Below are 55,137 nucleotides of genomic sequence, written 5' to 3' on the forward strand. Positions count from 1 at the left end.
GATCACCGCTACCGGCACCAACAACGTCGACCTCGCGGCCGCTCGTGCCCACGGCATCACGGTCTGCAACTGCCAGGGCTACGGCACACCGTCGGTGGCGCAGCACACGATCATGTTGCTGCTCAACCTGGCCACGCGCCTGGCGGACTATCAGAAAGCCGTGGGTGAAGGCCGCTGGCAGCAAGCGAAACAGTTCTGCCTGCTGGATTACCCGATTGTCGAACTCGAGGGCAAAACCCTCGGCCTGCTCGGCCATGGCGAACTGGGCGGCGCCGTCGCACGGCTGGCCGAAGCCTTCGGTATGCGCGTGTTGCTGGGGCAGATTCCGGGGCGCCCTGCCCGGCCGGATCGCTTGCCGCTGGATGAACTGCTGCCGCAAATCGATGCGCTGACCCTGCACTGCCCGCTCAACGAACACACCCGCCACTTCATTGGTGCCCGCGAACTGGCCTTGATGAAACCTGGCGCGTTCGTGGTCAACACCGCACGCGGTGGCTTGATCGATGAACAGGCACTGGCCGATGCCTTGCGCAACGGTCATCTGGGCGGCGCGGCGACCGATGTGCTGAGCGTCGAGCCACCGACCGCCGGCAATCCGTTGCTGGCCCACGATATTCCACGGCTGATCGTCACGCCGCACAACGCCTGGGGCAGTCGCGAGGCGCGGCAAAGGATCGTCGGTCAGTTGACCGAAAACGCGCAGGGATACTTCAGCGGTAAAGCGCTGCGGGTCGTCAGTTGATAGACTGCGGCACTTTTTTTCACAGGAGCAGTTATGGATCCGCGCAGTGAAGTACTGCTTCGTCAGGCCGACTTATTTCAGGGTTCGGTGCTGCTGGCCGGTTTGCCCGCCGACGACTTGCTGGGCCGTCTGCCCGACGCCCATGGCTGGTGCTGGCATGCCGGTGATCAAGCGGCGCTGGAGGCGCGTTTTGCCGAGCGCAGCCATTTTGGTGTGACCGCACCCGAGCGTGAGTTCGAGACGGCGGTGGTGTTTTTACCCAAGTCCAAGGACCTGACCGATTACATTCTCAACGCCCTCGCCTCTCGCCTGGCCGGTCGCGAGTTGTACCTGGTGGGTGAAAAACGCAGCGGCATCGAAGGCGCGGCCAAGCAACTGAACCCGTTCGGCAAGCCACGCAAGCTCGACAGCGCGCGGCATTGCCAGCTTTGGCTGGTCACCGTGGCCAACGCGCCAGAAGCCAAGTCGCTGGAAAGCCTGGCCCAGACCTATGAATTGCCGCTGGCCGAAGGTCCGCTGAAAGTCATCAGCCTGCCGGGCGTGTTCAGCCACGGCCGGCTGGATCGCGGTAGCGCATTGCTGCTGGAACACTTGGACAAGTTGCCGAGCGGCCACTTGCTCGACTTCGGTTGCGGTGCCGGTGTACTGGGCGCGGCGGTGAAACGTCGTTATCCGCACAATCAGGTGACGTTGCTTGACGTGGACGCCTTCGCTGCCGCCAGCAGCCGTATGACGCTGGCTGCCAATGGCCTGGAAGCGGACGTGATTACCGGTGACGGCATCGACGCGGCACCAATGGGTTTAAGCGCAATTCTGAGCAATCCACCGTTCCATGTCGGCGTCCACACCGACTACTTCGCCACCGAGAACTTGCTGCGAAAAGCAGCCAAACATCTGAAAAATGGCGGCGAACTACGCTTGGTTGCGAACAGCTTCCTGAAGTATCAGCCGCTGATCGAAGAGCACTTGGGCGTGTGCGCGATCAAGGCAGAAGGACAGGGTTTCAGAATTTATCGGGCCAAACGAGGCTGAAAAATAAGTGCTTGCCTAACGGGTTTTGCCTAGGCAGAATCCGCTCCGTCCTAGGGGAGTAGTCTCCCACGAGCGCCATGCTCGTCCGGCATACGTCAACATACTTGGTCAACAGACCATGGCGTATGCGACCCAAGCGTCCGCATCAGACGGATCGCAGGGTTTGACAAGACCTATGACACGAACACCTTACCCGGGGCGGGAAGGCTGTACGTGTCATAGCCGTGTCGACCCGCCCCTTAGGAAAATCCCTGATGCTGGACTCTCTGCTCGTTCCCACCGCAATCGTTGCCTTGGCCGAAATCGGCGACAAGACGCAACTGCTCGCGCTCATTCTCGCTGCCCGCTTTCGCAAACCCTGGCCGATCATCGCCGGCATCGTCGCCGCGACCCTGGCCAACCATGCGGCGGCCGGTGCGGTCGGCGCCTGGTTCGGCAGTTTCTTCTCGAATGCGGTGTTGCACTGGATCCTGGCGGCGAGCTTCGCCGCGACCGCACTGTGGACCCTGGTGCCGGACAAGATGGACGACGATGAAGCCAGCACCGCCCGCAAGTTCGGGCCGTTCCTGACCACGCTGATCGCGTTTTTCCTGGCAGAAATGGGCGACAAAACCCAGGTCGCCACGGTGATGCTCGCCGCGCAATACCCGGATTTGTGGCTGGTGATCATCGGCACCACCGCCGGGATGTTGATTGCCAACGTGCCGGTGGTGCTGGCGGGTAACTTTGCGGCGGATAAATTGCCGCTCACCCTGATCCGTCGCTTGGCGGCGTCGGCGTTCTTTGTCCTGGCGATTGTGGCGGTGTACAAGGCGATGCAGAGCAGCGGGTGGGTTTGACGCCGTAGGTTGATAGACCGCGTTATCGTTCTTCGCGGGCAAGTCTCGCGCCTACAGATTCTGTGTCGTAATCGACCGAAAACCTGTAGGAGCGAGACTAGCCCGCGAAGGCGTCAGCGGCATCACCGCCTGACCATCAGGATTTCGGCGCTTTCTCGTACAACGGCATCACCTTCGGAATCGCCGCCTGCAACGAAGCAATCCGGCTGGACGAAGCCGGGTGCGTACTCAAGAACTCAGGTGGGGCGCCTTCCGAGGCTTTGCTCATTTTGTTCCACAACGTGATCGCCGCATTCGGGTTGTAACCGGCGCGGGCCGCCAGCTCGAGGCCGATCAGGTCCGCCTCGTTTTCATTGCCACGGCTGTTGGGCAAGGTCATGCCGTATTTCGCCACGGTGTCCGCCAGGGCCAGGCTGTCCTGACCCAGACCGAGCAACGCACCTGCGCCTTGCTTGGCCATTTCGACACCGTATGCCTTGGACATCGCTTCACGACCATGCTCGCGCAGGGCATGGGCGATTTCATGGCCCATGATCGCGGCGATTTCATCGTCGGTGAGTTGCAGTTTGTCGATCAGCCCCGTGTAGAAAAAGATCTTGCCGCCAGGCCCGCAGTTGGCATTGAGCTCGTCGCTCTTGATCAGGTTGACTTCCCATTTCCACTGGGCCGAATCCGGACGAAACACCGGCGCCTGGGCAATCAGCCGGTCGGCAATCATCTGGACGCGCTTGGCGTCGTTACTGGTCTTGTCCAGCACACCCTTGGTGCTCGCCTCTCCGACAGTCTTCTGATAAGACTGCGCGTACATCTGGTTGACTTCGTCGGTGGACAACATGCTGAACATGTACTGCTTACGCTCTACGCCAACAGCCCCACCGCTGGTGGTATTGACCGACTGACAACCGGCAAGCAACAAACCTGCGCTCAGCGCACACACAACCAATGTCTTGTTCATCAAAAAACTCCCTGAAAACATGCCGGGTATCCTAGGCGGGTAACTGTATCCGCACCAGATACAACTGACGTGTAGACGCTCATTTCAGATAAAGCTCTCATTGCCGTAGGAAAAAATTCACATAACGGCGCTCGCCACGGCCGCCAACGCCCGGCAATGATTCATTTACGACATCAACCACTCCAAAACAGCCATTTCGCGCTGCCTCGCTCATGGCCCTCCAGCTCCCTGCCGATACACCACCGCAGACGTCCTCTTGCGTGCGGAGCACCCATGAAATTCAAGTCGATCCAGTTTTCCGTGGCCGCCCTCGCCGGCGCCATCGTTCTTAGCGTAGTCGCCGCGCTGGTGCTGTACGCACTGTTCTCCGGCGCCCGGACGCAAGACATGGTCCAGGAGCGGACCCAGGCGCAATTCGAGCAAGTCATCGAGCAGCGCCTGACCTCTCTGGCGCAAACCCAGGTCAGCCAGATCCAGCGCGAACTCGAAGCGCCGCTGCTGATCGCTGGCGGCCTGGTGCGGGTCAACGCGCTGATCGGTACGCCGGGGGCCGATGGCCAGCCGACATTGAGTCTGAGCCGGGAGCAGTTGATCAGCCTGATCAAGGAAAACGTGGCCAAGAACCCGAAAATTCTCGGCACCTATATAGGTTGGGAAAAAGACGCGCTCGATCACAACGATGCGGCCTACGTCGACACCAAGGTGGTCGGCATCGACGCCAGCAACGGGCGCTTCCTGCCGTGGTGGTTTCGCAACGAGGACGGCACCCTGGGCCTGGACAAACTGGTGGACGTCGATGACCAGAAAACCCTGTCCACCGGGGTCCGTGCCAGCGAGTACTACCTGTGCTCGAAAGAAACCAAGAAGTCCTGCGTGATTGATCCGGCGCCCTACAAGGTCGGCGACAAGATCGTCATGCTCGCCTCCTTTATTGAACCGATCATGCTCAACGGTGCCTTCCAGGGCATCGTCGGCGCCGACCTGTCGGTGAACTTCATCCAGGAAATGTTGCTGGGGGCGAATCAGAAACTGTACAGCGGCGCAGGGGAAATGGCGCTGATCGGCGGTAATGGCCGGATCGTTGCCTACACCAAGGACCCAAGCAAATTCGGCGAAAAGGTCAGCGACATTCTCGACAGCAAGCAGATCGCCAACATGGCCCACCTCAAGGGCGGCGAAGTGACTTACACCGTCGACAAGGCCCAGGGCCGGATCGAGTTGTACCTGCCCTTCGGCATCGGCCAGACCGATGCGCGCTGGACCTTGATGCTGCAATTGCCGCTGAACGCCGTGATGGCTGACCTGCAAAAACTCCAGGGCGACCTGGACGCTCAGCGCAAATCCGACACCTTCGGCATGGCCATGGTCGGTTTGTTGATCGCCGGCATCGGTCTGTTGGTGATCTGGCTGGTGGGCCACGGCATCGCCCGCCCGCTCAAGCAAATGGTGGCGATGCTCGACGATATCGCCAAAGGCGAAGGCGACCTGACGCGCCGCCTGACCAGCGACCGCGCCGACGAACTGGGCTCGATTGCCAAAGGCTTCAACACGTTCCTCGCCAAGCTACAGGCGATGATCACCCAGGTCGTGACCTCGGTGCAGAGCGTCAGCGATTCATCGGAACACACCGCCGACATTGCCATCCGCACCAACATCGGTGTGCAGAAGCAAATGGCCGAGATCGATCAAGTGGCGACGGCGGTGCATGAAATGACCGCCACCGCCCAAGACGTGGCACGCAACGCCACCCAGGCCGCGCAAGCCGCCAGCCATGCCGATCAGGCAGCGGCCCAGGGCATGCAAATTGTCCGGGATACGTCGAATTCGATTGGCGTCCTGGCAATTGAAATCGGCAAGGCTGTGGGCGTGGTGCAAACCCTGGCCAAGGACAGCGAGAACATCAATGCGATCCTGACCGCCATTCGCGGGATCGCTGAACAAACCAATCTGCTGGCCTTGAATGCGGCCATTGAAGCGGCACGCGCGGGCGAACAGGGCCGCGGTTTTGCGGTGGTGGCCGATGAAGTGCGCAACCTGGCGCAGAAGACTCAGAAAGCCACTGAAGAAATCCAGACCATGATCCAGCAACTGCAACAAGGCACCCGCGATGTAGTGCGGGTCATGGAGGACAGCCAGAACCGCACAGACGAAAGCGTGCAACATGCGGCGAAAGCGGCCGAGGCCCTGGAGACCATTACTCAGGCGGTGTCGGTGATCAATGACATGAACACCCAGATTGCCAGTGCGGCCGAAGAGCAGAGCGCGGTGGCGGATGACATCAACCGTAACGTGATCAACATCGGGCAAGTGGCCAATGAAGTGGCCGGCGGGGCGGATGAATCCAGTGCGGCGAGTGCGGATCTGACCAAGTTGGCGGAACAGCAGCGGCGGTTGATCAATCAGTTCAAGGTTTGATCCAAAAAACCCTTCGCGGGCAAGCCTCGCTCCTACAGAACACTGCGGTCCGTAGGAGCGAGGCTTGCCCGCGAAGGCGTCAGCACAGGCAACCTTTAACCAGGGGTCAGACACTCCGGCCCATTCAGCTTCGGATCATTCACCAGATTTGCCAATACCCGCTCGCGCAACGCCGCGGGTTCACTGGCCAGCAACCCTTGCAATACATGCAGCGGCGTCTCGGGATCAAGCCACGCCGCCTGCCCTGCCTCATCCAGAATCAATGGCCGACGCTGACTCGCGGCCGGCTGGGTGATCACCGCCGTGCTCAGCCACACCTGCTCCTGCACCGGATACGCTTCCCAGATCGCCGCAAAAAACAAGGTCGAGCCTTCTCCCGGCGTCAGCCAATACGGACGCTTGCGGGTCGTGCCACGCCATTCGTAGAAACCGTTGGCCGGCAGCAGGCAACGGCGTTCGCGCAAGGCCTGGCGAAACATCGGTTGTTCAGCGACGGTTTCGGCCCGGGCATGGGCCGGGGTGCGGGAAAGATCGGTCAGCCACGGCGGCGTCAGCCCCCAACGCGCCCGCGCCAACTCACGCTGAGCGTCTGCGCCGGCACGCAGCATCAGCACCGAATCATTGGGGGAAATATTCCACTGGGCCTGCTGATCGGCAGGGAAGCCAGGCAGGGCCGCGAAGGCGGGGTTCCAGCGAAACAGGGCATAACGTCCACACATGGGGCAACACGACTCTCAATAAAACGAACGCCAGCCTAACAGACCAGCGTGCCGGGAAAGCTGTCCGGTTCATCACCGGGCAGTGGCAGCGCGGCATTGTACGCGGTGATCAGCTCGCGGGCGTATTCGGCCTGGTCGTTGTCCACCGACAAACCCAGCAGGCCGTAGATCGGCAGTTCACCGGTCCCGCCGATCAAATCGCGGCCCACCAGATGCGCCTCAATGCCCTCGCTGGCCAGCATGCCTTGCAGCAACTCCCCTTCCATCAGGTTTTCCGGCTCGTAGATTCGCTGCATAGACGCCCCTTACTCGTTTTCGCTGAACACTTCGAGATGCCATTCCTCTCCGTCTACCTGCAACACAAACGTTATCGGCCGACAGCACACCTGACAGTCCTCGATATAGGTCTGATCGCCACCGGACAGGTCCACCGTCGTCTCGACCTCTTCACCACAATACGGACATTCGTACAACGCAGGTTCCAGCATCGCGGTCTCCCAAGTGACTTGTGCGTATAATCGCCGGTCTATTTGCAGGGCTATTTTTGTCTGGCTAACTTTTCAGACCGTGCCCCGTTGGTTTTCGATCAAAACCTTTACTTACCCTAGCCGTTTCTAACAAGAGAGCATGATGGGCGAATTCGATGCCATCCGACCTTACAATGACAGCGAAGTCCCTGCGGTGCTGGACCGACTGCTCGGCGACAAGGCGTTTCTAGATATCCTCATCCATTTCCGCTTCCCGCGTTTTGCCGGTGCCTTTGGCTGGGCGCTCAAACCTCTTATAGCTCATCGGCTGCGCCGTGAGTTCGCCAGCGTCACCTCGGTGGCGACGTTGCAGGATAAAGTCGAGATGTATGTCGACCACACCATCGAACGAGCCACGGACGGTGTGACGTACACCGGCGTCGAGCAGTTCAAGTCCGGCAGCGCCTACCTGTTCATCGCCAACCACCGTGACATCGTGATGGACCCGGCCTTCGTCAACTACGCCGTGTACCACGCCGGCCTGCCGACACCGCGCATCGCGATCGGCGACAACTTGCTGCAAAAGCCCTTTGTCAGCGATTTGATGCGCCTGAACAAGAGCTTCATCGTGCACCGTTCGATCACCGGGCGTCGCGAGAAGATGGCGGCGTATCAGCTGCTGTCCGCCTACATCAACCACTCGATCCGCAACGATTGCGCCTCCATCTGGATCGCCCAGGCCGAGGGCCGGGCCAAGGACGGTGATGACCGCACCGAGTCGGCGATCTTGAAGATGTTCCACATGAGCCGCAAGGACGAGCCGTTCGGCGAAGTCATCCGCTCGCTCAACGTCAGCCCGGTGTCGATCAGCTACGAATACGACCCGTGCGACCAGGCCAAGGCCCGCGAGTTGTTCATCCGTGCCACCACCGGCAGCTACACCAAAGTCCCGGGCGAGGACGACGTCAGCATCGCCAAGGGCATCACCGGCTACAAGGGCCGGGTGCACGTGAACTTCGCCGCGCCGATCACCGAACTGTTCGACGACACCAAGCAATTGGCGATCGAAATAGACCGGCAGATTCTCGGCGGCTACCGGTTATTCCCGGTGCATTACCTGGCTTACGCGCAGTGGAAAGACGCTGACCCGCAATTGCAGGTGCCAAAAGCTGCCGAGGTGTTTGCGGCCGACGAACTGGCCAAGGCCCAGGAAGAATGGCAACGCCGACTGGAAGCCTGCCCTGAGGAACATCGGCCGTATCTGGTGCTGCAATATGCGACGCCGGTGCGTAATCAGTATCGGGTCAAGGCTGGTTTGCCGCTGTAATTGACTGGATACAACAACGGCGCCTTCGAGGCGCCGTTTTTATTTGCCTCGACGCGGTAGGAGGGCAAGGCTCTGTACCTGTGGCGAGGGAGCTTGCTCTCGCCCGACTACGCAGCAGTCGAAACATCGGTGCTAGCGGTTTGCCTGACGCTACAAGGATGGCTGGTTTTGGGACCGTTTCGCAGCCCAGCGGGAGCAAGCTTCCTCGCCACAAGGTTCTGCGTCAAAGATTCAGAACCAGGTGCTGATCCACGACACCAGCAACGCCAACCCCAGGCACGCGAAGCCGAAGCGGTAGAAAAACCGGTTCATGCGCAATGTCGCCCAATCCAGGGTGGGCTCTTCGTTCGGGCGGCTCTGGCGTTGGGCGACAAGGCTCGCCATGGCGCGTTGTTCACGGCGACGCGTGGCATGCAGCAGCCAACTACCCGGGAAGGCCAACAGCAAGGCCAGCAGGTTGATCAACTTGGCGGGATGGTGGGTGAACAGCGAAATCAAATGCAACGACATCACGGACCTCGGCAAAACAGGTGTGGCAGACGCCGAACCGACGACCGCGGCGCGAATTCTACCGAAAGCCTGTCCCCCTGCCCTGCCTTTCCGACAAATAACGAACCATCTGACCAAATGCTGCCCTGTGTCACGGCTCCGTCATCTGAATACGCCAGTCTGGCGGCCCTCGAAACCGACACGGATACCGTCATGCTGCACGCCGAAAACCAGGACCGCCTCTACCTCATCGCCCAGAGTGACGAACAACAAAACCTCGTAGGAAGCCTCGCCTTTAACGTTCAGGACCGCCATTGGCTGGTTTATTGCGCACTGGGCGGGCATCAGCATGCGGATTTGCCAGAGACGGATTTGCTGACCGGCGTGAGCGTGCTGGATTTCTATTCACAAGCGGCCTGACCCCACCAGCCTCGCGCCTGCTGGTGATCGGTAATCAGCAGGCATGAAAAAGCCCGGAGCCATTGCTGGCACCGGGCTTTTTTGAATCTCGCGAAAGTTACTCGCCGAGAATCTGACCAATCGTCGGGTCCTTGAACAGACGCGTCAACGCATCGCTCAACACGTCGCTGACCAGCTTGGTGTTGGTTTCCTGATTCGGCGCCATACCGAAACGCTGGTCCAGGGATGCGCCGTAACGGCCGCTGTAGCGACGGTTGGCGTTCTGCACATCCGAGCGGAAGGTTGCGCCGATGGTCGCTTCAGTCACGTACATGCCTTCTTTAGGCGACTGATACTTCAACTCGGCCAGGGTCACGGTCAATTGCGGGGCATTCAGCGCATTCGAGGTCGGGGTGAAGCCCAGCAACCGCACGGCCGCCTCGGCCTGTGCCTGCAACTTCGGCAGGATCTGCGCGCCCTGCACGGTGATCGCGCTGGTCTCGGGGTACAAGCCACCACGGGTGCCCAGGGTTGGCGACGGACGACCATCCACCACACGCACCACCACCGGCTGACCGCGGCCGACCGGCGCCAGCTGAGCTGTCAGCTTGGGTTCAGGGTTCAGTTGTTGCGGGCTGTGGGCGCAGCCGACGAGGGTCAAACTGGTCACAGTGATCAAACCGAACAACAGGCGTTGCAACATGCTCTTCTCTCCAGAATCAGGCACAAACAGGCCCGCAGTATAGCCGTGCGCCACTGCAGCGAACTAGGGCGCTGCAATGATTGAAGTAATTTCCTACAAACCCATCAGAAACCCCCTCGTGTCACAGATCTGTCATCGCCCATACACTTTCACGTCACGGCTTGCTGGCAACCTTCTCGGCAGGTCACCCACAAGGTACTTTGTCATGCGTTATCTCATCTCGCTGTTCGCGCCACGCCCCTTGCACCGCAGTTTTGCCCTGCTCGACCGCAATGGTCATTGCCAGGCGTTCAAGCAGTGCAGCCTCCAGCCGATGGGCGATGGCTGGGTCGAAATCGAAGAAATCCGCCTCAACTGGTTGCACCATCCCCTGCCCCCGAGCGCCCGTGTCAGCCAGCGCCGGCCACGTGCACGGGTGCAACATCTGTTGACCACCTGACCAGACGCCTAATAAAAGTCATTAAACACGTCCATTTCCCTGCGTTTCTTAGATACAATCTCCCCCCGATTATAAGGACGTCTCCTGATCGGGCCTCGCAGCATCGTCAATGCTTCGGTATTGGCACCCCGCACCGCCCACAGAGAGCCGCCCACACAGATCGAGTGAAGCTGGCGCGCTTGCTGTTCCTTGAGCAAAAACCCCACTTTTCGCGAATCTGCAGAGCTGTCATTACGCTCGGTCACTGAGCTGTTTGCCCGTTTTGCCTGTCATGTACCCCATGACGGCAATCCATCCGGGCACGGTGCCAGGCTGGGACAGCCCTTTTTTGAGGTTCACGTCTTCAAAAGAGCGTGAAAAAAACGGGTTTTCACAACTTCACAAGAGTGTGGCGAGCAAATGAATAGTTTTGCGTCTGAACATGCACCATTAGCGTCTGAAACAGCCCAACGACACAGGACCGAGTACTCCTCGAACACCGGAGCCTGAAGCCTGTCCGCTACGGATTTGGTTGCACAAACGGATGTCTCGACCATAAGTCGAATTGCCAGCCGCGCGCTGAGATGAGTTCATGTAACTCTTTAGGCCCGGCCGCATGCATCCGTCGAAGTTGCGAAAAATTGCGAAGATTCGGACATGGCAACACTGACCACGGGTACCTGGGCATCACTGACACGCCCCGGAACGCCTGGCAGCCATGCCGACAATTTGGTGCTGCAGATTTTGGAGACGCGTTAAATGGCGCATAACGAAGCAGTCGACGTAGTACTGGTTGGGGCCGGCATCATGAGTGCCACCCTTGCCGTACTGCTCAAAGAACTCGACCCCGCGATCAAGCTGGAAGTCGTCGAGCTGATGGATTCCGGTGCTGCGGAGAGTTCCAACCCATGGAACAACGCCGGTACCGGTCACGCCGGGCTGTGTGAGCTCAATTACACGCCGCAGGCGGCCGACGGCAGCGTCGACATCAAGAAAGCCGTGCACATCAACACTCAGTTCGAAGTGTCGAAGCAGTTCTGGTCCTACCTGACCAAAAAAGGCACGTTCGGCTCCTGCAAGACGTTCATCAGCCCGGTGCCGCACCTCAGCTTCGTGCAGGGCAATGATGGCGTTTCCTTCCTCAAGGAACGCTTCAAGACCCTGAGCAAGCACCACGCCTTCTCGGACATGGAATACACCGAAGACAAGGCCACCATGGCCGACTGGATGCCGTTGATGATGCCGGGCCGGCCAGCCGACGAAGTCGTCGCAGCCACCCGCGTAATGAACGGCACCGACGTCAACTTCGGCGCCCTGACCAATCAATTGCTCAAGCACCTGACCAGCGCACCCGATGCCCAGGTCAAGTACTGCAAGCGCGTGACGGGCCTCAAGCGTAACGGCAGCGGCTGGACCGTCAGCATCAAGGACGTCAACAGCGGCAACACCCGTGAAGTCGACGCCAAATTCGTCTTCCTCGGTGCGGGCGGCGCGGCACTGCCGCTGTTGCAGGCCTCGGGCATCGAAGAAAGCAAAGGCTTCGGCGGCTTCCCAATCAGTGGCCAGTGGCTGCGTTGCGACAATCCGGAAGTGGTCAAGCATCACCAGGCCAAGGTCTACAGCCAGGCTGCGGTGGGTTCTCCACCGATGTCGGTGCCGCACCTGGATACCCGCGTGGTCGATGGCAAGAAGTCCCTGCTATTCGGACCTTATGCCGGTTTCACCACCAAGTTCCTCAAGCATGGCTCCTTCATGGACCTGCCGATGTCGGTTCGCGCCGGCAACATCGGCCCGATGCTGGCCGTGGCGAAAAACAACATGGACCTGACCAAGTACCTGGTCAGCGAAGTGATGCAGTCGATGGAGCAGCGTCTGGACTCTCTGCGTCGCTTCTACCCTGAGGCGAAAGCCGAAGACTGGCGCCTGGAAGTGGCCGGCCAACGGGTGCAGATCATCAAGAAGGATCCGAAGAAAGGCGGCGTTCTGCAGTTCGGTACCGAACTGGTCGCGGCCAAGGACGGTTCCCTTGCCGCCCTGCTCGGCGCCTCCCCAGGCGCTTCGGTGACTGTTTCGATCATGCTTGAGCTGATTGAAAAATGCTTCCCGAACAAGGCATCCGGCGAATGGGCTGCCAAACTGGCGGAAATCTTCCCGGCCCGGGAAAAAGTTCTGGAAACCGACGCTGCGCTGTATCGCAAGATCAATGCGCACAACAACGTCGCCCTGGAACTGGTTGAAGCCAGTAACGAGACCGAAAGCTACGCTTGATTCGGCCCCATGAAAAACGCCCCGTTCTCAGTGAGAGCGGGGCGTTTTTTTTAGGACGCTGAAATTATCTTTGTGGCGAGGGAGCTTGCTCCCGCTGGGCTGCGAAGCGGCCCCAAAGCTCTGCGAACGGCATAGATTTTGTGAGCGCTGCGCACTCAAGCGGGAGCAAGCTCCCTCGCCACATATTCCGGTGTGTCCGGGATCAGCCGCGCGCCTTGGCAATCAACTCGATGTACTCGGCCGCATTGCGCTGATCCTTGATCAGGGCGACGAAGTCATTGCCGTGCTCATCCTTGCCATCCAGGTCCAGGCCGGCTGCGACGAAGAATGTCAGAAAACGCTCGAAGTCATCGATGCGCAGGCCACGGTAGGCCTTGATCAGCTTATGCAGGGACGGCGAAGTGGCGTCGACCGGTTCGAAATCGAGAAACAACTTGATCTGCTCATCGCCGATCTCGTCACCAATCACTTGTTTCTTATCTTTACGCATTGCCGACTCCAGCTCGCAGACATTTCACGGGGCGGGCAGTTTACCCCTGCCCGGGCACAAGGCTCAACGCGGACGAACAGCGCCCGTGTGCAGATCGGCCCAGACATGGCCGTTGGCGTAGCTGAGGAACTGGCAATAGACCGTGCCATTGCGCAACAAATCGATCACCACCCGGTACTGCGCCATCGGGTAAAACAGCGTCAGGGTTTTGCTTTTTTCGTCATAGATCGGCTTTTTCAGGCTTTTGCTTTCGCCGTCGAAATTGACCAGCACCTGGTTGATGGTCGCGCCCTTGTTCAAGGATTTGCCCTTGAGGCGGATCATCATCGGAGACGTAACCGGAATCGGTTGTTGATTGGACTGACGCTGGCTGCCAACCACCACCGAATATTCGGTGACCTGCAACAACTGTTGCTGCTCGGGCTCCGCGTCACGCAGGGTAAGGTCGTCAGGCGGCAGAAACTGCGCGTGCATCGGCGCCGGGGCGGCCGCCAGAGGCAGGCTGAGGGTCAGCAACAGGACGGCGCAGCTGCGGATCAAAAGGCTCATGACGGGCTCCGAAGACGGGGCCAAGCACTCTAGCATGAGGATCAACCGCGCGAATTGGCGATATAGGTCAATACTTCGCAGTACGAGGTTGGCCATGCTGGACGAGCTTTCAGCCGTCGTTCAACAGTGCATCGTCTTCTAGGGAGTGTGCATGACGTTCTCCGTCCCCCCATTGTTTGCGGCCTGGCGTCAGACCTGGCGCGCCGGCTACACCCTCAGGCGCTTACGCGGCGACATCAGTGCCGGGGTGACGGTAGGGATTATTGCCATCCCGTTGGCCATGGCCCTGGCGATTGCCGTAGGTGTACCGCCCCAGCAAGGGTTGTATACGGTACTGATCGCTGCGCCCCTGATCGCCCTGACGGGAGGTTCACGTTTCAATGTCAGTGGGCCGACCGCCGCGTTCGTGGTCATTCTGTTGCCCATCACCCAACAATATGGCCTGGGCGGCCTGCTGCTTTGCACCATGCTTGCCGGCGTCATTCTCATTGCCTTGGGGCTGATTCGAGCCGGGCGGTTGATTCAGTACATTCCGTACCCGGTCACCCTGGGCTTTACCGCCGGGATCGGCATTGTCATTGCCACCCTGCAATTGAAGGATTTGCTGGGCCTGACCACCGCCGGCCAGGCAGAACACTACATTGAACAACTGGGCGTATTGATTCTGGCGTTGCCCAGCGCCCGACTAGGGGACGGGATCATCGGCCTCACATGCCTGGCCGTTCTGATTGTCTGGCCACGGTGGGTGCCGAGGATTCCGGGGCATCTGGTGGCGCTGACAATCGGCGCGCTCCTGGGGGTGGCGCTGGAGCACGGAGGGCTGGCGGTGGCGACATTGGGTGAGCGCTTCAGCTATATGGTCGACGGCGTCAGCCATCCCGGCATTCCGCCGTTCCTGCCAAGCTTCGATTGGCCTTGGAATCTACCCGGCCCCGACGGCCAGCCGCTGCACCTGTCTTACGATTTGATCCGTCAGTTACTGGCGCCGGCGTTCGCCATTGCCATGCTCGGCGCCATCGAATCCTTGTTGTGTGCGGTAGTGGCGGATGGCATGACCGGCAGCAAACACGACCCCAACGCAGAACTGCTGGGCCAGGGCCTGGGCAACCTGATCGCACCGTTGTTCGGTGGCATTACCGCCACGGCGGCCATTGCCCGAAGTGCCACCAACGTGCGCAGCGGCGCCTTTTCGCCACTGGCCGCCATTATTCACAGCGCCGTGGTGCTGATGGCAATACTCGTCCTGGCACCGCTTTTCAGCTACTTGCCGATGGCGGCACTGGCCGCGTTGCTGGTCATGGTGGCGTGGAACATGAGCGAGGCCCGGCACGTGCTCCATACCTTGCGCATCGCGCCTCGCAGCGATGTGCTGGTCTTGCTGACCTGCCTGAGCCTGACGGTGTTGTTCGACATGGTGATGGCCGTCGCCGTCGGCCTGCTGCTGGCCGCCGGGTTATTTATCAAGCGCATGAGCGATCTCACCGACACCGCCGAACTGCCTCGCGGCTTCCATCAAGCCTTGCAGGACATGCCGGAGCACGTTCGCTGCTACGCGATACGCGGGCCGCTGTTCTTCGGCGCAGCTGAAAAAGCGCTGGGGGTGCTACGCAAATTCAACCCGGAGGTCAAAGTGGTGATCGTCGAGATGAGCGCCGTGCCGATGCTGGACATGACGGCGCTGGCCGCCTTCGACAATATCCTGAGGGATTACCGCAAGGACGGCATCGGCCTGATTCTGGTGGCGACCGCTCCACGGGTGCGCCTGAAGCTCAGGCGCGCGGGCATCCATCGGGAACAGCGTCAGCTGGCCTACGTGAACAACCTGGAACAGGCCCGTCGCAAAAGCGAACGCTGGCTGGCCGAGGAAAATTGAGCGCACGGCTCAATCAAACTGTGCGCGCATCCACGCCTGATACTCGGCCACACCCGGCTCGCCTTCACGTGGCGCCCACGGCGCAAGCTCGCCTTCACCCACCGGGCGATAAGGCCCGGCTTTGCACTCGAACATCAGGCTGTCGGCTTCCAGCACGACCAGGCCATGGAACACGCCTGTTGGCAGGTCCACGCCGACACAATCACCACCGGCGACGAGGACTTGCTTCGTCACGACCACGCCAGACTCATCAAAGATCAGCAAACCGAGCCGCCCTTTGAGGACCAGCAATGTTTCTGCCTTGTTGTCGCCCAAGTGTCGGTGAGGCGGGATATACGTGTTTGGCTGCAACCCCACCGCCATGCGATGGCAAGCCTCTTCCATCTGATGGAAGTTGTGATGCTGACGCCCGCGCGGATTGGCCGCAGCTTTCTCGGCCAATTCGGTGAACAGCGTTTGATCAAGAAAGCTCGGCGTGGCCAATGATTACATTCCTTTAACAGCAAAAATCCCGTTGGCGTTACGCCAGTAACCTTTGTAGTCCATGCCGTAACCGAAGATGTAACGGTCGATGCACGGCAGGCCGACGAAATCGGCTTTCAGGTCCGGGCGAGCCTTGCGGTCGTGGTCCTTGTCGATCAGCACGGCGGTGTGCACTTTGCGCGCGCCAGCGTGTTTGCAGTAATCGATGATCGCGCCCAGGGTGTGACCTTCATCGAGGATGTCGTCGATGATCAGCACGTCGCGGTCGAGGAACGAAACTTCCGGCTTGGCTTTCCAGAACAGGTCACCGCCGCTGGTTTCGTTGCGATAACGGGTGGCGTGCAGGTAGGACGCTTCCAGCGGGAAGTGCAGATGGGTGAGCAGCTTGCCGGCGAAAATCAGGCCGCCGTTCATCACGCAGAACACCACCGGGTTAGTGTCAGCCAGCTGTTCATTGATGTGTGCACCGACGCGGGCGATGGCCGCCTCGACTTCAGCTTCGGTGTACAGGCAGTCAGCCTCTCGCATGATTTGACGGATATGCTCGAGATCAGCGGACATGGCGCTCTCCAGGGGGGGACGGATTCGGGAAAAGCGGGCAAAGGTACGCATCCCGCACGGCCAGATCAAGCGTTTGTGGACTAACGTACTGTATGTCTATAGGACAACACCCTCGGATAGATTAATCTAGGCCGGTTTTTTTGCCCGCCGCCGGAGCCTTTCCCATGCCCATCCTCGAGATCCGCCATCCGCTGATCCGTCATAAACTCGGCCTCATGCGCCGCGCCGACATTAGCACGAAGAATTTCCGTGAGCTCGCTCAGGAAGTCGGTGCCCTGCTGACCTATGAAGCCACCAAAGACCTGCCGCTGGAAACCTACGACATCGAAGGTTGGTGCGGCACCGTGTCGGTGGAGAAAATCGCCGGCAAGAAAATCACCGTAGTGCCAATCCTGCGCGCCGGCATCGGCATGCTCGAAGGCGTGCTGAGCCTGATCCCGGGTGCCAAGGTCAGCGCCGTCGGCGTGGCCCGCAACGAACAAACCCTGCAGGCCCACACCTACCTGGAAAAACTGGTTCCGGAAATCAACGAGCGCCTGGCAATGATCATCGACCCGATGCTCGCCACCGGCAGCTCCATGGTCGCCACCATCGACCTGCTGAAAAAGGCCGGTTGCCGCGACATCCGCGCCATGGTCCTGGTTGCCGCGCCGGAAGGCATCGCCGCTGTAGGCAAAGCGCACCCGGACGTGATGATCTACACCGCCTCCATTGATGAAAAACTCAACGAACACGGTTACATCATCCCAGGCTTGGGCGATGCCGGTGACAAGATCTTCGGTACCAAGCAGAAGGACGCTTGAGCATGCAGCAAGAGTTCAACGATCCGCTCTGGCGCACGGTTCTGTCTGGCGCACAGATGCTGTTCGTGGCCTTCGGCGCCCTGGTGTTGATGCCGCTGATTACCGGCCTTGACCCTAACGTGGCGCTGTTTACCGCAGGCCTGGGGACGATTCTGTTCCAGATCGTCACCGGGCGCCAGGTGCCGGTATTCCTCGCATCGAGCTTCGCTTTCATCACCCCGATCATTCTCGCCAAGGGCCAGTTCGGCCTCGCGGCGACCATGGGCGGCGTGATGGCGGCGGGTTTCGTCTACACCTTTCTCGGCCTTGCGGTGAAGATCAAAGGCACCGGTTTCATCGACCGTCTGCTGCCACCGGTAGTGATTGGTCCGGTGATCATCTCGATCGGCCTGGCCATGGCGCCGATTGCCGCCAACATGGCGATGGGCAAGGCTGGCGACGGCACCGAGCTGATTCCCTATCAGACCGCCATGCTGATCTCGATGCCGGCGCTGCTCACCACGCTGATCGTCGCCGTGTTCGGTAAAGGCATCTTCCGCCTGGTGCCGATCATTTCCGGCGTGCTGGTCGGTTTTGCCATGGCGTTCTATTTCGGCGTCGTCGACACCGCGAAGATTGCCGCCGCACCGTGGTTTGCGATTCCGCACTTCACCGCGCCGGAGTTCAACTGGCAGGCGATTCTGTTCATCGTTCCGGTAGCCCTGGCGCCAGCCATCGAGCATATCGGCGGGGTAATTGCCGTCGGCAGCGTGACCGGCCGCGATTACCTGAAGAAACCCGGCCTGCACCGCACCCTGCTCGGCGATGGCATTGCCACCACCGCTGCCGGTCTGTTCGGCGGCCCGCCCAACACCACCTACGCCGAAGTGACGGGCGCGGTGATGCTGACCAAGAACTACAATCCGAAAATCATGACCTGGGCGGCGATCTTTGCCATCAGCCTGGCGTTCGTCGGCAAGTTCGGCGCACTGCTGCAAAGCATTCCGGTGCCGGTAATGGGCGGGATTTTGTGCCTGTTGTTTGGCTCGATCGCTGCGGTGGGGATGAACACGCTGATTCGCCACAAGATCGACCTGGGCGAAGCGCGCAATCTGGTGATTGTGTCGGTGACGTTGGTGTTCGGGATTGGCGGTGTGCTGGTCGGCACTGGCACCGGCCCCGATGACTTCGGCCTCAAAGGCATTGCGTTGTGCGCGGTGGTGGCGATCGGGCTGAATCTGTTGCTGCCGGGCAATGACAGCTGGAAGCACAAGAAGGCGGATGAGCCGTTGTTGTAGTCAGCCTTGAGAATGCCTTCGCGGGCAAGCCTCGCTCCTACAAGTTGTGTGTCGCTCGACACAACGACGCAATTCTGTAGGAGCGAGGCTTGCCCGCGAAGCTTTTAAAGCGCCAACGGCGCCCTTTCACACAAGGCACTCAACGCCCGCGCCCACTGCGGATCATCGTTGAGGCAAGGCACCAGCACCAAATCCTCGCCCCCCGCCTCGCGGAACAATTCCTTCCCGCGATCACCGATTTCCTCAAGCGTCTCGATGCAATCGGCAACGAACGCCGGGCACATCACTAGCACCTTCTTCACGCCCATTCCCGCCAGCTCATCGAGGCGCGCTTCGGTGTAGGGTTCGATCCACTTGGCCCGACCCAGACGCGACTGGAACGACACCGACCACTTGCCATCCGCCAGCCCCATGCGCTTGGCAAACTCCGACGCCGTGCGCAGGCATTGGGCGCGGTAGCAGGTCGCCAATACTTCTGGCGAAGCGTTCTGGCAGCAATTATCGCTTTGGAAGCAATGGTGACCGGTAGGGTCGATCTTCTTCAGGTGCCGCTCCGGCAAACCATGGAAGCTCAGCAACAGGTGATCGTAATCCTGCTGCAAATAAGGTTTCGCGCTGGCGACCAATGCGTCGAGGTATTCCGGCTGATCGTAGAACGGCTGGAGAATCGAAAACTGCACATCGAGCCGCTTCTCACGCACCACCCGCTTGGCTTCTTCAATCACCGTGGTCACGGTGCTGTCGGCGAATTGTGGATAAAGCGGTGCGAGGGTGATTTTTTTGTGGCCCTGAGCAGCCAGCTCAACCAGTTTCGTCTCAATCGACGGCTCGCCGTAGCGCATCGCCAGCTCAACCGGCCCATGGTGCCATTGCGCAACCATGGCCTCGCGCAGGCGACGGCTGAGCACCACCAGCGGCGAGCCCTCCTCCCACCAGATCGACGCGTAGGCGTGGGCGGACTGCTCCGGACGCTTGATCAGGATCAGCGACACCAGCAAGCGTCGCACCGGCCATGGCAGGTCGATCACGTAGGGGTCCATCAGAAATTGATTGAGGTAACTGCGCACATCCGCCACCGATGTAGAGGCAGGTGAACCCAGGTTAACCAGAAGCAATGCGTGATCGGTCATGCAACGTCCTATTTCAAAGGCGGCTGGACAGGTCGTCCAGGGCCGCGCGCAAATCGGTGAACTGGAACGTGAAACCCGCTTCCAGCAAGCGCGCCGGTACGGCCTTCTGGCCACCCAGCAACAACAGTGACAACTCGCCCAGGCACACTTTCAAGGCCAAGGCCGGCATCGGCATGAACGCCGGTCGGTGCAGCACGGCGCCCAATGTTTTGGCGAACTCGCGGTTGCGCACCGGTTTTGGCGCGCAGGCATTATATGGACCGCTCGCATCAATGCGATGCAGAAGAAAATCAATCAGGGCGATTTGATCGTTGATATGAATCCAGGGCATCCACTGCCGACCACTGCCCAAAGGCCCGCCCAGCCCCAGTTTGAATGGCAGCAACAGCCGCGACAAAAAGCCGCCCTCGGCAGACAGCACCAAACCGGTTCGAATCAGGATCACCCGAATACCCATGGCCTCGGCGCGCTGGCCGGTTTCTTCCCAGGCAATGCACAACTGACTGGCGAAATCATCGATGGACGGCGGAGATGCTTCGGTCAGTTCGCGCTCGCCACTGTCGCCGTACCAGCCGATGGCAGAACCCGAGATCAACACCTGCGGTTTCTGCGCGCGGGTCTCGAGCCAGGCCAGCAAGGTTTCGGTCAGGGTGATGCGACTCGCCCAGAGCAAGGCTTTGCGCCTGGACGTCCATGGCCGATCAGCAATGGGCGCGCCCGCCAAATTGATAATTGCGTCCACCGGTTCTTGCCCGAGGTCTTCGAACAACGCGACGCCGCGAACCTGGGCACCGCAGATTTTCGCGACTTTTTCCGGCGTGCGGCTCAAGACTGTCAGGCGATGTCCCTGACTCAACCAGTGTCGGCAGAGTTGACGTCCTATCAAACCAGTACCGCCGGTCAGCAATATGTGCATGACTTCTTCCTCGCGTGGCGTTTTACCCTGATCACTAGTCTATTTTTATAAGCAGGGATCTTTGGTATCGGGCAGTGTCTGTGTTTAACAATAGGCCAAGCTGTCAGATCGAGAACGCTAAAAGTTATACCAAAAAACAATATTGTACAGGTTTAAACCACGGCGTAGTCTGTACAGAAAGGTAAACGAGGCCCCTATGACTGTACCTATCGCAATCATCGGCACCGGCATCGCCGGGCTCTCAGCCGCTCAGGCCCTGACAGAAGTCGGGCACATTGTTCAACTTTTCGATAAAAGCCGCGGCAGTGGCGGACGCATGTCGAGCAAGCGCAGTGATGCGGGTGCCTTGGACATGGGCGCGCAGTATTTCACTGCCCGCGACCGGCGCTTCGTCACCGAGGTCCAGCGTTGGCAATCCAACGGCTGGGTCGCCGAGTGGACGCCGCAGCTCTACACCTTCCACGGCGGGCAGCTCAACCTGTCGCCGGACGAACAGACACGCTGGGTCGGGACACCGCGCATGAGCGCCATCACCCGCGGCCTGCTCGGCGACCTGGAAGTGCATTTCGCCTGCCGGATCACCGAGGTCTATCGCGGTGAAGAACACTGGCACCTGCAAGACGCCGAAGGCTTCACCCATGGTCCGTTCAGTCACGTGGTGATCGCCACGCCGGCGCCTCAAGCCACGGCACTGCTGGCCTCCGCGCCGAAACTCGCCGGGGCCGCCGCCGGGGTGAAAATGGAGCCAACGTGGGCGGTGGCGCTGGCATTCGATACGCCGCTGGATACCCCCATGGAAGGTTGCTTCGTGCAGGACAGCCCGCTCGACTGGCTGGCGCGCAACCGCAGCAAACCCGGGCGCGACAACACCCTCGACACCTGGGTACTGCATGCGACGAGCGCCTGGAGCCGGCAACATATCGACCTGCCCAAGGAGGCGGTGATCGAGCAACTGCACGGTGCATTTGCCGAGCTGTTGCACAGCGCCATGCCCGCCCCGACCTTTAGCCTCGCGCACCGCTGGCTTTACGCGCGTCCCGCCAGCAGTCACGAATGGGGTGCCTTGGCCGATGCCGACCTGGGACTGTATGTATGCGGCGACTGGTGCCTGTCCGGGCGTGTCGAAGGCGCCTGGCTCAGCGGCCAGGAAGCTGCACGACGGTTACACGAGCACTTGCAGTGAATAGAATCAATCCGAGTAAATTGCTGCTGTCGAAATGGACAGCAGCCCACCCGCGAAACCGCGAGAAACATTTTCTGGTGACCGAACTGTTCCGCGATGAGGAAGGCACGGTGCTGGACGTCGAATTGCAGGCGGTGCTGACCCAACGCAGTGAGCGTCTCCCATGGCAATCGCTGAAAGCCAGCGACGACTGGATACTCGGCTGGAAATAGATCCTGCCCGCGGATGCGGTGTGTCAGCTACCCATGTGTCGCCTGATCCACCGCTATCGCGAGCAAGCCCTCTCCCACAAGGGAATGCACTCCCCTCCCGAAAACCTATACAAATAATTTGACTTGTACACCTTTGAATCTATGATGAAGACAAAGTTGTACAGAGTTACCGCTCTGTACAGGTCTGGATTCGAGGTGTTCCGATGCATGTACAGCCAGCGACTCTACCGAAAATCGCCATCAGCGCCTGCTTGATGGGAGCGGAGGTGCGTTTCAACGGTGGGCACAAGGAATCGCGCCTGTGCAGCCGAACCCTCACCGACTATTTCGAGTTCGTACCGGTGTGCCCGGAAGTCGCCATTGGCTTGGGCATTCCTCGCGAACCGATCCGCCTGATCGGCGACCCCGAACATCCCGAAGCCGTTGGCACCGTCAACCCTGAGACCAACGTCACCCGGCCGCTCGCCGAGTACGGTCAGAAAATGGCTGCGGAGCTGGACGATATCTGCGGCTACATCTTTATGCAGAAATCCCCTTCCTGCGGCCTCGAGCGGGTCAAGGTCTACCAGGCCAACGGGTCGCCGGTGGACGGAGGTGGACGTGGTATCTACGCCCAGGCGTTCTGCGCCCTGCACCCCAACTTACCGGTGGAAGAAGATGGCCGCCTCAACGACCCGGTATTGCGCGAAAACTTCCTGACCCGCGTGTTCGCCTACAGCGCCTGGCAGCAGCTATTGCGAGAAGGAGTGACACGACGCGGCCTCATAGAATTTCACTCGCGCTACAAATACTTGCTGATGGCCCATAACCCGGTGCAATACAAAACCCTGGGCAACCTGCTGGGCAACATGGGCCAGACCGATCCTGCGGAACTCGGCCCGCGCTATTTCAGCGAACTGATGGCGGCATTGAAAAAATGCGCGACGCGGCGCACCCACACCAATGTCCTGCAGCACATAAGCGGTTATCTCAAGCAATTCATCAGCCCTGAAGACAAGCAGGAAATGCAGCACGTCATCGGCCAGTACCGGCACGGCATCGTGCCGTTGGTGGTGCCTCTGACGCTGCTCAAACACTATTTCCGTCAACACCCGGATCCGTACATCGCGCAGCAGGTTTACCTTCAGCCGCACCCGGAAAACCTCAGCCTGCGAAACGCCATCTAATGAAAAGCCCAATCGACACCAGCGCCAGCGAAGACCTTGGCGCCGACTTCAAGAAAGCCCTGGACGAAGGCTGGTTGCCGATACGCGAAGTGGCGCGCCAGACCGGCGTGAACGCCGTGACCCTGCGCGCCTGGGAGCGACGCTACGGGCTGATCGTGCCCCAGCGCACGCCCAAGGGGCACCGCTTGTTTTCTGCCGAACACGTGCAACGGATTTTGACCATTCTTACCTGGCTCAATCGCGGCGTGGCCGTCAGTCAGGTCAAGCAGCTGCTCGACACGCCACAAGCCTTTACCGAAACCGTCGAAAACGATTGGCAAGTGCTGGGCCAGACATTGCTGCAAGCGGTGACCCAGCTCAATGAACGCACGCTGGATGACACCGTCAATCAAGCCATGGCGCTGTATCCGCCTCGTACCTTGTGCGAACAACTGCTGATGCCGTTGCTGGCGGAGCTGGAGCAACGCTGGCAGGGCCAGTTCGGCGCGCAGATGGAGCGGGTGTTTTTCTTTTCCTGGCTGCGTAGCAAATTCGGCGCACGCATCTACCATAACAACCGTCAGTTACGCACCGCGCCGTTGCTATTGATCAATCACTCGGACCAGCCACTGGAACCTTGCCTGTGGCTGACCGCGTGGCTGATCAGCAGCGCCGATTGCCCGGTGGAAGTCTTCGACTGGCCGCTGCCGCCAGGCGAACTCGCGCTGGCGGTCGATCACCTGCAAGCCCGCGGCGTACTGCTGTATTCCAGCAAAGCCATGAACATTTCGCAGCTGCCGAAACTTTTGAATGGCGTCAGTTGCCCAAAAATGATTGCCGGACCAACGGTATGCATCCACCACGCCGAGCTGTCCGCAAAAACGTCCGAGAGTGTTGATTTGTTCCTGGCCGAAGACCCGCTATCGGCTCACCAGGAACTGGTCAATCGTGGGCTTATTTAATGGACACTTCCATGCATTTGATCTGGTTGCGTAGCGACTTGCGCCTGCACGACAACACCGCCCTGTCGGCTGCTGCCGCTCGCGGCCCGACGGTGGCCGTGTACCTGTTGAGCCCGGCGCAATGGCTGGAACACGATGACGCGCCGTGCAAAGTGGATTTCTGGCTGCGCAATCTGGGTGAACTGAGCGACGCGCTGGGCGAACTGAACATTCCCCTTTTGATTCGCCACGCCCCTCGCTGGGATGAAGCGCCGCAGGTTTTGCTCAAGCTGTGTCAGCAATTAAACGCGGAGGCGGTGCACGTCAACGAGGAATACGGGGTTCATGAAAGCCGTCGCGATACGGCAGTCGCCGAAACGCTCAAGGCCCATGGCATCGGCTTCTTCAGCTACCTCGATCAGTTGTTGTTCAATCCGGGCACCGTGTTGACCAAGACTGGCACCTACTTCCAGGTCTTCAGCCAGTTCCGCAAAGTCTGTTACGAACGTCTGCACCGGTCGCTTCCGGGACGGGTGGCCAAACCGGCCGTACAGGATCCGTTGCCCATCAGCAGTGACGACATTCCATCGAGCGTTAAAGGGTTCGACATGCCCAGCGAGAGCTTGCGCCAGCTCTGGCCCGCCGGCGAAGCCGAAGCTCAACGCCGTCTCGACACCTTCGCCGACGCACAAATCGATTACTACAAAAGCGAGCGCGACTTCCCGGCCAAACCCGGCACCAGCCAGCTCTCGGCTTACCTCGCTGCCGGGGTGATTTCCCCGCGCCAGTGTTTGCACGCCGCCCTGCACAGTAACCAAGGCGAATTCGAAAGCGGCAAGGTGGGCGCGGTCACCTGGATCAACGAGTTGCTGTGGCGCGAGTTCTACAAACACATTCTGGTGGGCTACCCACGGGTCTCGCGTCACCGCGCATTCCGCCCGGAGACCGAAGCTCTGGCCTGGCGCGACGCCCCGGAAGAACTGCTGGCCTGGCAGCAAGCCCGTACCGGCCTGCCGATCATCGACGCAGCGATGCGTCAATTGCTCGAAACCGGCTGGATGCACAACCGCTTGCGCATGGTGGTGGCGATGTTCCTGACCAAGAACCTGCTGATCGACTGGCGCGAAGGCGAACGCTTTTTCATGCGCCACTTGATCGACGGCGACCTGGCGGCGAACAACGGTGGCTGGCAGTGGAGTTCGTCCACGGGCACTGACTCGGCCCCTTATTTCCGTATTTTCAATCCGCTGAGCCAATCGGAGAAATTCGACGCCGAAGGCGTGTTCATCAAGCACTGGCTGCCGGAACTGGCCGGGCTGAACAAAAAAGACGTGCACAACCCGGCGAACGTCGGCGGTCTGTTCGGCGTGGCGGATTATCCGTCGCCGATCGTCAACCTGAGCACTTCGCGCCAGCGAGCCTTGGCCGCGTTCAAGAACTTGCCCTCGCGACACGATGCCGGAGGCGCTCATGAGTGATTTCCTGCGGCAGTTTGCCCGGCAATTCGCGCAGCTGGATAAAAACAGTTTGCAACGCCTCGGCGAGCTGTACACCGAAGACGTGCACTTCACCGATCCGCTGCATGAAGTGCAAGGGCTCGGACAGTTGCGCAGCTACTTCACGGAGCTCTACGCCAACGTCACCGAACTGCGTTTCGATTTTCACGGTTTCGACCAGACCGGCGAAGGTCAAGGTTATCTGCGCTGGGTCATGAGTTACCGCCATCCGCGCCTGAGTGGCGGCCAGTTGATTCGTGTCGACGGCTGCTCGTACCTGCTCTGGCGCGACAAGGTTTATCGTCACCGGGATTACTTCGATGCCGGGGCACTGCTTTACGAACATTTACCCGTATTGGGTCGGGCGATTGCCTGGCTGAAAAGGAGAATGGGATGAGTCTTACACCTCCACGGCGATACTGGCTGACGGGTGCCAGCAGCGGCATCGGCGCCTCGCTGGCTGAAGAAATCCTCAAAACCGGTGCCCATCTGGCCGTGAGCTCGCGCTCTACAGCGGTGCTGAAAGTCTTGTCCCTGCGTTATCCGGGGCAAGTGCTGGTCGTGCCCGGCGATTTGACGAGCAGTCAGGCGGTGCGCGAAATCGGCGAACAGATCGCCCATGAATGGGGCTCGCTGGACACGGTGATCCTCAACGCCGGCACGTGCGAATACGTCGACGTCAAGCAGTTCGATTCCTCGATCGTCGAACACGTGGTGCGCACCAACCTGCTCGCGAGCGCCTATTGCATCGAGGCCGCGTTGCCCTTGTTGCGCAAGGGCAACGCGCCGCATCTGGTGGGCGTCGCCAGTTCGGTGACCTACCTGCCGCTGCCACGGGCCGAAGCCTATGGCGCGTCGAAGGCCGGGCTGCGTTATCTGTTCGAATCCCTGCGCATCGATCTTGCGCCGGAAGGCATCGAAGTCACGGTGGTCAGCCCGGGGTTTGTCGAGACCCCACTGACGGCGAAAAACGACTTCCCGATGCCGCTCAGTTGGCCAGTGGCGAAAGCCGCCCGGCACATCTTCGCCAAACTCAAGAACCGTCCCCTGGAGATCGCTTTTCCGGGGCTGTTCATGGCGGCTCTCTGGCCCCTGTCGAAAATGCCCAATTGCGTGAAACTGGCCATCGGCAAACGCATGGTGCGCAGCAGCCCACCGATCAGGGACGTGCCGTGAACATTGCGATCATTGGCAGCGGAATCTCGGGGCTCACCAGCGCCTACCTGCTCAATCGCAGGCATGAGATCACCCTGTTCGAGGCCAGCGACTGGATCGGCGGGCACACCCATACCGTGGACGTGACCGTGGATGACCAGCGCTACGCCGTGGACACCGGTTTCATTGTGTTCAACGACTGGACCTACCCGAATTTCATTCGCCTGCTCGGCCAGATCGGCGTGGTGTCGAAACCGACTGAAATGAGTTTTTCAGTGAAGGATCCGGACTCGGGCCTGGAATACAACGGCAATAACCTCAACAGCTTGTTTGCCCAACGGCGAAATCTGTTGTCACCCGGCTTCTGGGGCATGTTGCGCGACATCCAGCGCTTCAACAAAGAGGCGCAGCGTGACCTGGCCGAGGGTCGGATCGCCGCCGACACCACGCTGGACGACTATCTGAAAAACGGCCGCTATGGCGAACGCTTCATCCTGCATTACATCGTGCCGATGGGCGCAGCAATCTGGTCGATGTCCATGGCTGACATGCTCGGTTTCCCGCTGCAATCCTTCGTCAGGTTTTTCAAGAATCACGGCCTGCTGTCCATCAGCAATCGTCCGCAGTGGCGGGTGATCGAAGGTGGCTCGAGTGCTTACATCGAGCCATTGACGGCGACCTTCAAAGAGAAAATCCGTCTCGGCTGCCCGGTGACCCGGGTCGAGCGGGATGAGGAAGGCATCGTTATCCACAGCACCGCCGGAAGCGAGCGATTCGACAAAGTGGTGTTCGCCTGCCACAGCGATCAGGCCCTGAAATTGCTGGCCAAGCCGAGCGATGCCGAACAATCGATCCTCAGCGCCCTGCCCTACGCCGACAACGAAGTGGTGCTGCACACCGAAACACGCCTGCTGCCTACTCGAAAACTTGCGTGGGCCAGCTGGAATTACCGCCTCGGTGGCCCGGGCCACACACGGGCCACCGTCACCTACGACATGAACATCCTGCAAGGCATCCAGAGCGATACCACGTTCTGCGTCAGCCTGAACCAGAGCGCCGGCATCAGCCCGTTCAAAGTGCTCGCCAAATACACTTACGCCCATCCGCAATTCAGCCTGGCGGCGGTCGAAGCACAAAGCCGTTGGGAGGAGCTGGACGGCGCGCAACACACTTATTATTGCGGCGCCTATTGGGCCAACGGTTTCCATGAAGACGGCGTGGTCAGCGCGTTGCGCGTTGCTCGCTCGTTTGGTGAAGTGTTGTGAACAGCGCCCTCTACAGCGGCTGGATCGCGCATCGGCGGTTCGCCCCAAAGCCTCATGCCTTCCGTTACCGGATCGGTCTGTTGTACCTGGACCTCGACGAACAGGAGGCCGTGCTCGGCCTGTCGCCGTTCTCGGGCAACAGTCGCTTTGCACCGTTCTCGTTTCGCGAGAGCGATTACCTCAAAACCTATACCGGCAGCGGCATGCGCCTGATTGACGCGGTGCGCCAGCTCGTCGGCCAGGCCATCGGTCATGCGCCCCAAGGTTCGATCTGCCTGCTGACCCAGCCGCGCAGTTGGGGTTTGTCGTTCAACCCGGTGAGTTTTTTCTACTGCCATGAGGCTGACGGGCAACTGGCGGCGATTCTTTGCGAAGTCACCAACACCCCGTGGCGCGAGCGTTATCACTATGTATTGCCGGCCAAGGCCCCGGAGAATCTCGGCGATTTCCATCAACATTTTGCCGTGGCGAAGGCGTTTCACGTTTCGCCGTTTCTACCGCCAGACCTGGAATACCGCATGAGTTTCAGCCCCGCCGCGAAAAGGCTCGGCGTGCACATGGCGGACTGGCAGGGCGAGCTGAAGTTGTTCGACGCCACGCTCAGCTTGAAACGCCAGGCACTGGACCGTGCCAGCCTGCATCGTTACTTGCGGCGCTTTCCATGGATGACGGCGAAAACCTGCCTGGCGATCTATTGGCAGGCCCTGCGCCTGCTGCTCAAGCGCGCACCGATATTTGCTCATCAGGCTGCCGTTGGCAGCGTTCAAACCGCCATCGTTCCTCCCAAGGATCACCGTCATGAAATCCTCTAGCGCCTCGGCTAAAGTCAATCTGCTCAGCACCAACGGCCTGACCGGATCGTTGCTGCGCCGTGGTGTATTGCGGCAACTCACGCAGCTCAAACATGGACAACTGGTGGTCATCGAAAACGGCGAACGGCAAGTTTTCGGGACCGCAGGCAGCCCATTGATCGGGGAGATCCATATCCTCGACGCGGCGGCGTGGGGGCTGGTGGCGGGTAACGGCTCGATCGGCGCTGGCGAAGCGTTTATCCACGGTTATTGGAGTTCGCCGGACTTGACCGCGGTGGTTCGCGTGTTCGTCAGTAACCTTGAGGTACTGGATGCGCTGGAAGGTGGCCTGGCGAAACTCGGCCGCCCTTTCGTTCAAGCGCTGCACTGGCTCAATCGCAACACGCGCAAGGGTTCGCAGAAAAACATCGCCGCCCACTACGATCTGGGCAACGACCTGTTCGAACAGTTTCTTGACCCCACCATGATGTACTCCGCCGCACAGTTCCTGACGGACGAAGACAGCCTGGAACAGGCGCAGTTGAACAAGCTGGAACGGATCTGCCAGAAACTCGCGCTCAAACCCAGTGATCACTTGCTGGAAATCGGCACCGGCTGGGGCAGCATGGCGCTTTACGCGGCGCAGCATTACGGCTGCAAGGTCACCACCACCACGCTTTCAAAAGAACAGTACGCCTTCACTGCCCAACGCATTGAAGCCCTCGGCCTGCAAGACCAGGTCACGCTGCTGCTCAAGGATTACCGCGACCTCACCGGGCAGTACGACAAATTGGTGTCGATCGAGATGATCGAAGCGGTCGGCCATCGCTTCCTGCCGGTCTATTTCAAGCAATGCGCGCAGTTGCTCAAAAGCAACGGCCTGATGCTGTTGCAGGCCATCACCATCCGCGAACAGCGCTACGAACAGGCCAAGGGCAGCGTCGATTTCATTCAGCGTTACATTTTTCCTGGCGGTGCCCTGCCCTGTGTGCAGAAGATGCTGGAAGTCATCAGCCGCGACACCGACATGAATTTGCTGCACATGGAGGATTTCGGCCTGCACTACGCCCGAACCCTGCGCCTGTGGCATGAGAATTTTCGCCGAGCCCAGGGCCGCTTGAGCGAGTTGGGCTACGACGATTATTTCCTGCGGTTGTGGGAATTTTATCTGTGCTACTGCGAAGGGGGATTTCTGGAGCGCACCATCGGCACCGCGCAAATGGTGCTGGCCAAACCCTCGGCAATGCCCGCGCCGCTGCTGGGGCGCTTCGATGCGTGAGCGCTTGGCCAATGCCGCACTGTTTCAGCTCGGCTGGTTTGCCTGTGTGATGGGCGGCGACAGTTTATGGTTGCTGGTGGCGTTGGCGGTACTGGTGATTCATCTGCTGTGGATAAGTCGCTGGGCGGATGAAGGCCGACTGATTCTCAGCGTTGTGCTGCTGGGCACCACCGTCGACAGTTCGTTACGCTGGCTTGGTGTGTTCGATTTCGCCGACGTCGCGCCCTTGATCCCGCTGTGGCTGATGCTGTTGTGGGCTTTACTGGCAACCACGTTGCGCCACTGCCTGCAATGGACCGCCAAACCTTGGTGGCTCGGCAGCCTGCTGGGCGCCGTGGGTGGGCCGTTGTCGTATTACGCCGGTGGACAACTGGCCGGCGTGCAGTTTCCTTACGGTCAGATGCCCACGCTGCTGGGTATCGGCCTGCTCTGGGCCATGCTGTTCCCAACGCTGCATTTCATGGCGCAACGGCTGGCGGCGGACACCCGCAGCTAAGCGTCCGTCAGGCCTTTAACACAGCCAGGGCGCACTGCCTTACACTGCCCGCCATGAAAACCATTCCCCACACGCAAATCACCGAACCGGCCGTCACGTGCTCGACTTGCGCAGCCTGTTGCTGCCAGCTCGAAGTCATGCTGATCACCGACACGGGCGTGCCTGAACGTTTTATCGATACCGATGATTGGGGCGGGGAAGTCATGCTGCGTCTGGATGACGGCTGGTGCGCTGCGCTGGATCGCAACAGCATGATGTGCACCATCTACGAAAAACGCCCGCTGATCTGCCGGGAGTTCGAGATGGGCGCACCAGAATGCATCGATGAGCGCCAGGGGATTACCACGGCGTATCGCTGAATTTGAAGTCGACGCACATCCAGTGTGAGAGCGAGCCTGCTCGCGATTGCGGTCTGCCATTCAGCAACCGTGTTGACTGACAAGGCATCGCGAGCAGGCTCGCTCCCGCACTTAAAGGTGCGAGTCTCAGAGCGGCATCGTGTAGTGCAGCGCGTAACTTTCTACACCGTTGTTCGGGCTACTGAGCCCGGCATTGGAATAGTGCGTCGCACGAATGCCGACTTCATGTCCGCCGGTAAAGCGCAGGCCAAAACCGAACCGGTCTTCAAACTGAAAAGCACTGCCGAGTTGATTGTTTTCGACTTCGGTATTGGCGAACACCGCGACGCCAACGCCCAACTCCACGTAGGGCTTGACGGTCTGGCCAGCAAATTCGTAAACCAACACCGGCGCGAACGACAGGCTGTGGTTGCTGGAAGTCTTGTCGCCGTCCCAATAGGTGTAGGCACCGCTCCAGTACCCCGTCAAGCGACCGATATCACTCTGCAACCAGCTCTTGTCCCAATCGAATTGCATGCCCAATCGATAGGTCATGGTCGACTCGCTGGTCTGTCCGACCGCGAATTCCACGCCTGCCGCCTGCGCGGTAAAACTGTGCCCCATCAGTGCGGCCGCAATCGCGGCCAAGCAGAATAGTCGCTTCACTAGAAACATCCTTTTCCGAACGATTTCATATGGTTTTTTTGTTGCTCACCGCTATAGAAGTCGACGATTAATCAGAAGTTCAGCCCAATTATTCGTTTTCGCCCACTTTTTTTTTAGTTATCTATCGAAGCTTTGCACAACACCGCCGCTGTTCCACAGCGTCGGCAAAATAGTCCTGAAATGCTCCGGATCGGCACTCGTCCAGAACTGCGCAGCACGTGCCGGCCCCTCGGCAAGTAACTCACGCTCGGCCAACAAACGCTGGAGTTGCCGCGCAACAGCGGCACCGGTGTCGATCAAGCTGATGTCTTCAGGGATCATCTGCTTAAGCAATGGCTTTAGGAAGGGATAATGCGTGCAGCCCAGAATTATCGTGTCGCACCGGGCGCCGAGCAGCGGCCCGACGTACCCGGCCAGCAACTGACGCAATGCCTCGCTGTGCAGATCGCCGTTTTCAATCAGCTCCACCAGGCCGGGGCACGGCTGAGTGATAACGCGAACATCGGTAGCGAACCGGTCTAGCAAGGCTGCAAATTTGGCGCTCTGCAGCGTGCCAGTGGTGGCAAGTACGCCGACCACACCACTGCGGGTGGCGGCAGCGGCAGGTTTGACGGCGGGCTCCATGCCAACGATGGGCCACGCAGGGAAATCGCGCCGCAAGTCCGCAACACCGGCGACGGTCGCCGTGTTGCAGGCCAGCACCAAGGCCTTCGCGCCCTGCTGCTGAAAAAATTCGGCCATCACGCTGCAACGCTGCTGGATGAATTCAGGGGTTTTTTCGCCGTAGGGAACATTGCCGCAATCGGCGACGTACAGCAGAGACTCGTTGGGCAGCAAACGCTGGATCTCGGCCAGCACTGAGAGCCCGCCGACGCCGGAGTCGAACACGCCGATTGGCGCTTCACGCATGTGTCGAACCACAGACGCTGCAGCCCGGATCACGCTTGACCCGCAATTCACGGAAGCGCGAGCCCAGGGCATCGATCAGCAACAGACGCCCCACCAATGGCTCACCGAAACCCACCAGCAGTTTCAGGGCTTCCAGCGCCTGGAGGCTGCCCACCAGCCCAACCAGTGGACCGACAACGCCGGCCTCACTGCAGGTCAATTCGGCTTCGCTGCCGTGACCGTATAGACAGTGGTAGCACGGGCTTTCCGGGCGTCGCGGGTCAAACACCGACAACTGCCCTTCGAGGCGAATTGCCGCGCCGCTGACCAGCGGTTTGCCGGCAGTAACGCAGGCCGCGTTGACCGCTTCTCGGGTCGAGAAATTATCGGAACAGTCCAGCACCAGATCCACCGCCGCCACGGCGGCCGCCAGGGAATCTTCGTCCAGTGCGGTGCGATGGGCGATCAGTTGGATCTCGGGATTGATCGCGCTCAGTCGGCGGATCGCTGAATCGACCTTGCTCAAGCCGACGCTGTCAGTGTCGTGAACGATCTGGCGTTGCAGATTGGTCAGGTCGACCGTATCGAAATCCGCCAGGTGCAGCTCGCCGACACCGGCCGCGGCCAGATACAGCGCCACCGGTGAGCCAAGACCGCCAAGACCGACGATCAATACGCGGCTTTCTTTCAGCCGCAACTGGCCGTCGATATCGACGTGTTGCAACAGAATCTGCCGGCTATAGCGCAACAACTCCTGATCATTCAGCACGGCAGGCGCCCCAGGCTGATACGTTCGTGACCGCCCAGATCGGTGCGGCTGTGGACTGCTTCAAAGCCGCGGCTCAACAGCAAGTCGCGCACGGCTTCGGCTTGATCGTAACCGTGTTCGAGCATCAGCCAGCCACCGGCCTCCAGATAATCCGGCGCCTGGGCGACGATCAGGCGCAGATCATCGAGCCCGTCGACGCCAGCCACCAGAGCGCTGGCCGGTTCGAAGCGCACATCGCCTTCTACCAGATGCGGGTCGGCGGAGGCGATGTACGGCGGGTTGCTGATGATCAGATGAAAACGCTGACCTTCCAGGGCGCTGAACCAATGGCTGCTCAGCACCGTGGCATTGTTCAAGTGCAGGCGCTGACGATTGCGTTCGGCCAGCGCTACAGCCTCGAGTATGCGATCCACCGCAGTGACTTTCCACGCCGGACGCTCGCTGGCCAAAGCCAGGGCAATGGCGCCGCTGCCGGTGCCAAGATCGAGCACTTGGGCCGGTGTGGCTGGCAGCAATTCCAGCGCCGCTTCCACCAGCAATTCGGTATCCGGGCGCGGGATCAGCGTGTGCGGCGCGACTTCCAGATCAAGCTTCCAGAACCCTTGCTGCCCCAGAATGTAGGCCACCGGCTCACCGCCGCGACGACGTTGCAGGTACTCGGCAAACTTCAGCGCGGCTTCGCTCGGCACAATGCGTTCCGGCCAGGTGTGCAGAAAGCTGCGGGACTTGCCCAAGGCCGCGGCCAGCAATAATTCGGCATCCAGACGCGCCGTGGGCGAGTCGGGCAAATCGGCGGCGCGCAACAAACTGGCAATGATCGTCATTTACTCACCTATCGCTGCCAATTGATCGGCCTGGAACTCGGCCAGTAACGGTTCAATCACGGCCTCGACGCCGCCCGCGAGGACTTCGTCGAGGGAATACAGCGTCAGGTTGACCCGGTGGTCGGTCACCCGGCCCTGGGCAAAGTTGTAGGTGCGGATGCGCTCGGAGCGATCCCCCGAACCGACCAGCAGCTTACGCTCGCTGGCGATGGCGTTCGCGGCGGCGCTGGTTTGTTGATCGTTGAGCTTGGCCGACAACCAGGACATCGCCCGGGCGCGGTTCTTGTGTTGCGAGCGTTCTTCTTGGCATTCGACGACGATACCGGACGGCAAGTGCGTGATGCGGATCGCCGAGTCGGTCTTGTTGACGTGCTGGCCGCCGGCCCCGGAGGAACGATAGGTATCGACCCGCAGATCCGCCGGGTTGATCTCGATCGTTTCCTGCTCATCCGGCTCAGGCAACACCGCCACGGTGCAGGCCGAGGTGTGGATGCGACCCTGGGATTCGGTGGCCGGAACCCGTTGCACGCGGTGCACGCCGGATTCGAACTTCAGTTTGCCGTAGACGTTTTCGCCTTCAACACGGGCGATGACTTCTTTATAGCCGCCGTGCTCACCGATGTTCTCCGAGAGAATTTCCACCCGCCAGCCACGCCGCTCGGCATAACGCGAATACATACGGAACAGGTCGCCGGAAAAAATCGCCGCTTCGTCACCGCCGGTGCCGGCACGGATTTCGAGGAACACGTTGCGCCCGTCATTCGGGTCCTTGGGTAGCAGCATGCGTTGCAGGCTGGCTTCGATGTCGATCAGTTGCTCTTTGGCTTCGCGAACTTCTTCCACGGCCATTTCGCGCATGTCCGGGTCGCTGTCCTTGAGCAGTGCCTGGGCGCCTTCGAGGTCGCCTTGCACTTTGAGCAGCTGTTTATAGGTGGCGACAATCGGTTCGACTTCCGCGTATTCCTTGGAATAGGTGCGGAATTTGTTTTGATCGGAAATGACTTCGCCATCGCCAAGCAGGGCGGTCAATTCCTCGAAACGGTCCTGGAGGATGTCCAGCTTATTGAGCAGTGACGCTTTCATTGCGGTTTCTTATCCGAAAAGCTATCCGATGAGCCCTCATTCAGGGCAAAGAGTTCCTGGGCCATGGCCAGCGCATCGAGGCGGCCTTCGGCAGAAAGCTTTTTCAACTGCACACTCGGGGCGTGCAAGAGTTTGTTGGTCAGGCCACGCGCCAATTGCACCAGCACCTCTTCGGGGCTGCTGCCATTGGCCAGCATGCGCTGGGCCTTCTGCAATTCTTCGTCGCGCATGCGCTCGCTTTGTTGGCGATAGGCCTTGAGCACATCCACCGCCGCCAGTTCACGCAGGCGGACCATGAAATCTTCGGCACCGACCAAGACCATATCTTCCGCCGCCTGGGCAGCGCCCTGCCGGCTCTTGAGGTTCTCGGCGACCACTTCGTGGAGATCGTCGACGCTATAGAGGTAAACGTCGTCCAACTCGCCGACTTCCGGCTCGATATCCCGAGGAACAGCGATGTCTACCATGAAGATCGGTTTGTGCTTGCGCAGTTTCAACGCGCTTTCCACGGCGCCTTTGCCAAGGATCGGCAACTGGCTGGCAGTGGAACTGATCACGATGTCGCTGCGCACCAGCTCTGCCGGGATGTCCGAGAGCAAAACGGCATGGGCACCAAACTGCTCGGCAAGGATGCTCGCGCGTTCCAGGGTTCGGTTGGCGACCACAATGCGCTTTACACCCAGTTCATGCAGGTGGCGGGCGACCAGGGTGATGGTCTCTCCGGCGCCGATCAGCAAGGCCTGGCTGCGCTGCAAATCGCTGAAAATCTGTTTCGCCAGGCTGACCGCGGCAAACGCCACGGACACCGGGTTCTCGCCGATGGCCGTGTCGGTGCGCACTTGCTTGGCCGCGTTGAACGTCGCTTGAAACAAGCGCCCGAGCAGCGGACCGATGGTGCCGGCCTCACGCGCCACGGCGTAGGCCGATTTCATCTGACCGAGAATCTGCGGTTCGCCCAACACCAGCGAATCGAGCCCGGAAGCCACCCGCATCATGTGACGAACTGCCGCATCATCTTCGTGCACATAAGCGCTCGCACGCAGCTCTTCGAGGCTCAAATGATGATAATCGGCCAGCCAGCGCAAGATGATGTCAGCCGAAAGGTGATCCTGTTCTATATAGAGTTCACTGCGATTGCAGGTGGAGAGGATCGCAGCTTCGCGGCTGTCGGTAAGTCGGCAGAGCTGCTGCAAGGCCTCCACCAGCTGCTCAGGGGTAAAGGCCACGCGCTCGCGGACGTCTACTGAAGCAGTCTTGTGGTTGATACCGAGTGCAAGGAAGGCCATTCAAGGTCGCTGATGGTGACGTGAAGCCGGCAATTGTCCTACTTCGACAGAGCCAGAACAACTACCGCTGACTATTGTCCCAATGACCTGCCTCTATAAAGGCATCCATCGAGACTCGGTTATGTTTGGCCGAAGGCTTGTGTCATGATGATCCGACCGCAGGTTAGTCGTCCTCTTCCTATATGAATAGATCTTCCGCGTTGCTCCTCGCTTTTGTCTTCCTCAGCGGCTGCCAGGTCTTGGCACCCGTTTCGTCGGACGGTACGCCGCCGGTCGAAGACAGCACTCCGGCCCCTGAAAAGCCCAAGGTTTACAGCTCATTCAGTGAAGAAACCGTCTTCAGCCTGTTGAGCGCCGAACTGGCTGGCCAGCGCAATCGTTTCGACATTGCCCTGGACAACTACGTCACCCAGGCCATCAACACTCAGGATCCGGGCATCTCCGAGCGAGCCTTCCGCATTGCCGAATACCTTGGCGCCGATCAGGCTGCCCTGGATACCGCGTTGATCTGGGCAAAAAACGCCCCGGACGATCTCGAGGCGCAACGCGCGGCTGCCGTGCAACTGGCGCGCGCCGGGCGTTATGACGACTCCATGGTCTATATGGAGAAAGTCCTGCTTGGCAAAGGCGACACGCATTTCGACTTTCTTGCCCTGTCCGCGGCCGATACCGACCAGGACACGCGCAACGGCCTGATGAAAAGTTTTGACCGCTTATTGCAGCGCCACCCGAACAACAACCAGTTGATTTTCGGCAAGGCTTTGCTGTTGCAACAGGACGGTGACGCCAAAGGCGCGCTGACCTTGCTTGAAGACAATCCGCCGGACGACGGCGAAATTGCCCCGATCCTGCTGCGCGCGCGCCTGTTGCAAGTGCTCAACCGTGGCGATGAAGCCTTGCCACTGCTGCAAAAAAGCATCAAGAAATACCCGGACGACAAGCGTCTGCGCCTGACGTATGCACGCATGCTGGTTGAACAGGACCGCATGGACGACGCCAAGGTCGAGTTCTCAAGCCTGGTCCAGCAATACCCGGAAGACGACGAACTGCGTTACTCCCTGGCGCTGGTGTGCCTGGAAGCCAAGGCCTGGGACGAGGCCAAGGGTTATCTGGAAGACTTGGTCGCCCGGGAAAGCCACGTCGATTCGGCGCACCTGAACCTCGGTCGTATAGCTGAAGAGCGCAACGACCCACAAGGCGCACTGATCGAGTACGCCCAGGTCGGCCCCGGCAATGACTATCTGCCTGCGCAACTGCGCCAGACCGACATTCTGATCAACAACGGCAAGACCGCCGAAGCCCAAAGCCGTCTGGCTACGGAACGCGACGAGCAACCTGATTACGCGATCCAGTTGTACCTGATCGAAGCCGAGACCTTGTCTGCCAACAATCAGCCCGACAAGGCGTGGAAGGTTCTGCAAACCGCGCTGCAGAAGTACCCGGACGATTTGAACCTGCTTTACACCCGCGCCATGCAGGCGGAAAAACGCAATGACCTGGCGCAGATGGAAAAAGACCTGCGCCTGATCATCAAGCGCGACCCGGACAATGCAATGGCGTTGAACGCCCTCGGCTACACCCTGTCGGACCGCACGACGCGTTACGCCGAAGCCAAGGCCCTGATCGAACAAGCGCACCAGATCAACCCGGAAGACCCGGCGGTACTCGACAGCCTCGGCTGGGTGCACTTCCGCCTGGGCAATCTCGATGAAGCCGAGCGCTATCTGCGTCAGGCCCTGGATCGCTTTCCCGATCAGGAAGTTGCCGCTCACCTGGGCGAAGTCTTGTGGGCCAATGGCAAACAGCGGGAAGCCAGGCAAATCTGGAGCAAGTTCCTCAAGGAACAACCCGACAGCCCCATCCTGCGCAGCACCATCAAGCGCCTGACCGGATCAGAGACTCTTTAAGATTATGTTTTTGCGCCACCTTGTTGTTTTCAGTTTCATCGCCCTGCTCGCCGGTTGCGCGGGCTTCGGCGCCCGCGAATCGGTCCAGGGCCAAGGCAACACGGCCCAATGGCGCGATTACAAACAGCAGCTGACCAGCCTTGATGGCTGGCAGATCAACGGCAAGATCGGTATTCGTGCGCCAAAAGACTCGGGCAGCGGCACGTTGTTCTGGCTGCAGCGACAGGATTACTACGACATTCGCCTCTCCGGCCCGCTGGGTCGCGGCGCGGCTCGTTTGACCGGCCGTCCGGGCAAAGTCTCGCTGGAAGTGGCCAATCAGGGCCGTTATGACGCCACGACCCCCGAAGCGCTGGTTGAAGAACAGCTTGGCTGGAAGCTGCCGGTGTCCAATCTGGCGTGGTGGGTTCGCGGGCTTCCGGCCCCGGACAGCAAAAGTCGCCTGACCCTGGACGCCGACAGTCGGCTGGCCAATCTCGAGCAGGACGGCTGGCAAGTCGAATACCTCAGTTACGCCGAGCAAAACGGCTATTGGCTGCCCGAGCGGATCAAACTGCACGGCACCGACCTTGATGTCACGCTGGTGATCAAGGAATGGCAACCACGCAAACTGGGGCAGTGAACATGACCGTTGCGCGCTTGACGCTGCCCTCCCCGGCCAAACTCAATCTGATGCTGCACATTCTCGGCCGCCGTGAAGACGGTTATCACGAGTTGCAGACGATTTTTCAGTTTCTCGATTACGGCGATGAAATCACGTTTGCCGTTCGTGACGACGGTGTGATTCGGTTGCACACCGAATTCGATGGCGTTCCTCACGACAGCAACCTGATCGTCAAAGCCGCGAAAAAACTTCAGGAGCAATCCGGTTGTTCGCTCGGCATCGATATCTGGATCGAAAAAATCCTGCCCATGGGCGGTGGAATCGGTGGCGGCAGTTCAAATGCCGCGACGACTTTGCTCGGCCTCAATCATCTCTGGCAACTGGGTTGGGATGAGGATCGACTGGCCGTGCTGGGCCTGACACTGGGTGCCGACGTCCCGGTTTTCGTGCGTGGGCACGCGGCTTTCGCCGAGGGCGTAGGGGAGAAACTCACCCCTGTAGACCCCGAAGAACCGTGGTATCTCGTGCTTGTGCCGCAAGTATCTGTAAGTACAGCAGAAATTTTTTCAGATCCGTTGTTGACACGTAACTCTTCTCCCATTAAAGTGCGCCCCGTTCCCAAGGGAAACAGTCGAAATGACTGCTTACCGGTGGTAGCAAGGCGTTATCCAGATGTACGTAACGCATTGAATTTGTTAGGTAAATTTACCGAAGCAAAACTCACCGGAACTGGAAGTTGTGTGTTTGGGGGCTTCCCAAGCAAAGCTGAAGCTGATAAAGTCTCGGCCCTTCTTACAGAGACCCTTACAGGGTTTGTAGCAAAAGGAAGCAACGTTTCGATGTTGCATCGCAAGCTACAAAATCTGCTCTAAAGGAATCGATTACTGGGTAATCGTTGCAACAGATACAGGGGCGTCGCCAAGCGGTAAGGCAGCAGGTTTTGATCCTGCCATGCGTTGGTTCGAATCCAGCCGCCCCTGCCATTTTCCTATACTCATCCAGGTTACCCTCAGCCTTCAGGTACTGCGCGTGTCCAAGATGATGGTCTTTACGGGGAACGCTAACCCCGATCTGGCTCGGCGTGTTGTACGTCAGCTGCATATCCCTCTCGGTGACATCTCTGTCGGTAAGTTCTCCGACGGCGAAATTACTGCCGAGATCAATGAAAACGTCCGCGGTAAAGATGTTTTCATTATTCAGCCGACTTGCGCTCCGACCAACGATAACCTGATGGAACTGGTAGTGATGGCTGATGCCTTCCGCCGCTCCTCGGCTACTCGTATCACTGCTGTTATTCCTTACTTTGGTTATGCCCGTCAGGATCGCCGTCCGCGTTCCGCACGTGTGGCTATCAGCGCGAAAGTCGTTGCTGACATGCTTACCGTAGTCGGCATCGACCGTGTTCTCACGGTTGATCTGCATGCTGACCAAATCCAGGGTTTCTTCGATATTCCGGTAGATAACATCTACGGCTCCCCGGTTCTGGTGGATGACATTGAAGATCAGCGCTTCGAAAACCTGATGATCGTGTCCCCGGACATTGGCGGCGTCGTGCGTGCACGTGCTGTTGCCAAATCCCTGGGCGTGGATCTCGGGATCATCGACAAACGCCGTGAGAAAGCCAATCACTCTGAAGTGATGCATATCATCGGTGATGTCGAAGGGCGTACCTGTATTCTGGTCGATGACATGGTCGATACCGCCGGCACTCTGTGCCACGCGGCCAAGGCCCTGAAAGAGCATGGCGCCGCCAAGGTTTTCGCCTACTGCACACACCCTGTGCTGTCCGGTCGGGCGATCGAAAACATTGAAAATTCCATGCTGGACGAACTGGTGGTGACTAACACCATCCCGTTGTCCGCTGCTGCTCAAGCCTGCACGCGTATCCGTCAACTGGATATCGCGCCGGTCGTTGCCGAGGCGGTCCGCCGCATCAGCAATGAAGAATCGATCAGCGCGATGTTCCGTTAAGGGCCCTGCCCTTCTCGACTGTCTCGCTGACGAAAAGCGCCCCGCCCCGGCATTCCTGCCGGGGCGGGGCTTTTTTGCCCATATCGCCTTTAGCGCTGGTCGCAACCGCTGGGGCGAATGTGGTTATTTTGGAGATACAAAATGAACGAATTTACTCTGAATGCTGAAGTGCGTTCCGACCTGGGGAAAGGTGCGAGCCGCCGCCTGCGTCGTCTCGCAAGCCTGGTTCCAGCTGTAGTTTACGGTGGCGAAAAAGCCCCTGAATCCATCAGCATGCTGGCTAAAGAAGTTGCCAAACTGCTCGAAAACGAAGCGGCTTACAGCCACATCATCGAGCTGAACGTTGGCGGCACCAAGCAAAACGTAATCATCAAGGCTCTGCAGCGTCACCCGGCCAAAGGCCACGTACTGCACGCTGACTTCGTGCGCGTTGTAGCTGGCCAGAAACTGACCGCTATCGTGCCTGTACACTTTGTTGGCGAAGAAGCCCCGATCAAGAAAGGCGGCGAAGTTTCGCACGTTGTTTCGGAAATCGAAGTGACCTGCCTGCCAAAAGACCTGCCTGAATTCATCGAAGTCGACCTGGCTAACGCCGAAATCGGTTCGATCATTCACCTGTCCGACCTCAAAGCCCCTAAAGGCGTTGAGTTTGTTGCTCTGGCACACGGCGATGACAAGGCTGTTGCCAACGTCCACGCTCCACGTGTTGCTCCAGAAGCTACTGAAGAAGGCGAAGCAGAGTAATTCACTCTGTCATGCCGGAGTGATCAAGTAACATCGCGGACTGGAACGTAGCGAGAAAGCGGGCGAGAACGCGGAGTTTACATAATGGTAAATGAGCACTTTTCGTCCACTTTCGCCGCACACACTGATTGCGGCGATGTTATCCACCACTCCAAAGAAGGGCCCCTATCGTGACTGCCATCAAACTGATCGTTGGCCTGGGAAATCCAGGCGCTGAATACGAACAGACCCGGCATAACGCAGGGGCCCTTTTTGTTGAGCGCATCGCGAACGCGCAAGGCGTCAACCTTGTGGCCGATCGCAAATATTTCGGCCTGACCGGGCGCTATTCGCATCAGGGTCAGGATGTTCGTCTGCTGATTCCCACCACCTACATGAACCGCAGCGGCCAGGCCGTCGCGGCACTTGCCGGCTTCTTCCGCATTACGCCTGAAGAAATCCTGGTGGCGCATGACGAACTCGACCTGCCACCTGGCGTTGCCAAGCTCAAACAGGGCGGCGGCCATGGCGGTCACAACGGGTTGCGCGACATCATCGCGCAACTGGGCAATCAGAATACCTTTTACCGCTTGCGGCTTGGCATTGGCCACCCGGGCGTTGCCAGTATGGTTTCAAATTTCGTCCTGGGTCGTGCGCCACGCGCCGAACAGGAAAAACTCGATGCCAGCATCGACTTTGCCCTCGGCGTGCTGCCGGATATCCTCGCCGGTGAATGGAACCGCGCGATGAAAAACCTGCACAGCCAGAAGGCCTGACTCACTCCTCGGGGAAAACACCATGGGATTCAATTGCGGCATCGTCGGCCTGCCTAACGTCGGCAAGTCCACCCTATTCAACGCCCTAACCAAATCCGGGATCGCGGCCGAGAACTTCCCCTTCTGCACCATCGAGCCGAACACCGGTATCGTGCCGATGCCGGATCCACGCCTGGAAGCCCTGGCGGCCATTGTCAATCCAAAGCGCATCTTGCCAACCACCATGGAATTCGTCGACATCGCGGGCCTGGTGGCCGGTGCCTCGAAAGGTGAAGGCCTGGGCAACAAGTTCCTCGCCAACATCCGCGAGACCGATGCTATCGCTCACGTGGTCCGCTGCTTCGAAGACGAAAACGTGATTCACGTCTCCAACAGCGTCGACCCGAAACGCGACATCGAAATCATCGACCTGGAACTGATCTTCGCCGACCTCGACAGCTGCGAGAAGCAACTGCAGAAAGTTGCCCGTAACGCCAAGGGTGGTGACAAGGACGCCGTGGTCCAGAAAGGTCTGCTGGAGCAACTGATCGCTCACTTCACCCTCGGCAAGCCAGCGCGCACGCTGATGAAGAACATGGGCGCCGACGATAAAGCGGTGATTCGTGGCTTCCACCTGCTGACCACCAAGCCGGTCATGTACATCGCCAACGTCGCTGAAGACGGTTTCGAGAACAACCCGCTGCTGGACATCGTCAAGGCCATCGCCGAAGAAGAAGGCGCCATGGTGGTTCCGGTCTGCAACAAGATCGAAGCCGAAATCGCCGAACTCGAAGACGGCGAAGAGAAAGACATGTTCCTCGAAGCCCTGGGCCTCGAAGAGCCTGGCCTGAACCGCGTGATCCGCGCCGGCTACGAAATGCTGCACCTGCAGACCTACTTCACCGCCGGTGTCGAAGAAGTCCGCGCCTGGACCGTCCGCGTAGGTGCTACCGCGCCACAAGCCGCTGGCGTGATCCACACCGACTTCGAAAAAGGCTTCATCCGTGCCGAAGTCATCGCCTATGACGACTTCATCCAGTACAAGGGCGAAGCCGGCGCTAAAGAAGCCGGTAAATGGCGCCTGGAAGGCAAGGACTACATCGTTAAAGACGGCGACGTGATGCACTTCCGTTTCAACGTGTAAAAGCAGCCGAACAAGAAAAAGCCGCGTTTAATACGCGGCTTTTTTGTGCCTGAAATCCGGGCGAGACCTAATCCTGCAGGAGCGAGGCTTGCCCGCGAAGAACGATGACGCGGTGTTCCTGGCAAACCGCGTAATGGCCTTGGCGGGCAAGCCACGCTCCTACAGGTGGAGCGGTGCTACGCCTTTTTGGTTCTTGGCAGGAAGATCGCCAGTACGCCAAACAATGGCAGGAACGAGCACAGGAAGTACACGTATTCGATGCCGTGGACATCCGCCAGATGCCCGAGCAACGCCGCGCCAATCCCGCCAAAACCGAACATCAATCCGAAGAACACCCCGGCAATCATCCCGACATTGCCCGGCACCAGCTCCTGTGCGTACACCACAATGGCCGAAAAGGCTGACGCGAGGATAAAGCCGATCAGCACGCTCAGAATGCTGGTCCAGAACAGATCAACGTGAGGCAGGATCAGCGTGAACGGCGCCACGCCAAGGATCGAGAACCAGATCACCGCCTTCCGCCCGATCTTGTCGCCAATCGGCCCACCGAAGAACGTCCCCGCCGCCACGGCGCCCAGGAACAGGAACAGATGCAGCTGCGAACTGGCCACCGACAGGTCGAACTTCTCGATCAGGTAGAAGGTGAAGTAGCTGGTGAAACTGGCCATGTAGAAATACTTGGAGAACACCAGCAGCCCGAGCACCACCAGCGCGCTGATCACCCGGCGTTTCGACAGGCCGTGCGTCGCCGCCTGACCTTGTTTGAGCTTGAACAGGTTTAAGTGGTTGGCGTACCAGCGGCTGATCCGATAGAGCACGAACAACGCAAACACGGCGAACAATCCAAACCACGCCACATGGCCCTGGCCGAAGGGAATGATGATCGCCGCTGCCAGCAACGGGCCGAAGGCCGAGCCGGCATTGCCTCCGACCTGAAAGGTCGATTGCGCCAGACCGAATCGCCCGCCCGAGGCCAGTCGAGCCACGCGAGAAGCTTCCGGGTGAAAGGTCGACGAGCCGATGCCAATCAACCCCGCCGCCAGCAGAATCAGCGGAAAAGTACTGACCACCGACATCATCAAAATACCGATCAGCGTGCAGACGGTTCCCGCCGGTAGCAGCCAGGGCTTGGGATGGCGATCGGTGTGGTAACCGACCCATGGCTGCAACAGCGAAGCCGTCAGCTGGAACGTCAAAGTGATCAATCCAACCTGGGTAAATGTCAGGCCATAGTTGGCTTTCAACATCGGATAAATCGACGGTAGAACCGACTGGATCAGATCATTGATCAAATGCGCCAGCGCCACCGCGCCAATGATGCGCATGACCAGAGGGCTGCTTTGTGAAGTCGCGGGTGCCGACGTCGTGCCGGTCTGAACATTGCTGATAGCCATGAGAATTTCCGTACAGCAGATGGGTGCACGCAGGCAGGTGCGTCAATGTGCCATTTTTCAGTGCGACAGCGCCATCCCCTTAGCCTGCTAACGACCTAGACACTCATCGCCAAGAAGGTGATAGCGCAACGCCATGGTCTGAATCTTGCCTTGTTAATCCGCTTCAACGCGGCCCCTTACAAAGGGGACCGAGAATGGGAAGTTTCGCTACAGAGTCGGCCTACAGAGCTGACAAGGGTGAACTTTCGAGGCCTTTTAAAAGGGCACAAGTCGCGGTCGCAACGACCCCGACGCACGCCAATGGTGCGTGGTGTCCAGAGGAGTCATGGGGCATGCAGGCTTTTTTATCACCGGGGATCGGATTGCTGGGGCGTTTTGGCTTCGCACGCAAATTTCAGTTGTTGTTTCTGCTGTTTATCCTGCCGCTGGCAGGCAGCCTGGTGATGATTGGTCAGGACTATCGCGCCAAACTTAACTTGATCTCCGGCGAACGTGCCGGTGTTCGGCAACTGCTCGCCCTGGATGCGCTCGATAACCTGCTCGCCGCCCAACGCGACCGCGCCGCCCGCTGGCGTGCGACGGAAACCAATCGCCAGCCAACGCCTGCAACCCTTGCCGCGATGGCTGGGTTCGATGCGGTTCAACCCGCCGTCGCCCAAGCCACCTCGGACCTCGGTGATGCGCTGAAAACCGAAGGCGCCGAGGGCGACACCCTGACCCGTTATCAGGCGCTGCAAACCGCCCTCAACGGCCTCGACTCGAAAAGCCTGAGCAGCGTTGGTTGGTGGCCGGATGGCTACGATCGTTTCACCAATGCCTTGAGTGCACTGCAAGCCCTGCGCGAGCAGATCGCCATGGACAATCGCCTGACCCTCGCGCCGTGGCTGGAAACCTACCTGCTGACGCAAATCTCGACACAGCATGCGCCGGACCTGATTGAGCGGGTTGGCCGCCTGGCCAGCGTCGGTCAGGCATCGGTGGTGTCCGGGCAGTTCACCCTGCAAAGCCGTCTGCAATTGCGCGATTTGCGCAGTCGTATCGGCGATGCCCGGGAACAGCTGGCGAAAACCGCCAGCCTGCTGGAAGCACGCCTGCCCAGCGCGTTGCAAAGCTGGGCCGGGCAATACCACGACAGCCTCAAGCATCTCGACGCTGAACTGAAAGTCCTCGATGACGGCGTCTTCGGCGGCAGCATCAAGCTCAAGCCGGAAGAATTCGAGCGCAGCCTCGACAGCCTGCTCACCGACCTCGCCTCGCTGCGCCAGCAGTCATTGGTTTCGCTGGATCAACGCCTGGATTACTACCATGGCTCGGCGATCCGCCAGTTTATTCTGGTGGCGACGATCTTTGGCTGCCTGCTGCTGGCCGCGCTGTACCTGTTCATCTGCTTGCAGGCCTCGATCCGGCGCAGCGCCAGCGGCATCACCCTGCTGGCCGAAGCATTGCGCGACGGCAACCTAAGCCTGCAAGTGCCGGTGCAGGGGCGCGACGAGCTGGCGGCCATCAGCACCGCCCTGAATGTCGCCGTGGTGCAGCTGCGCAACAGTTTGCTGGGGGTCGATCACGAAACCTTGCAGGTGAGCAACGCGGTGCGCACCCTCAACCATCACTCCAGCGGCGCCTTGGGCGAAGTTGAAGCGCAGCAATTGCAGATCAGCCAGATCGCCGCTGCGGCCACGCAGTTGGCCGCGACCTCTCAGGGTGTCGCCCAGAGTTGCGAACAGGCGTCCGGCAGCGCTCAACACACCCAACGCATTGCGGCCGATAGCAGCCGCGACAGCCAACGCACCACGGCGAGTATTCAGCAGCTCAACCAGCGCTTGAACGACACGGCGGCGGCACTCGGCCGGGTCAGCGAACAAGGCCAGCAGATCCAATTGGTGGTCGACACCATTCGCGGCGTGGCCGAGCAGACTAATCTGCTGGCGCTCAACGCGGCGATCGAGGCGGCTCGCGCGGGCGAACAGGGTCGCGGCTTTGCGGTGGTGGCGGATGAAGTGCGCAGCCTCTCGCAACGCACTCAGTCCTCCACCGCGCAGATCGCCGGCACTGTCGACAGTCTGCGCAGCACGGTGAATGAGGCGGTCAGCCTGATGGAAGCGGCCTGTAGCCAAGCGCAAAGTGATGCCCAGTCGGTCACCGGCCTGGGCGAACGCCTCGGGGAAATTGCCCACGCGGTGCAAGGCGTTACCGACACCCTGGCGCAGATCGCCACGGCGGTTGAGGAACAGGCCAGCACCGCCGATGAAGTCAGCGGCAACATCCAGCAGGTCGATCAGGCCGCGGTAAGGTTGCTCGAAGGCGCGCGGGCGGTGAACCTGGCGGCGGACACCTTGAGCCAGGGCAGCAAGGCCTTGAGTGCCAATACCGGGAGATTTCAGCTCAGTTGACGCCCTCACCCGGCCCGAATATTCGGCTCAGGTGGATAAGCGGTTGAAAGCGTAGAGAAATATTTTGGATTTACGCTTGACGCATCTGCATTACCGGTGAATAATGCGCGCCACTTGGCTACATAGCTCAGTTGGTTAGAGCATAGCATTCATAATGCTGGGGTCCGGGGTTCAAGTCCCTGTGTAGCCACCAAGTACTAAAAACGGCTTACCGAAAGGTAGGCCGTTTTTTTATGCCTCGCGAAAAGTGCCCCGAACAGCACTTCAAGAACGAACCGTCGGCAACGCCGATAACGCGCGCTCCCAAATCTGCCACGTCCGCAGCCAGACCATCGCCTGCCAGTCGCTGTCGGCAGGATAGAACTGCTCCAGCAGATTCAGCTTGATCTCGCGCCCCACCGCATCACTTGGATTGCCGTGCAGATGCAGCCAGTGGTCATCGCGCAAATGACGATGAACGTCCGGCCCCGGATACGTCCCGCACTCGATCACGAACGGCATCAGTTTGACCTGCGGCAGCGCATTGATCAGTGCCTGCGAGGTGTAGCCCGTCGCGGTGGCCGCCACGCCGGTTTCGCTCAAGGTGTCGGCACCGGTCAGCAACGTGTAGAGCCAGGGTCCATAAATGGCCTGCGCATCGGGTAGCGCCGGATAAGCCGCCTCGGTGATGGTCAGCAACATCGGATGACCGTACTCGCCAGCGCCGGTGTGCTAATCGAAACACATCGCGACCTCGGCGTGGGCAACATGCGTTTGCAGGATTTCGTGCAGCGTGCGATTCGACCAGCTCGGCGCCAGGCCGCCATAAAACAGGCCATCGGGATGACTGTGCTGGCCGCCCTCGACGATCGACATCACCGCTGGCCAGCCGTGTTCGCGAATCTGTCCGTCGAGCAAGGCGTCGGCGCGCTCACGTTCGGGCCCCCGCAACTCAGTGAACGCATAGATGTCATGCAGCGTTGCATAAGCCTGATTGTCCGGCAGCGGACGTTCGAAGTTCAGGTGATTGCGGTTCAGATCGATGTTGTCTTCGTTGACCCGACGCAGCCATGCGGTGCCCCAGGGATTGATCAGGTGGATCATCACCACCGCGACATCGGCCGGCAGTGAACGCTTGCCCAACTCCTGCATCCACTTGATCTGGCATCCCGAGCCATAGAAACCTTCCACCCCATGGGTGCCGCTCAACGCAATCAGCAATCGCTTGGCACCTGGATCACCCAACACCGCCACATCGGTGCTCAAGGGTTCACCGAAAGGTCCTTTGAGGGGATGCGGATATTCAGTCAACGTCGCTCCGGCCGCAGTCGCTGCGGCGAGGAATTGCTCACGCTGAGTGCGATAACTCGGCTGGGTGGGAAACTCGGTCTGCATGGCTGCCTCTTGTTGATTTTCTGACCCGTCTGATGCCCTCGACCCTACAGAAAATCCGTCAACTCATGAAGGGTAAAAGCGTCTTGGCTGTCATCCGTGGTTTGCACCACGCCCTGTCGGCCGATAAAGTCCCCTGATCTTTTCCCACGGACGGAGTGCCCAACGTGTTCTCAGCCTTCCGCTTGAGCCGCTATCGCCTGTCAGCCTTTTCGCTGATCGCCACCGCGCTAACCCTTGCAGCGTGCAACGCCCCGCCCACGTCGACATTGCCGATCGCGCCGGAAGTCGCCTCGGGTTATCGCACCGACCTGCAAACCCGGCACGCCTCGAAACACATGGCGGCGGCAGCCAACCCTCTGGCGGCCGAGGCCGGGCGCGAGATGCTGCGTCAGGGCGGCTCGGCGGTGGATGCCGCGATTGCCATGCAAGCGGTGTTGACGCTGGTGGAACCTCAATCCTCGGGCATCGGCGGCGGCACGTTCATTGTGTTGTGGGATGGCAAGAACGTGCGCACTTACGACGGTCGCGAAACCGCACCGGCCGGCGCCACGGAGAAGCTTTTCCTACAAGCCGACGGCAAACCGATGGCCTTCACCCAGGCGCAGATTGGGGGGCGCTCAGTGGGCACGCCCGGTGTGTTGCGAGCGCTTGAGCTGGCACATCAGAAACACGGTCGTCTGCCATGGGCGCAACTGTTCGAACCGGCCATCCGACTCGCGGAGCAAGGTTTCGCCATCTCGCCGCGCTTGCATCAGCTGATCGCTTCAGATTCCTCCATGCGTCGCTCGCCTGACATGATGGCGTACTTCCTGAATGCCGATGGCAGCCCGAAAGCCGCCGGCACTCAGCTGAAAAACCCGGCACTGGCCGCCGTACTCAAACGCATCGCCACAGAAGGTCCCGATGCGTTGTACAAAGGGCCGGTTGCGCAAGAAATCGTCGCCAAGGTTCAGGGCCACGCCAACCCTGGCAGTCTGTCGCTGAACGATCTCCAAGGCTATACGGCCAAGGAACGCGCGCCGCTATGCACCGACTACAAACGCTGGCAGGTCTGCGGCATGCCGCCGCCGTCGTCGGGCGGGATCGCCGTGGCGCAGATCCTCGGCACACTCCAGGCGCTGGAAGTACGCGACCAGCGTTTTGCCTTGGCCTCAATGAAACCGGTCAAGACCGACAAACCCGCCGGCACCGAGCCGACGCCAGAAGCCGTGCACCTGATTGCCGAAGCCGAGCGCCTGGCCTACGCCGACCGCGCGCTCTATCTGGCCGACGCCGACTTCGTTCCCGTCCCTGTCAAAGGCCTGGTGGACCCGAGCTACCTGGCCAGCCGCGCCGCCCTGATCGGTGACCGCAGCATGGGCATAGCCAAACCCGGCACCCCGCCGGGCATCAAGATCGCCTATGCACCGGACCGTTCACCGCTGCGCATCTCGACCTCGCAAGTGGTCGCGGTCGATGACGAAGGTGGCGCGGTGTCCATGACCACCACCGTCGAATCCGCGTTTGGCTCGCACGTGATGGTTCAGGGTTTTCTGCTCAACAATCAGATGACCGACTTCTCGTTCATCCCCGAAGAAAACGGGCAGAAAGTCGCCAACCGCGTCGAACCCGGCAAACGCCCCCGCTCGTCCATGGCACCGACGCTGATTTTCGACCGTCAGAGCGGCGAATTCCTCGCCACCATCGGCTCGCCGGGCGGTTCGCAAATCATCGAATACGTCGCCAAATCCACCATCGGCCTGCTCGACTGGAACCTCGACCCGCAAGCCGCCATCAGCCTGCCCAACTTCGGCAGCCGAAACGGCCCGACGGAACTGGAAGAGGGTCAGTTCAGCGCCGGGTTGATTCAGGCGCTGAAGGACAAAGGGCACAGCGTGAGCGAGATCGACATGACCAGCGGCACCCAGGCGATTGTTCGGGTGAAGGATGCGCAGGGGAAGGCTTCGTTGGCGGGCGGGGCCGATCCTCGTCGTGAGGGGGCTGCGTTGGGGGATTGATTCCTACAGAGGGTGGAAAAGGCTTACCGGGAGGTAGGCCTTTTTTGTATGTAATGAGTCCTGTTCGGCTACCTCGCGCCGACTTTTCCTACCTGCACACCACTGCTTCTTCAATAGAGTTCAAAGATCATTTTTCGCATCAGTTCAGCCACCCGAAGCACCTAGGTACAAAGTCGAATCCGCACCTCCCATCGGCCACACCTCCACAGACTTGCATCAGTCCCACCACGGGACTAGGATCACGCCATGAGAATTATCGCCATTAGTCAGCTTAAAAGTTTTTGGGAGCGCTACCCGGACGCAGAACAATCCTTACTAGCTTGGATTGACGAGGCAAGAAATGCCGAGTGGAAAACACCTGCGAACATAAAAGCGCACTTTGCTACCGCCAGCATTCTCAAGAGCCGTAGAGTCGTGTTCAACATCAAGGGTAATGACTTTCGGCTGGTAGTCGCTGTGGCTTATCGCTTCGGCGCCGTTTACATAAAATTTGTCGGCACTCACAAGCAGTACGACGCAATCGACGCCGATACCGTCGAGATGGAGTAACCAATGAACATTCGTCCGATTCACACCGACGAGGACTACCGCGCAGCCCTCAAGACTGTATCTGCCCTTTTCGACAATGAGCCAGAGCCTGGCACGCCTGAAGGGGATTATTTCGACATCATGATCACACTGATCGAAGCTTATGAATCGAAGCAGTTTCCAGTTGATCTGCCCAATCCAATCGATGCGATAAAATTTCGCATGGAACAATCAGGTCTGTCCGCAGCGGACCTTGCGCCTGCCATTGGCCGGACAAACCGGGTTTACGAAGTGCTTAATGGCAAGCGTGCGTTGACGCTCCCGATGATATGGAAACTACATGATCTGTTCGGAATACCAGCAGAGAGCCTGATTAAACCTATGAAACAAGCTTGATCAAACGTCGGTCGAAGCGTACTGGCCGACGCTGAAAATCTCCCCTCCCCGGCTCATCGGATATCACGCAGGCACACTACACGCTCACGTACACCCACGCTTCAATCCCGGATTGAAGGACTACGCTGACACGCTTGTAATCCGATACCTCATAACTGTCGGCGGCGGCTAGTTCCTCGGGTGTGATCTGGAACACCATGCCGGGAATCGGGACGCTGCTATCGCTTCCCGGACGAAGAATCGGATGGTGAGTCTTGCCGCTGGTGGCCAACACCTCTGGGTCGGTGATTTCGACCCAGGACTGCTCGTACCCCAGCATCGCATCGGCACTGCCGCTGAGCTCGCGCCCGAAGTTGGCCAGTTGCACGACTTTGTCCTGCAAGGTGCCGTAGGAAAACAGGTACTCCGTTTTATCGCTCATCCATAAATCCTTGTTTGAATAGTCCCGAGTAGCTTATCGGGTGATCTTCAACGCTTGCCGTGCCTTGTGCTTCTCCAGCGCCAGATCGATCAAGCGGCTGACCAGCTCGCTGTAAGTCATGCCGGTGGCTTGCCAGAGCTTGGGGTACATGCTGATTCGGGTGAAGCCGGGCAGCGAGTTGATTTCGTTGATCAGCACTTCGCCGCTGTCGGTCAGGAACACATCGACCCGCGCCAGCCCGGAGCAGCCGAGCACCTGAAACGCCTCGACAGCCAAGGCGCGGATGCGCTCACTGGCCTCGCTGCTGATGTTGGCCGGCACCACGACCTCTGCCGCTTGAGCGTCGATGTATTTGCTGTCGTAGGAATAGAAGCCGCTGCGCACCACGATCTCGCCACAACCGCTGGCGATGGCATCTTCGTTGCCCAGCACCGCGCACTCGATCTCGCGACCGTTGACGGCGGATTCGATCAATACTTTTTCATCGAAACCCAGGGCCAGTTCCACTGCCGCCGTGTACTCGGCTTCGTCACTGACCTTGCTGACGCCCACGGACGACCCCTGGTTCGCCGGCTTCACGAACAGCGGCAGACCGAGTTTGGCCTGGACCTCGGCGAACCCGGTGCGCGCGGCGCTGGCACGAGTCAGGGTCACGAAGGGCGTAACTGCAATCCCGGCGTCACGCAACAGCCGCTTGCTGATGTCCTTGTCCATGCACACCGCCGAGCCGAGCACATCGGAGCCGACAAAGGGTAAATCCGCCATGCGCAACAGGCCTTGCAGGCAACCGTCTTCACCCAGCGTGCCGTGCACGATCGGGAAGATCACATCGACGTGGCCCAGCATTTCCTGACTCGAGGTTTCGACCAATTGCTGGCTGGCCTTGCCCGGCACCACGGCCAGTTCCCGGTTGGACTGGTTGAGGGCGATCAGGGCCGGATTTTCCTGGTTGAGCAGGAAGTTCGATGGATCATTGAGGTGCCAATGGCCTTGCTTGTCGATACCGATCAGCACCGGTTCGAAGCGCGACCGATCCAGCGCATCGACGATGTTTTTCGCCGATTGCAGCGACACTTCGTGCTCCGCCGAACGACCACCAAAAATAATCCCTACCCGTAGTTTGCTCATACCAGACACCTCGACGAACGATCAAACGCACCCGCGCCTCGATGGCTTACAGGGTGCAGAGAATGCTCGATACCTTGCTACATTTGTATGCGGTTTTCTACCAGCCCCATGGGTTTTGTCGGCCAGCAGACAGGTGGCCGGTCCCTGGGTTACCGTGGTCGACATTGCGCTCAAGACAACGACACCATGGCCAAGCACACGCCTCCCATCGACTGGTTCCATCGCGCCCCCGACGTGGGCGGGGTTCAGCGTTTCGAGGCATTTTTTGCCGGCCACGGCTACGACCTTCACCGCCATGACACCTACGCAATCGGCCGGACCCTGGCCGGCGTGCAGAGTTTTCAATACCGCGGCGGCTGGCGCCACAGTCTGCCCGGCGGGACCCTGGTGCTGCACCCGGACGAAGTCCACGATGGCGAGGCTGGCACCGAGGCCGGCTTCAAGTACCGGATGATGTACATCGAGCCGGCGCTGATCCAGCAGATACTCGGCGGGCAACCGCTGCCGTTCATCAAGACCGGATTGTCGACCGACCCACGCCTGTTCGCCGCCACCGACGTGCTGCTGCGAAGCCTGGATTGCCCCCTCGATCCACTGGAAGAGCAGGACGCGCTGTTCGATCTGGCGCAGGCATTGAGCACTGTCTCCGGCGCGCCCGGTAAACGCCAACGCTTCGACTACGTGGCGGCGGAGCGCGCGCGGGAGTTCATCCACAGCGCCCTGGATCGCACGGTGACACTGGAGGAACTGGCGCAGCACAGCGGTCGGGATCGCTGGAGTCTGTCGAGGGATTTCCGCCTGCTGTTCGGCACCAGCCCTTATCGATACCTGACCATGCGTCGCCTGGACCTGGTCCGCGCCCTGCTGATCCAGGGCCAGTCTCTGGTCAGTGCCGCACTGATCGCCGGTTTCACCGACCAGAGCCACATGACCCGGCAATTCAGCAAGGCATACGGCCTGTCACCGGCCCGCTGGATGAAAATGCACCGCCGCTGAGCGCGCACAATCGTACAAGAAGCCCGCTGCCGTGCTGACTATCGTGGCTTCACGATCAACCACGAGAGCATTCTTCATGAACGCCTACCAAAGCCTGAACTTCGCTGAAAAAATCGCCCGGATCGACTCGCACTGGAGCCCTCGGGTCATCGCCGAGATGAACGACTACCAGTTCAAAGTGGTGAAACTGCTGGGGGATTTCATCTGGCACGATCACCTGGACACCGACGAGACCTTCATCGTGCTCGAGGGGCAGCTGCGCATCGACTTTCGCGATGGCCACGTCCTGCTGAACGCGGGGGAAATGTATGTGGTGCCGAAGGGTGTCGAGCACAAACCCTCTGCCGCGCAAGAAGTGAAACTGCTGCTGATCGAGCCCAAGGGTGTGTTGAATACAGGCAGCGAAGGCGGCGAACGCACGGCGCAGAATGACGTCTGGGTGTAAAAGGCAGCCGGTTTACGGCTGCAGAGTCTTGCCGTCCACCGGCTCGCCGATCGTCAGGAAATGCCCGCCCGCCACATGATGCAGGGTGCGTAGCGCATCGTGTCCCGCGAAGTGCCAACGGCCTTCGCTGAACACGCGCTCATCGGCCTGGGCGGCAATCACCTCGGCCAGGAACAGGTCGTATTGCTGATGGTTGTTGGGCTCCGGCAGCAGTCGGCACTCCAGCCAGGCGACGCAACCTTCAAGCATCGGCGCATCGATCAGCTCGCCACTGAACGTCTGCAGGCCGTAC

At 59.7% G+C, this 55,137-nt stretch carries 58 protein-coding genes, 2 tRNA genes, 2 pseudogenes and 1 riboswitch (2 of these 63 running past the window's edge); of the genes and pseudogenes, 39 read left to right on the plus strand and 23 right to left on the minus strand.

The annotated features are described in order from the left end of the window. The 3 genes from FHL16_RS19335 to FHL16_RS19345 all read left to right on the plus strand — a co-directional run. A protein-coding gene (locus tag FHL16_RS19335; protein ID WP_077749000.1) for a 2-hydroxyacid dehydrogenase crosses the window boundary here: on the plus strand, positions 1-742 show its 3' portion. It extends 224 nt beyond the left edge of the window; 742 of the gene's 966 nt are visible here — the last part of the coding sequence; the start codon falls outside the window, past its left edge; its stop codon occupies positions 740-742. Positions 743-775: 33 nt separating this feature from the next. Next, entirely contained in the window at positions 776-1,774 is a 999-nt protein-coding gene (locus FHL16_RS19340; protein WP_010458199.1) for a class I SAM-dependent methyltransferase, read from the plus strand. Between the two features lie 40 nt (positions 1,775-1,814). Further along, positions 1,815-1,939: riboswitch (yybP-ykoY riboswitch) on the plus strand. A gap of 89 nt (positions 1,940-2,028) precedes the next feature. After that, on the plus strand, positions 2,029-2,613 hold the full coding sequence (locus FHL16_RS19345) for a TMEM165/GDT1 family protein (protein ID WP_010458201.1): 585 nt from the start codon (positions 2,029-2,031) through the stop codon (positions 2,611-2,613). A 136-nt stretch (positions 2,614-2,749) separates the two neighbouring features. Here the strand turns inward: FHL16_RS19345 and FHL16_RS19350 are convergent, their stop codons facing one another. Further along, on the minus strand, positions 2,750-3,568 hold the full coding sequence (locus tag FHL16_RS19350; RefSeq protein WP_077749001.1) for a M48 family metallopeptidase: 819 nt from the start codon (positions 3,566-3,568) through the stop codon (positions 2,750-2,752). Positions 3,569-4,930: 1,362 nt separating this feature from the next. Here FHL16_RS19350 and FHL16_RS35055 point away from each other — a divergent pair. Continuing rightward, positions 4,931-5,128: pseudogene (locus tag FHL16_RS35055) on the plus strand (HAMP domain-containing protein); the annotation flags it as partial. Positions 5,129-5,239: 111 nt separating this feature from the next. After that, complete coding sequence (locus FHL16_RS35060; RefSeq protein ID WP_370693218.1) at positions 5,240-5,983, plus strand: methyl-accepting chemotaxis protein; 744 nt, start codon at positions 5,240-5,242, stop codon at positions 5,981-5,983. A 95-nt stretch (positions 5,984-6,078) separates the two neighbouring features. Here FHL16_RS35060 and FHL16_RS19360 read toward each other — a convergent pair whose 3' ends face one another. The 3 genes from FHL16_RS19360 to FHL16_RS19370 are packed head-to-tail and all read right to left on the minus strand — an operon-like array spanning position 6,079 to position 7,190. Beyond that, positions 6,079-6,702, minus strand: a complete 624-nt coding sequence (locus FHL16_RS19360) for an SOS response-associated peptidase (RefSeq protein WP_010458207.1) — start codon at positions 6,700-6,702, stop codon at positions 6,079-6,081. Positions 6,703-6,737: 35 nt separating this feature from the next. Then, positions 6,738-6,998 (minus strand): putative signal transducing protein, encoded by a 261-nt coding sequence (locus FHL16_RS19365; protein ID WP_010458208.1) that lies wholly within the window; start codon positions 6,996-6,998, stop codon positions 6,738-6,740. Between the two features lie 9 nt (positions 6,999-7,007). Then, positions 7,008-7,190, minus strand: a complete 183-nt coding sequence (locus tag FHL16_RS19370; RefSeq protein ID WP_010458210.1) for a CPXCG motif-containing cysteine-rich protein — start codon at positions 7,188-7,190, stop codon at positions 7,008-7,010. A gap of 139 nt (positions 7,191-7,329) precedes the next feature. On the opposite strand from FHL16_RS19370, the gene FHL16_RS19375 reads away from it, so the two are divergent. Then, on the plus strand, positions 7,330-8,496 hold the full coding sequence (locus FHL16_RS19375; protein WP_077749002.1) for a 1-acyl-sn-glycerol-3-phosphate acyltransferase: 1,167 nt from the start codon (positions 7,330-7,332) through the stop codon (positions 8,494-8,496). Positions 8,497-8,727: 231 nt separating this feature from the next. Here the strand turns inward: FHL16_RS19375 and FHL16_RS19380 are convergent, their stop codons facing one another. Then, the gene (locus FHL16_RS19380; protein ID WP_010458213.1) at positions 8,728-9,006 is read right to left on the minus strand and encodes a hypothetical protein; all 279 of its coding nucleotides are present in this window, start codon (positions 9,004-9,006) and stop codon (positions 8,728-8,730) included. A 192-nt stretch (positions 9,007-9,198) separates the two neighbouring features. On the opposite strand from FHL16_RS19380, the gene FHL16_RS19385 reads away from it, so the two are divergent. Next, a complete protein-coding gene (locus FHL16_RS19385) occupies positions 9,199-9,405 on the plus strand; it encodes a hypothetical protein (RefSeq protein ID WP_010458215.1) in 207 nt (68 codons plus the stop codon). Between the two features lie 97 nt (positions 9,406-9,502). On the opposite strand, the gene FHL16_RS19390 is transcribed toward FHL16_RS19385, so the two are convergent. After that, positions 9,503-10,087 (minus strand): YajG family lipoprotein, encoded by a 585-nt coding sequence (locus FHL16_RS19390; protein WP_010458217.1) that lies wholly within the window; start codon positions 10,085-10,087, stop codon positions 9,503-9,505. A gap of 205 nt (positions 10,088-10,292) precedes the next feature. Here FHL16_RS19390 and FHL16_RS19395 point away from each other — a divergent pair, with 205 nt between their 5' ends. Both FHL16_RS19395 and mqo read left to right on the plus strand, forming a co-directional pair. Further along, positions 10,293-10,526: a hypothetical protein gene (locus tag FHL16_RS19395; protein ID WP_010458219.1), complete on the plus strand. Its 234-nt coding sequence runs from the start codon at positions 10,293-10,295 to the stop codon at positions 10,524-10,526. 738 nt (positions 10,527-11,264) lie between these two features. After that, positions 11,265-12,773 carry a malate dehydrogenase (quinone) gene (mqo, locus tag FHL16_RS19400; RefSeq protein WP_077749003.1) on the plus strand — a complete coding sequence of 503 codons (1,509 nt, stop codon included), beginning with the start codon at positions 11,265-11,267 and terminating at the stop codon, positions 12,771-12,773. Positions 12,774-12,975: 202 nt separating this feature from the next. Here the strand turns inward: mqo and FHL16_RS19405 are convergent, their stop codons facing one another. Both FHL16_RS19405 and FHL16_RS19410 read right to left on the minus strand, forming a co-directional pair. Beyond that, a complete protein-coding gene (locus tag FHL16_RS19405) occupies positions 12,976-13,263 on the minus strand; it encodes a PA4642 family protein (RefSeq protein WP_010458223.1) in 288 nt (95 codons plus the stop codon). Positions 13,264-13,326: 63 nt separating this feature from the next. After that, a complete protein-coding gene (locus FHL16_RS19410; protein WP_010458225.1) occupies positions 13,327-13,812 on the minus strand; it encodes a hypothetical protein in 486 nt (161 codons plus the stop codon). A 151-nt stretch (positions 13,813-13,963) separates the two neighbouring features. Here FHL16_RS19410 and dauA point away from each other — a divergent pair, with 151 nt between their 5' ends. Continuing rightward, on the plus strand, positions 13,964-15,685 hold the full coding sequence (gene dauA / locus FHL16_RS19415) for a C4-dicarboxylic acid transporter DauA (RefSeq protein WP_010458228.1): 1,722 nt from the start codon (positions 13,964-13,966) through the stop codon (positions 15,683-15,685). A 9-nt stretch (positions 15,686-15,694) separates the two neighbouring features. Here the strand turns inward: dauA and FHL16_RS19420 are convergent, their stop codons facing one another. Next, positions 15,695-16,168, minus strand: a complete 474-nt coding sequence (locus tag FHL16_RS19420; RefSeq protein ID WP_077749004.1) for a WbuC family cupin fold metalloprotein — start codon at positions 16,166-16,168, stop codon at positions 15,695-15,697. 3 nt (positions 16,169-16,171) lie between these two features. Then, positions 16,172-16,729: a hypoxanthine-guanine phosphoribosyltransferase gene (locus FHL16_RS19425; RefSeq protein WP_010458232.1), complete on the minus strand. Its 558-nt coding sequence runs from the start codon at positions 16,727-16,729 to the stop codon at positions 16,172-16,174. 164 nt (positions 16,730-16,893) lie between these two features. Here FHL16_RS19425 and upp point away from each other — a divergent pair, with 164 nt between their 5' ends. After that, positions 16,894-17,532, plus strand: a complete 639-nt coding sequence (gene upp / locus FHL16_RS19430; RefSeq protein WP_010458234.1) for a uracil phosphoribosyltransferase — start codon at positions 16,894-16,896, stop codon at positions 17,530-17,532. Between the two features lie 2 nt (positions 17,533-17,534). Continuing rightward, positions 17,535-18,809, plus strand: a complete 1,275-nt coding sequence (locus tag FHL16_RS19435; protein WP_010458235.1) for a uracil-xanthine permease family protein — start codon at positions 17,535-17,537, stop codon at positions 18,807-18,809. Between the two features lie 104 nt (positions 18,810-18,913). Here FHL16_RS19435 and hemH read toward each other — a convergent pair whose 3' ends face one another. Together hemH and FHL16_RS19445 are read right to left on the minus strand one after the other, a co-directional pair. Beyond that, complete coding sequence (gene hemH / locus FHL16_RS19440; protein ID WP_010458238.1) at positions 18,914-19,939, minus strand: ferrochelatase; 1,026 nt, start codon at positions 19,937-19,939, stop codon at positions 18,914-18,916. Positions 19,940-19,952: 13 nt separating this feature from the next. Next, entirely contained in the window at positions 19,953-20,855 is a 903-nt protein-coding gene (locus tag FHL16_RS19445; RefSeq protein WP_077749005.1) for a TIGR01777 family oxidoreductase, read from the minus strand. A gap of 196 nt (positions 20,856-21,051) precedes the next feature. Between FHL16_RS19445 and FHL16_RS19450 the strand changes: the two genes are divergently transcribed. From FHL16_RS19450 to FHL16_RS19505, 12 genes are all read left to right on the plus strand, one after another. Further along, positions 21,052-22,038, plus strand: coding sequence for an NAD(P)/FAD-dependent oxidoreductase (locus FHL16_RS19450; protein ID WP_077749006.1), 987 nt, complete (start codon positions 21,052-21,054; stop codon positions 22,036-22,038). Then, positions 22,035-22,250, plus strand: coding sequence for a TIGR02450 family Trp-rich protein (locus FHL16_RS19455; RefSeq protein WP_010458245.1), 216 nt, complete (start codon positions 22,035-22,037; stop codon positions 22,248-22,250). The genes FHL16_RS19450 and FHL16_RS19455 overlap by 4 nt, the downstream gene beginning before the upstream one ends. 203 nt (positions 22,251-22,453) lie before the next feature. Continuing rightward, positions 22,454-23,416, plus strand: a complete 963-nt coding sequence (locus FHL16_RS19460) for a YbgA family protein (protein WP_077749007.1) — start codon at positions 22,454-22,456, stop codon at positions 23,414-23,416. Further along, the gene (locus tag FHL16_RS19465; RefSeq protein ID WP_077749008.1) at positions 23,416-24,357 is read left to right on the plus strand and encodes a MerR family transcriptional regulator; all 942 of its coding nucleotides are present in this window, start codon (positions 23,416-23,418) and stop codon (positions 24,355-24,357) included. The genes FHL16_RS19460 and FHL16_RS19465 overlap by 1 nt, the downstream gene beginning before the upstream one ends. Before the next feature lie 11 nt (positions 24,358-24,368). Further along, entirely contained in the window at positions 24,369-25,814 is a 1,446-nt protein-coding gene (gene phrB / locus FHL16_RS19470) for a deoxyribodipyrimidine photo-lyase (RefSeq protein WP_077749036.1), read from the plus strand. Next, positions 25,807-26,229, plus strand: coding sequence for a nuclear transport factor 2 family protein (locus tag FHL16_RS19475; protein WP_077749009.1), 423 nt, complete (start codon positions 25,807-25,809; stop codon positions 26,227-26,229). The genes phrB and FHL16_RS19475 overlap by 8 nt, the downstream gene beginning before the upstream one ends. Next, positions 26,226-27,008: an SDR family NAD(P)-dependent oxidoreductase gene (locus tag FHL16_RS19480; protein ID WP_077749010.1), complete on the plus strand. Its 783-nt coding sequence runs from the start codon at positions 26,226-26,228 to the stop codon at positions 27,006-27,008. The genes FHL16_RS19475 and FHL16_RS19480 overlap by 4 nt, the downstream gene beginning before the upstream one ends. After that, entirely contained in the window at positions 27,005-28,252 is a 1,248-nt protein-coding gene (locus FHL16_RS19485) for an NAD(P)/FAD-dependent oxidoreductase (RefSeq protein WP_077749011.1), read from the plus strand. Before FHL16_RS19480 ends, FHL16_RS19485 begins: the two co-directional genes overlap by 4 nt. After that, positions 28,249-29,064, plus strand: a complete 816-nt coding sequence (locus FHL16_RS19490) for a DUF1365 domain-containing protein (protein ID WP_077749012.1) — start codon at positions 28,249-28,251, stop codon at positions 29,062-29,064. The genes FHL16_RS19485 and FHL16_RS19490 overlap by 4 nt, the downstream gene beginning before the upstream one ends. Then, a complete protein-coding gene (locus FHL16_RS19495; protein ID WP_077749013.1) occupies positions 29,051-30,322 on the plus strand; it encodes an SAM-dependent methyltransferase in 1,272 nt (423 codons plus the stop codon). Before FHL16_RS19490 ends, FHL16_RS19495 begins: the two co-directional genes overlap by 14 nt. Beyond that, positions 30,315-30,818 carry a DUF2878 domain-containing protein gene (locus FHL16_RS19500; RefSeq protein WP_077749014.1) on the plus strand — a complete coding sequence of 168 codons (504 nt, stop codon included), beginning with the start codon at positions 30,315-30,317 and terminating at the stop codon, positions 30,816-30,818. Before FHL16_RS19495 ends, FHL16_RS19500 begins: the two co-directional genes overlap by 8 nt. Positions 30,819-30,871: 53 nt before the next feature. Beyond that, the gene (locus FHL16_RS19505) at positions 30,872-31,177 is read left to right on the plus strand and encodes a YkgJ family cysteine cluster protein (RefSeq protein WP_077749015.1); all 306 of its coding nucleotides are present in this window, start codon (positions 30,872-30,874) and stop codon (positions 31,175-31,177) included. Positions 31,178-31,303: 126 nt separating this feature from the next. On the opposite strand, the gene FHL16_RS19510 is transcribed toward FHL16_RS19505, so the two are convergent. The 6 genes from FHL16_RS19510 to hemA form a co-directional block, all read right to left on the minus strand. Beyond that, positions 31,304-31,822 carry an acyloxyacyl hydrolase gene (locus tag FHL16_RS19510; protein WP_010458265.1) on the minus strand — a complete coding sequence of 173 codons (519 nt, stop codon included), beginning with the start codon at positions 31,820-31,822 and terminating at the stop codon, positions 31,304-31,306. 117 nt (positions 31,823-31,939) lie between these two features. Beyond that, positions 31,940-32,731: a glutamate racemase gene (murI, locus tag FHL16_RS19515; protein ID WP_077749016.1), complete on the minus strand. Its 792-nt coding sequence runs from the start codon at positions 32,729-32,731 to the stop codon at positions 31,940-31,942. Beyond that, entirely contained in the window at positions 32,724-33,479 is a 756-nt protein-coding gene (locus tag FHL16_RS19520; RefSeq protein WP_077749017.1) for a molybdopterin-synthase adenylyltransferase MoeB, read from the minus strand. Before FHL16_RS19520 ends, murI begins: the two co-directional genes overlap by 8 nt. Next, the gene (gene prmC / locus FHL16_RS19525) at positions 33,473-34,303 is read right to left on the minus strand and encodes a peptide chain release factor N(5)-glutamine methyltransferase (protein ID WP_010458270.1); all 831 of its coding nucleotides are present in this window, start codon (positions 34,301-34,303) and stop codon (positions 33,473-33,475) included. The genes FHL16_RS19520 and prmC overlap by 7 nt, the downstream gene beginning before the upstream one ends. Continuing rightward, positions 34,304-35,386: a peptide chain release factor 1 gene (prfA, locus tag FHL16_RS19530; protein WP_010458272.1), complete on the minus strand. Its 1,083-nt coding sequence runs from the start codon at positions 35,384-35,386 to the stop codon at positions 34,304-34,306. Continuing rightward, positions 35,383-36,672, minus strand: coding sequence for a glutamyl-tRNA reductase (hemA, locus tag FHL16_RS19535; RefSeq protein ID WP_010458274.1), 1,290 nt, complete (start codon positions 36,670-36,672; stop codon positions 35,383-35,385). The genes prfA and hemA overlap by 4 nt, the downstream gene beginning before the upstream one ends. 182 nt (positions 36,673-36,854) lie before the next feature. Here hemA and FHL16_RS19540 point away from each other — a divergent pair, with 182 nt between their 5' ends. The 8 genes from FHL16_RS19540 to ychF all read left to right on the plus strand — a co-directional run bounded on the left by FHL16_RS19540 (position 36,855) and on the right by ychF (position 43,776). Beyond that, positions 36,855-38,579 (plus strand): tetratricopeptide repeat protein, encoded by a 1,725-nt coding sequence (locus FHL16_RS19540; RefSeq protein WP_077749018.1) that lies wholly within the window; start codon positions 36,855-36,857, stop codon positions 38,577-38,579. A 4-nt stretch (positions 38,580-38,583) separates the two neighbouring features. After that, on the plus strand, positions 38,584-39,201 hold the full coding sequence (gene lolB / locus FHL16_RS19545; RefSeq protein ID WP_010458278.1) for a lipoprotein insertase outer membrane protein LolB: 618 nt from the start codon (positions 38,584-38,586) through the stop codon (positions 39,199-39,201). A gap of 2 nt (positions 39,202-39,203) precedes the next feature. Continuing rightward, entirely contained in the window at positions 39,204-40,055 is an 852-nt protein-coding gene (gene ispE, locus FHL16_RS19550) for a 4-(cytidine 5'-diphospho)-2-C-methyl-D-erythritol kinase (RefSeq protein WP_010458280.1), read from the plus strand. Positions 40,056-40,091: 36 nt separating this feature from the next. Next, positions 40,092-40,166 (plus strand) — tRNA-Gln (locus tag FHL16_RS19555). A 46-nt stretch (positions 40,167-40,212) separates the two neighbouring features. Next, positions 40,213-41,154 carry a ribose-phosphate pyrophosphokinase gene (locus tag FHL16_RS19560; RefSeq protein WP_010458281.1) on the plus strand — a complete coding sequence of 314 codons (942 nt, stop codon included), beginning with the start codon at positions 40,213-40,215 and terminating at the stop codon, positions 41,152-41,154. 141 nt (positions 41,155-41,295) lie between these two features. Beyond that, positions 41,296-41,898 (plus strand): 50S ribosomal protein L25/general stress protein Ctc, encoded by a 603-nt coding sequence (locus FHL16_RS19565; protein WP_010458284.1) that lies wholly within the window; start codon positions 41,296-41,298, stop codon positions 41,896-41,898. Between the two features lie 170 nt (positions 41,899-42,068). Continuing rightward, positions 42,069-42,653, plus strand: a complete 585-nt coding sequence (gene pth / locus FHL16_RS19570) for an aminoacyl-tRNA hydrolase (RefSeq protein WP_010458286.1) — start codon at positions 42,069-42,071, stop codon at positions 42,651-42,653. A 22-nt stretch (positions 42,654-42,675) separates the two neighbouring features. Further along, the gene (ychF, locus tag FHL16_RS19575; protein WP_010458288.1) at positions 42,676-43,776 is read left to right on the plus strand and encodes a redox-regulated ATPase YchF; all 1,101 of its coding nucleotides are present in this window, start codon (positions 42,676-42,678) and stop codon (positions 43,774-43,776) included. A 176-nt stretch (positions 43,777-43,952) separates the two neighbouring features. On the opposite strand, the gene FHL16_RS19580 is transcribed toward ychF, so the two are convergent. Next, positions 43,953-45,170, minus strand: coding sequence for an MFS transporter (locus FHL16_RS19580; protein WP_010458290.1), 1,218 nt, complete (start codon positions 45,168-45,170; stop codon positions 43,953-43,955). A 332-nt stretch (positions 45,171-45,502) separates the two neighbouring features. On the opposite strand from FHL16_RS19580, the gene FHL16_RS19585 reads away from it, so the two are divergent. Next, the gene (locus FHL16_RS19585) at positions 45,503-47,560 is read left to right on the plus strand and encodes a methyl-accepting chemotaxis protein (protein WP_077749019.1); all 2,058 of its coding nucleotides are present in this window, start codon (positions 45,503-45,505) and stop codon (positions 47,558-47,560) included. Between the two features lie 116 nt (positions 47,561-47,676). Continuing rightward, positions 47,677-47,753: transfer RNA gene (locus FHL16_RS19590), tRNA-Met, on the plus strand. Positions 47,754-47,824: 71 nt separating this feature from the next. Here FHL16_RS19590 and FHL16_RS19595 read toward each other — a convergent pair. Then, positions 47,825-48,934 (minus strand): annotated as a pseudogene (locus FHL16_RS19595) (DUF2817 domain-containing protein). A 164-nt stretch (positions 48,935-49,098) separates the two neighbouring features. Between FHL16_RS19595 and ggt the strand changes: the two are divergent. The 3 genes from ggt to FHL16_RS19610 all read left to right on the plus strand — a co-directional run bounded on the left by ggt (position 49,099) and on the right by FHL16_RS19610 (position 51,855). Continuing rightward, positions 49,099-50,931: a gamma-glutamyltransferase gene (ggt, locus tag FHL16_RS19600; RefSeq protein WP_077749020.1), complete on the plus strand. Its 1,833-nt coding sequence runs from the start codon at positions 49,099-49,101 to the stop codon at positions 50,929-50,931. 246 nt (positions 50,932-51,177) lie between these two features. Beyond that, positions 51,178-51,480 carry a type II toxin-antitoxin system HigB family toxin gene (locus FHL16_RS19605; protein ID WP_077749021.1) on the plus strand — a complete coding sequence of 101 codons (303 nt, stop codon included), beginning with the start codon at positions 51,178-51,180 and terminating at the stop codon, positions 51,478-51,480. Positions 51,481-51,483: 3 nt separating this feature from the next. Next, a complete protein-coding gene (locus FHL16_RS19610) occupies positions 51,484-51,855 on the plus strand; it encodes a helix-turn-helix domain-containing protein (RefSeq protein WP_077749022.1) in 372 nt (123 codons plus the stop codon). A 76-nt stretch (positions 51,856-51,931) separates the two neighbouring features. On the opposite strand, the gene FHL16_RS19615 is transcribed toward FHL16_RS19610, so the two are convergent. Both FHL16_RS19615 and ddlA read right to left on the minus strand, forming a co-directional pair. Continuing rightward, positions 51,932-52,276 carry a gamma-glutamylcyclotransferase family protein gene (locus FHL16_RS19615; RefSeq protein ID WP_010458309.1) on the minus strand — a complete coding sequence of 115 codons (345 nt, stop codon included), beginning with the start codon at positions 52,274-52,276 and terminating at the stop codon, positions 51,932-51,934. A gap of 33 nt (positions 52,277-52,309) precedes the next feature. Beyond that, on the minus strand, positions 52,310-53,404 hold the full coding sequence (gene ddlA, locus FHL16_RS19620) for a D-alanine--D-alanine ligase (RefSeq protein WP_010458310.1): 1,095 nt from the start codon (positions 53,402-53,404) through the stop codon (positions 52,310-52,312). A 186-nt stretch (positions 53,405-53,590) separates the two neighbouring features. Between ddlA and FHL16_RS19625 the strand changes: the two genes are divergently transcribed. Beyond that, the gene (locus FHL16_RS19625) at positions 53,591-54,400 is read left to right on the plus strand and encodes an AraC family transcriptional regulator (RefSeq protein WP_077749037.1); all 810 of its coding nucleotides are present in this window, start codon (positions 53,591-53,593) and stop codon (positions 54,398-54,400) included. A gap of 76 nt (positions 54,401-54,476) precedes the next feature. Next, on the plus strand, positions 54,477-54,845 hold the full coding sequence (locus FHL16_RS19630; RefSeq protein WP_077749023.1) for a cupin domain-containing protein: 369 nt from the start codon (positions 54,477-54,479) through the stop codon (positions 54,843-54,845). Positions 54,846-54,857: 12 nt separating this feature from the next. Here FHL16_RS19630 and FHL16_RS19635 read toward each other — a convergent pair whose 3' ends face one another. Next, a protein-coding gene (locus tag FHL16_RS19635) for a flavin reductase family protein (protein ID WP_077749024.1) crosses the window boundary here: on the minus strand, positions 54,858-55,137 show its end. It continues 320 nt past the right edge of the window; 280 of the gene's 600 nt are visible here — the last part of the coding sequence; its start codon lies off the right edge, out of view; the stop codon is at positions 54,858-54,860.

The sequence above is a fragment of the Pseudomonas sp. FSL W5-0299 genome, from assembly GCF_005930655.1.
Lineage (GTDB): Bacteria > Pseudomonadota > Gammaproteobacteria > Pseudomonadales > Pseudomonadaceae > Aquipseudomonas > Aquipseudomonas mandelii.

Excerpts from the sequence above, each read along its gene's own strand:
- FHL16_RS19340 (WP_010458199.1), top strand. The coding sequence starts at position 776 with ATGGATCCGCGCAGTGAAGTACTGCTTCGTCAGGCCGACTTATTTCAG.
- FHL16_RS19345 (WP_010458201.1), top strand. The coding sequence starts at position 2,029 with ATGCTGGACTCTCTGCTCGTTCCCACCGCAATCGTTGCCTTGGCCGAA.
- FHL16_RS19350 (WP_077749001.1), bottom strand. The coding sequence starts at position 3,568 with ATGAACAAGACATTGGTTGTGTGTGCGCTGAGCGCAGGTTTGTTGCTT.
- FHL16_RS35060 (WP_370693218.1), top strand. The coding sequence starts at position 5,240 with ATGGCCGAGATCGATCAAGTGGCGACGGCGGTGCATGAAATGACCGCC.
- FHL16_RS19360 (WP_010458207.1), bottom strand. The coding sequence starts at position 6,702 with ATGTGTGGACGTTATGCCCTGTTTCGCTGGAACCCCGCCTTCGCGGCC.
- FHL16_RS19365 (WP_010458208.1), bottom strand. The coding sequence starts at position 6,998 with ATGCAGCGAATCTACGAGCCGGAAAACCTGATGGAAGGGGAGTTGCTG.
- FHL16_RS19370 (WP_010458210.1), bottom strand. The coding sequence starts at position 7,190 with ATGCTGGAACCTGCGTTGTACGAATGTCCGTATTGTGGTGAAGAGGTC.
- FHL16_RS19375 (WP_077749002.1), top strand. The coding sequence starts at position 7,330 with ATGATGGGCGAATTCGATGCCATCCGACCTTACAATGACAGCGAAGTC.
- FHL16_RS19380 (WP_010458213.1), bottom strand. The coding sequence starts at position 9,006 with ATGTCGTTGCATTTGATTTCGCTGTTCACCCACCATCCCGCCAAGTTG.
- FHL16_RS19385 (WP_010458215.1), top strand. The coding sequence starts at position 9,199 with ATGCTGCACGCCGAAAACCAGGACCGCCTCTACCTCATCGCCCAGAGT.
- FHL16_RS19390 (WP_010458217.1), bottom strand. The coding sequence starts at position 10,087 with ATGTTGCAACGCCTGTTGTTCGGTTTGATCACTGTGACCAGTTTGACC.
- FHL16_RS19395 (WP_010458219.1), top strand. The coding sequence starts at position 10,293 with ATGCGTTATCTCATCTCGCTGTTCGCGCCACGCCCCTTGCACCGCAGT.
- mqo (WP_077749003.1), top strand. The coding sequence starts at position 11,265 with ATGGCGCATAACGAAGCAGTCGACGTAGTACTGGTTGGGGCCGGCATC.
- FHL16_RS19405 (WP_010458223.1), bottom strand. The coding sequence starts at position 13,263 with ATGCGTAAAGATAAGAAACAAGTGATTGGTGACGAGATCGGCGATGAG.
- FHL16_RS19410 (WP_010458225.1), bottom strand. The coding sequence starts at position 13,812 with ATGAGCCTTTTGATCCGCAGCTGCGCCGTCCTGTTGCTGACCCTCAGC.
- dauA (WP_010458228.1), top strand. The coding sequence starts at position 13,964 with ATGACGTTCTCCGTCCCCCCATTGTTTGCGGCCTGGCGTCAGACCTGG.
- FHL16_RS19425 (WP_010458232.1), bottom strand. The coding sequence starts at position 16,729 with ATGTCCGCTGATCTCGAGCATATCCGTCAAATCATGCGAGAGGCTGAC.
- upp (WP_010458234.1), top strand. The coding sequence starts at position 16,894 with ATGCCCATCCTCGAGATCCGCCATCCGCTGATCCGTCATAAACTCGGC.
- FHL16_RS19435 (WP_010458235.1), top strand. The coding sequence starts at position 17,535 with ATGCAGCAAGAGTTCAACGATCCGCTCTGGCGCACGGTTCTGTCTGGC.
- hemH (WP_010458238.1), bottom strand. The coding sequence starts at position 19,939 with ATGACCGATCACGCATTGCTTCTGGTTAACCTGGGTTCACCTGCCTCT.
- FHL16_RS19445 (WP_077749005.1), bottom strand. The coding sequence starts at position 20,855 with ATGCACATATTGCTGACCGGCGGTACTGGTTTGATAGGACGTCAACTC.
- FHL16_RS19450 (WP_077749006.1), top strand. The coding sequence starts at position 21,052 with ATGACTGTACCTATCGCAATCATCGGCACCGGCATCGCCGGGCTCTCA.
- FHL16_RS19460 (WP_077749007.1), top strand. The coding sequence starts at position 22,454 with ATGCATGTACAGCCAGCGACTCTACCGAAAATCGCCATCAGCGCCTGC.
- FHL16_RS19465 (WP_077749008.1), top strand. The coding sequence starts at position 23,416 with ATGAAAAGCCCAATCGACACCAGCGCCAGCGAAGACCTTGGCGCCGAC.
- phrB (WP_077749036.1), top strand. The coding sequence starts at position 24,369 with ATGCATTTGATCTGGTTGCGTAGCGACTTGCGCCTGCACGACAACACC.
- FHL16_RS19475 (WP_077749009.1), top strand. The coding sequence starts at position 25,807 with ATGAGTGATTTCCTGCGGCAGTTTGCCCGGCAATTCGCGCAGCTGGAT.
- FHL16_RS19480 (WP_077749010.1), top strand. The coding sequence starts at position 26,226 with ATGAGTCTTACACCTCCACGGCGATACTGGCTGACGGGTGCCAGCAGC.
- FHL16_RS19495 (WP_077749013.1), top strand. The coding sequence starts at position 29,051 with ATGAAATCCTCTAGCGCCTCGGCTAAAGTCAATCTGCTCAGCACCAAC.
- FHL16_RS19500 (WP_077749014.1), top strand. The coding sequence starts at position 30,315 with ATGCGTGAGCGCTTGGCCAATGCCGCACTGTTTCAGCTCGGCTGGTTT.
- FHL16_RS19505 (WP_077749015.1), top strand. The coding sequence starts at position 30,872 with ATGAAAACCATTCCCCACACGCAAATCACCGAACCGGCCGTCACGTGC.
- murI (WP_077749016.1), bottom strand. The coding sequence starts at position 32,731 with ATGCGTGAAGCGCCAATCGGCGTGTTCGACTCCGGCGTCGGCGGGCTC.
- prmC (WP_010458270.1), bottom strand. The coding sequence starts at position 34,303 with ATGACGATCATTGCCAGTTTGTTGCGCGCCGCCGATTTGCCCGACTCG.
- prfA (WP_010458272.1), bottom strand. The coding sequence starts at position 35,386 with ATGAAAGCGTCACTGCTCAATAAGCTGGACATCCTCCAGGACCGTTTC.
- hemA (WP_010458274.1), bottom strand. The coding sequence starts at position 36,672 with ATGGCCTTCCTTGCACTCGGTATCAACCACAAGACTGCTTCAGTAGAC.
- FHL16_RS19540 (WP_077749018.1), top strand. The coding sequence starts at position 36,855 with ATGAATAGATCTTCCGCGTTGCTCCTCGCTTTTGTCTTCCTCAGCGGC.
- lolB (WP_010458278.1), top strand. The coding sequence starts at position 38,584 with ATGTTTTTGCGCCACCTTGTTGTTTTCAGTTTCATCGCCCTGCTCGCC.
- ispE (WP_010458280.1), top strand. The coding sequence starts at position 39,204 with ATGACCGTTGCGCGCTTGACGCTGCCCTCCCCGGCCAAACTCAATCTG.
- FHL16_RS19565 (WP_010458284.1), top strand. The coding sequence starts at position 41,296 with ATGAACGAATTTACTCTGAATGCTGAAGTGCGTTCCGACCTGGGGAAA.
- ychF (WP_010458288.1), top strand. The coding sequence starts at position 42,676 with ATGGGATTCAATTGCGGCATCGTCGGCCTGCCTAACGTCGGCAAGTCC.
- FHL16_RS19580 (WP_010458290.1), bottom strand. The coding sequence starts at position 45,170 with ATGGCTATCAGCAATGTTCAGACCGGCACGACGTCGGCACCCGCGACT.
- FHL16_RS19585 (WP_077749019.1), top strand. The coding sequence starts at position 45,503 with ATGCAGGCTTTTTTATCACCGGGGATCGGATTGCTGGGGCGTTTTGGC.
- FHL16_RS19605 (WP_077749021.1), top strand. The coding sequence starts at position 51,178 with ATGAGAATTATCGCCATTAGTCAGCTTAAAAGTTTTTGGGAGCGCTAC.
- FHL16_RS19610 (WP_077749022.1), top strand. The coding sequence starts at position 51,484 with ATGAACATTCGTCCGATTCACACCGACGAGGACTACCGCGCAGCCCTC.
- FHL16_RS19615 (WP_010458309.1), bottom strand. The coding sequence starts at position 52,276 with ATGAGCGATAAAACGGAGTACCTGTTTTCCTACGGCACCTTGCAGGAC.
- ddlA (WP_010458310.1), bottom strand. The coding sequence starts at position 53,404 with ATGAGCAAACTACGGGTAGGGATTATTTTTGGTGGTCGTTCGGCGGAG.
- FHL16_RS19625 (WP_077749037.1), top strand. The coding sequence starts at position 53,591 with ATGGCCAAGCACACGCCTCCCATCGACTGGTTCCATCGCGCCCCCGAC.
- FHL16_RS19630 (WP_077749023.1), top strand. The coding sequence starts at position 54,477 with ATGAACGCCTACCAAAGCCTGAACTTCGCTGAAAAAATCGCCCGGATC.